General features: G+C 41.1%; 45 protein-coding genes, 4 pseudogenes and 1 other annotated feature (2 of these 50 cut by a window edge). Of the genes and pseudogenes, 24 read left to right on the top strand and 25 right to left on the bottom strand.

The window, feature by feature from the left end; genetic code table 11:
• From ACTJIX_RS01825 to ACTJIX_RS01795, 7 genes are all read right to left on the bottom strand, one after another.
• A protein-coding gene (locus ACTJIX_RS01825; RefSeq protein WP_052242923.1) for an MgtC/SapB family protein crosses the window boundary here: on the bottom strand, nucleotides 1-740 show its 5' portion. Its footprint begins 481 nt before the window's first position; only the first 740 of its 1221 coding nucleotides appear in the window; the start codon lies at nucleotides 738-740; the stop codon falls past the left edge of the window.
• Between the two features lie 97 nt (nucleotides 741-837).
• Complete coding sequence (locus ACTJIX_RS01820; protein WP_308957352.1) at nucleotides 838-2430, bottom strand: Na/Pi cotransporter family protein; 1593 nt, start codon at nucleotides 2428-2430, stop codon at nucleotides 838-840.
• Between the two features lie 142 nt (nucleotides 2431-2572).
• Nucleotides 2573-3697, bottom strand: a complete 1125-nt coding sequence (locus ACTJIX_RS01815; protein WP_005137627.1) for an ABC transporter permease — start codon at nucleotides 3695-3697, stop codon at nucleotides 2573-2575.
• Nucleotide 3698: 1 nt separating this feature from the next.
• A complete protein-coding gene (gene rbbA, locus ACTJIX_RS01810) occupies nucleotides 3699-6455 on the bottom strand; it encodes a ribosome-associated ATPase/putative transporter RbbA (protein WP_262550834.1) in 2757 nt (918 codons plus the stop codon).
• Nucleotides 6452-7510, bottom strand: a complete 1059-nt coding sequence (locus ACTJIX_RS01805) for an HlyD family secretion protein (RefSeq protein WP_005137629.1) — start codon at nucleotides 7508-7510, stop codon at nucleotides 6452-6454. The genes rbbA and ACTJIX_RS01805 overlap by 4 nt, the downstream gene beginning before the upstream one ends.
• A gap of 18 nt (nucleotides 7511-7528) precedes the next feature.
• Entirely contained in the window at nucleotides 7529-8926 is a 1398-nt protein-coding gene (locus tag ACTJIX_RS01800) for an efflux transporter outer membrane subunit (protein WP_005137632.1), read from the bottom strand.
• Between the two features lie 4 nt (nucleotides 8927-8930).
• A complete protein-coding gene (locus ACTJIX_RS01795) occupies nucleotides 8931-9626 on the bottom strand; it encodes a TetR/AcrR family transcriptional regulator (RefSeq protein ID WP_005137634.1) in 696 nt (231 codons plus the stop codon).
• Nucleotides 9627-9945: 319 nt separating this feature from the next.
• Between ACTJIX_RS01795 and ACTJIX_RS01790 the strand changes: the two genes are divergently transcribed.
• The 12 genes and pseudogenes from ACTJIX_RS01790 (at nucleotide 9946) to ACTJIX_RS01735 (ending at nucleotide 24757) form a co-directional block, all read left to right on the top strand.
• Nucleotides 9946-11364 (top strand): phosphate--AMP phosphotransferase, encoded by a 1419-nt coding sequence (locus tag ACTJIX_RS01790; RefSeq protein WP_121594233.1) that lies wholly within the window; start codon nucleotides 9946-9948, stop codon nucleotides 11362-11364.
• Between the two features lie 564 nt (nucleotides 11365-11928).
• Nucleotides 11929-12600: a hypothetical protein gene (locus ACTJIX_RS01785; protein WP_005137638.1), complete on the top strand. Its 672-nt coding sequence runs from the start codon at nucleotides 11929-11931 to the stop codon at nucleotides 12598-12600.
• A complete protein-coding gene (locus ACTJIX_RS01780; RefSeq protein ID WP_121532971.1) occupies nucleotides 12600-14927 on the top strand; it encodes a hypothetical protein in 2328 nt (775 codons plus the stop codon). Before ACTJIX_RS01785 ends, ACTJIX_RS01780 begins: the two co-directional genes overlap by 1 nt.
• On the top strand, nucleotides 14911-18126 hold the full coding sequence (locus ACTJIX_RS01775) for a tyrosine-type recombinase/integrase (protein ID WP_440611115.1): 3216 nt from the start codon (nucleotides 14911-14913) through the stop codon (nucleotides 18124-18126). Before ACTJIX_RS01780 ends, ACTJIX_RS01775 begins: the two co-directional genes overlap by 17 nt.
• A gap of 152 nt (nucleotides 18127-18278) precedes the next feature.
• Nucleotides 18279-18707: an IS66-like element accessory protein TnpA gene (tnpA, locus tag ACTJIX_RS01770; RefSeq protein WP_440611114.1), complete on the top strand. Its 429-nt coding sequence runs from the start codon at nucleotides 18279-18281 to the stop codon at nucleotides 18705-18707.
• Complete coding sequence (tnpB, locus tag ACTJIX_RS01765) at nucleotides 18704-19039, top strand: IS66 family insertion sequence element accessory protein TnpB (RefSeq protein ID WP_440611113.1); 336 nt, start codon at nucleotides 18704-18706, stop codon at nucleotides 19037-19039. Before tnpA ends, tnpB begins: the two co-directional genes overlap by 4 nt.
• Before the next feature lie 74 nt (nucleotides 19040-19113).
• Nucleotides 19114-20717 (top strand): annotated as a pseudogene (gene tnpC / locus ACTJIX_RS01760) (IS66 family transposase).
• Between the two features lie 31 nt (nucleotides 20718-20748).
• Nucleotides 20749-21069: pseudogene (locus tag ACTJIX_RS01755) on the top strand (IS30 family transposase); the annotation flags it as partial.
• A 321-nt stretch (nucleotides 21070-21390) separates the two neighbouring features.
• On the top strand, nucleotides 21391-22749 hold the full coding sequence (locus tag ACTJIX_RS01750; protein ID WP_440611112.1) for an NAD(P)-binding domain-containing protein: 1359 nt from the start codon (nucleotides 21391-21393) through the stop codon (nucleotides 22747-22749).
• 195 nt (nucleotides 22750-22944) lie between these two features.
• Nucleotides 22945-23777, top strand: a pseudogene (locus tag ACTJIX_RS01745) (IS3 family transposase); the annotation flags it as partial.
• Nucleotides 23220-23336 (top strand) — a sequence feature (AL1L pseudoknot). It overlaps the preceding pseudogene by 117 nt.
• A 66-nt stretch (nucleotides 23778-23843) precedes the next feature.
• On the top strand, nucleotides 23844-24212 hold the full coding sequence (locus tag ACTJIX_RS01740; protein WP_440611111.1) for an MbcA/ParS/Xre antitoxin family protein: 369 nt from the start codon (nucleotides 23844-23846) through the stop codon (nucleotides 24210-24212).
• A gap of 284 nt (nucleotides 24213-24496) precedes the next feature.
• Complete coding sequence (locus ACTJIX_RS01735) at nucleotides 24497-24757, top strand: helix-turn-helix domain-containing protein (RefSeq protein ID WP_004647603.1); 261 nt, start codon at nucleotides 24497-24499, stop codon at nucleotides 24755-24757.
• 4 nt (nucleotides 24758-24761) lie between these two features.
• Here ACTJIX_RS01735 and ACTJIX_RS01730 read toward each other — a convergent pair.
• A pseudogene (locus tag ACTJIX_RS01730) lies at nucleotides 24762-25217 on the bottom strand (aconitase family protein); the annotation flags it as partial.
• A 135-nt stretch (nucleotides 25218-25352) separates the two neighbouring features.
• Here ACTJIX_RS01730 and ACTJIX_RS01725 point away from each other — a divergent pair.
• Nucleotides 25353-25589, top strand: coding sequence for a VF530 family DNA-binding protein (locus tag ACTJIX_RS01725; RefSeq protein WP_002058193.1), 237 nt, complete (start codon nucleotides 25353-25355; stop codon nucleotides 25587-25589).
• 640 nt (nucleotides 25590-26229) lie between these two features.
• Here the strand turns inward: ACTJIX_RS01725 and ACTJIX_RS01720 are convergent.
• The 5 genes from ACTJIX_RS01720 to ACTJIX_RS01700 all read right to left on the bottom strand — a co-directional run bounded on the left by ACTJIX_RS01720 (nucleotide 26230) and on the right by ACTJIX_RS01700 (nucleotide 31346).
• Nucleotides 26230-27588 (bottom strand): MFS transporter, encoded by a 1359-nt coding sequence (locus ACTJIX_RS01720; protein WP_004895803.1) that lies wholly within the window; start codon nucleotides 27586-27588, stop codon nucleotides 26230-26232.
• 102 nt (nucleotides 27589-27690) lie between these two features.
• Nucleotides 27691-28395: a fumarylacetoacetate hydrolase family protein gene (locus ACTJIX_RS01715; protein WP_004895807.1), complete on the bottom strand. Its 705-nt coding sequence runs from the start codon at nucleotides 28393-28395 to the stop codon at nucleotides 27691-27693.
• A 36-nt stretch (nucleotides 28396-28431) separates the two neighbouring features.
• Nucleotides 28432-29070, bottom strand: coding sequence for a maleylacetoacetate isomerase (gene maiA / locus ACTJIX_RS01710; protein WP_004895809.1), 639 nt, complete (start codon nucleotides 29068-29070; stop codon nucleotides 28432-28434).
• Nucleotides 29067-30287 carry a 3-hydroxybenzoate 6-monooxygenase gene (locus ACTJIX_RS01705; RefSeq protein ID WP_308912259.1) on the bottom strand — a complete coding sequence of 407 codons (1221 nt, stop codon included), beginning with the start codon at nucleotides 30285-30287 and terminating at the stop codon, nucleotides 29067-29069. Before ACTJIX_RS01705 ends, maiA begins: the two co-directional genes overlap by 4 nt.
• Before the next feature lie 21 nt (nucleotides 30288-30308).
• A complete protein-coding gene (locus tag ACTJIX_RS01700; RefSeq protein WP_004895813.1) occupies nucleotides 30309-31346 on the bottom strand; it encodes a cupin domain-containing protein in 1038 nt (345 codons plus the stop codon).
• Between the two features lie 150 nt (nucleotides 31347-31496).
• On the opposite strand from ACTJIX_RS01700, the gene ACTJIX_RS01695 reads away from it, so the two are divergent.
• The 11 genes from ACTJIX_RS01695 to ACTJIX_RS01645 all read left to right on the top strand — a co-directional run bounded on the left by ACTJIX_RS01695 (nucleotide 31497) and on the right by ACTJIX_RS01645 (nucleotide 44166).
• A complete protein-coding gene (locus ACTJIX_RS01695; protein ID WP_004895815.1) occupies nucleotides 31497-32396 on the top strand; it encodes a LysR family transcriptional regulator in 900 nt (299 codons plus the stop codon).
• A 399-nt stretch (nucleotides 32397-32795) separates the two neighbouring features.
• A complete protein-coding gene (locus tag ACTJIX_RS01690; protein WP_440611110.1) occupies nucleotides 32796-33761 on the top strand; it encodes an alpha/beta hydrolase in 966 nt (321 codons plus the stop codon).
• 369 nt (nucleotides 33762-34130) lie between these two features.
• Nucleotides 34131-35642: an acetaldehyde dehydrogenase ExaC gene (gene exaC, locus ACTJIX_RS01685; RefSeq protein WP_440611109.1), complete on the top strand. Its 1512-nt coding sequence runs from the start codon at nucleotides 34131-34133 to the stop codon at nucleotides 35640-35642.
• 360 nt (nucleotides 35643-36002) lie between these two features.
• The gene (gene ribBA, locus ACTJIX_RS01680) at nucleotides 36003-37118 is read left to right on the top strand and encodes a bifunctional 3,4-dihydroxy-2-butanone-4-phosphate synthase/GTP cyclohydrolase II (RefSeq protein ID WP_440611108.1); all 1116 of its coding nucleotides are present in this window, start codon (nucleotides 36003-36005) and stop codon (nucleotides 37116-37118) included.
• A gap of 19 nt (nucleotides 37119-37137) precedes the next feature.
• The gene (ribH, locus tag ACTJIX_RS01675; RefSeq protein WP_004895821.1) at nucleotides 37138-37608 is read left to right on the top strand and encodes a 6,7-dimethyl-8-ribityllumazine synthase; all 471 of its coding nucleotides are present in this window, start codon (nucleotides 37138-37140) and stop codon (nucleotides 37606-37608) included.
• Nucleotides 37609-37612: 4 nt separating this feature from the next.
• Complete coding sequence (gene nusB / locus ACTJIX_RS01670) at nucleotides 37613-38062, top strand: transcription antitermination factor NusB (protein WP_004814175.1); 450 nt, start codon at nucleotides 37613-37615, stop codon at nucleotides 38060-38062.
• 20 nt (nucleotides 38063-38082) lie between these two features.
• Complete coding sequence (gene thiL / locus ACTJIX_RS01665) at nucleotides 38083-39000, top strand: thiamine-phosphate kinase (protein WP_273798309.1); 918 nt, start codon at nucleotides 38083-38085, stop codon at nucleotides 38998-39000.
• Nucleotides 38978-39499: a phosphatidylglycerophosphatase A family protein gene (locus ACTJIX_RS01660; protein ID WP_004895825.1), complete on the top strand. Its 522-nt coding sequence runs from the start codon at nucleotides 38978-38980 to the stop codon at nucleotides 39497-39499. The genes thiL and ACTJIX_RS01660 overlap by 23 nt, the downstream gene beginning before the upstream one ends.
• Before the next feature lie 20 nt (nucleotides 39500-39519).
• Nucleotides 39520-40884: a bifunctional UDP-N-acetylglucosamine diphosphorylase/glucosamine-1-phosphate N-acetyltransferase GlmU gene (glmU, locus tag ACTJIX_RS01655; RefSeq protein ID WP_273798308.1), complete on the top strand. Its 1365-nt coding sequence runs from the start codon at nucleotides 39520-39522 to the stop codon at nucleotides 40882-40884.
• A gap of 11 nt (nucleotides 40885-40895) precedes the next feature.
• A complete protein-coding gene (gene glmS / locus ACTJIX_RS01650; protein ID WP_440611107.1) occupies nucleotides 40896-42734 on the top strand; it encodes a glutamine--fructose-6-phosphate transaminase (isomerizing) in 1839 nt (612 codons plus the stop codon).
• Nucleotides 42735-42792: 58 nt separating this feature from the next.
• Nucleotides 42793-44166 carry a phosphomannomutase CpsG gene (locus ACTJIX_RS01645; protein ID WP_273798306.1) on the top strand — a complete coding sequence of 458 codons (1374 nt, stop codon included), beginning with the start codon at nucleotides 42793-42795 and terminating at the stop codon, nucleotides 44164-44166.
• 61 nt (nucleotides 44167-44227) lie between these two features.
• Here the strand turns inward: ACTJIX_RS01645 and galE are convergent, their stop codons facing one another.
• The 12 genes from galE to ACTJIX_RS01585 form a co-directional block, all read right to left on the bottom strand.
• A complete protein-coding gene (galE, locus tag ACTJIX_RS01640) occupies nucleotides 44228-45247 on the bottom strand; it encodes a UDP-glucose 4-epimerase GalE (RefSeq protein WP_440611106.1) in 1020 nt (339 codons plus the stop codon).
• Complete coding sequence (gene pgi, locus ACTJIX_RS01635) at nucleotides 45240-46913, bottom strand: glucose-6-phosphate isomerase (RefSeq protein WP_440611105.1); 1674 nt, start codon at nucleotides 46911-46913, stop codon at nucleotides 45240-45242. Before pgi ends, galE begins: the two co-directional genes overlap by 8 nt.
• Nucleotides 46913-48169 (bottom strand): nucleotide sugar dehydrogenase, encoded by a 1257-nt coding sequence (locus ACTJIX_RS01630; protein WP_108619560.1) that lies wholly within the window; start codon nucleotides 48167-48169, stop codon nucleotides 46913-46915. Before ACTJIX_RS01630 ends, pgi begins: the two co-directional genes overlap by 1 nt.
• Before the next feature lie 30 nt (nucleotides 48170-48199).
• Nucleotides 48200-49075 (bottom strand): UTP--glucose-1-phosphate uridylyltransferase GalU, encoded by an 876-nt coding sequence (gene galU / locus ACTJIX_RS01625; RefSeq protein ID WP_184104240.1) that lies wholly within the window; start codon nucleotides 49073-49075, stop codon nucleotides 48200-48202.
• Between the two features lie 13 nt (nucleotides 49076-49088).
• Nucleotides 49089-50963 (bottom strand): polysaccharide biosynthesis protein, encoded by a 1875-nt coding sequence (locus ACTJIX_RS01620; RefSeq protein ID WP_440611104.1) that lies wholly within the window; start codon nucleotides 50961-50963, stop codon nucleotides 49089-49091.
• A 115-nt stretch (nucleotides 50964-51078) separates the two neighbouring features.
• Nucleotides 51079-52254: a DegT/DnrJ/EryC1/StrS family aminotransferase gene (locus ACTJIX_RS01615; RefSeq protein ID WP_440611103.1), complete on the bottom strand. Its 1176-nt coding sequence runs from the start codon at nucleotides 52252-52254 to the stop codon at nucleotides 51079-51081.
• A 31-nt stretch (nucleotides 52255-52285) separates the two neighbouring features.
• Nucleotides 52286-52942 carry a NeuD/PglB/VioB family sugar acetyltransferase gene (locus ACTJIX_RS01610; RefSeq protein WP_440611102.1) on the bottom strand — a complete coding sequence of 219 codons (657 nt, stop codon included), beginning with the start codon at nucleotides 52940-52942 and terminating at the stop codon, nucleotides 52286-52288.
• Nucleotides 52935-53546: a sugar transferase gene (locus tag ACTJIX_RS01605; RefSeq protein WP_440611101.1), complete on the bottom strand. Its 612-nt coding sequence runs from the start codon at nucleotides 53544-53546 to the stop codon at nucleotides 52935-52937. Before ACTJIX_RS01605 ends, ACTJIX_RS01610 begins: the two co-directional genes overlap by 8 nt.
• Nucleotides 53547-54689, bottom strand: a complete 1143-nt coding sequence (locus ACTJIX_RS01600; RefSeq protein WP_440611100.1) for a glycosyltransferase family 4 protein — start codon at nucleotides 54687-54689, stop codon at nucleotides 53547-53549.
• Nucleotides 54689-55843, bottom strand: a complete 1155-nt coding sequence (locus ACTJIX_RS01595; RefSeq protein WP_440611099.1) for a hypothetical protein — start codon at nucleotides 55841-55843, stop codon at nucleotides 54689-54691. Before ACTJIX_RS01595 ends, ACTJIX_RS01600 begins: the two co-directional genes overlap by 1 nt.
• On the bottom strand, nucleotides 55843-56961 hold the full coding sequence (locus ACTJIX_RS01590) for a glycosyltransferase family 4 protein (RefSeq protein WP_440611098.1): 1119 nt from the start codon (nucleotides 56959-56961) through the stop codon (nucleotides 55843-55845). The genes ACTJIX_RS01595 and ACTJIX_RS01590 overlap by 1 nt, the downstream gene beginning before the upstream one ends.
• Nucleotides 56958-57671, bottom strand: the 3' portion of a protein-coding gene (locus ACTJIX_RS01585; protein WP_440611097.1) for an ATP-grasp domain-containing protein. The gene runs 414 nt beyond the window's last position; the window shows 714 of its 1128 coding nt (coding positions 415-1128); the start codon falls outside the window, past its right edge; its stop codon occupies nucleotides 56958-56960. Before ACTJIX_RS01585 ends, ACTJIX_RS01590 begins: the two co-directional genes overlap by 4 nt.

Below are 57671 nucleotides of genomic sequence, written 5' to 3'. Positions count from 1 at the left end.
AACCAAGCAAAATTAATCCCTGCGACAATAATCAGCAGCTGTAACAGGGTCGCAATACAGGAAATTAAGCCTGCACCAGCATTAGATTTGGCTTCTGCTTTGCCTGAACGGACTTCCATGCCCAAACTGGCAATAGTTGCGGTGCTAGAAACAAAACCGGATGCCAAAGATGACAACATCAAGGCTTTATTGTTTGGCAAGAGACGTTTAGCAATATGTGCCAAGGACTGTACGCCTAAAATCATGATCAGCAGTTTTAGAATCACATATGGATTGAGTACTGTGCCCCACATTGCCTGATCCGGCATCAGTGGCAACGCAATTAAAATCAGTGCCAGTAAAAACAAACCGTCACGCAGTTCAAAATGCTGAATCCAATTGCCAGCAAAATAATGCAATGACTGCTTGCCCATTAAAATCAGACACAACACTACCGCTAACCCTGCAGCAAGCGGCACATTAAACACACATAATGCACCAATCAAATAGGTCATCAAAAATGCCAGTTCAGTGGTCGCACCAATATCCTGTTTTTGTTTAATCAGACTATAAACACAAAAAGTCGTAACCGAAAATGCACCTAAGATACCTACTGCAAGATGCAGTAAAAAACATACTGCCCCAAGCAAGGCGCAAATGGTAAATGAACGCAGTCCGGCAAAACTGGGTTCACTTTCTTTACGATTATGCTTTTCTCGTTCTAAACCGATTAATAAACCGCAGCCTAAAGCAGATGCCATGATTCTCAATAATTCTTGAAAGGATAAATCTAGTAATACAGTATTCAATGTCTTAGCCTCAGCACAGCGGAATAAAAAACCCGAGGAACCACATTCATCAAGACTCCTCTAAAAGACGCTCATACATCACATTAGAGAAACGATAGCTATGTGCAATTAAGCGATCCATCCAACGCTGTGCAGCTAATAATTCCACCCCTTTGGACGCGCTTAATTGATTTACTTCGGTATATTCCATGACTTTTTCGCGCATTTCGGCACGATGGCTACTGGTCCATTTTTTTAAGTGATTTAAATCGGCTCTAAGACTTTCAATGACTGATTGATCTGCTAACTGTTCTATATTTGAAAAGTAACTTTCTAAAATATTGCAATAATCTAGTGCTAACTGAAAAATTGCCGGTTGTGTTCGTAGCAATATCGCATTATCTAAACGCTCTAAATCATTATGTAAGACACGTACATAGACCATTACTCGCAGTAATGATAAGAATTTTTGTTTGAGTGCAGGATGCTCAGGAATCGCTATTTTTTCTAAATACTGCTCAATATGCTGAATAATCTCATTTAGCGTATTCAACTGTTGCTGTCTAGGTAATGTACCGGTCTGAAAAACCATTTGTAGAATTTTAAAAATCTCAAATATGCTGAAATATACCGCCTTTTCCGCGGCCTGTACTGCAATGGCAGATACTTGCAAACTTGCATCATCCAGACTGTCTAAAATGGCAGGATTATTACTTGGCAACCATTGGATAATTTTCTGTTCTAAAAATTTCAGACTTGGCATAAACATACATGCCCCCAACACACTGAATGCTGTATGAAACATCGCGAGCATAATCACCTGATCAATGCTGCTGAAAAATGCACTGTGTTTAATCAACCAAAGAAAAAACGGTGCTAACAGGAAAAATGCAGCAATCGCACTCACGAGATTAAAAATCACGTTCACAGCAACTGTACGTTTGGCATTGATCGAAGCGCCAATCACCGAAATCACGGTAATGCTGACTGCACCAATATTTTGCCCAATCACCATATATAGCGCCTGCGGCAAGTCAATCGCACCACTGACTAAGGCAGCCATAGTCGCTGTAATAGATGCACTAGAGGACTGCAGCAGCATTGCCATAATGATGCCGATCAGCACCAAAACCAATTGTGACCACAAGCTGTCATAACTAAAAAAGGATAAATCTGAGTTTGCAGCAAACCCCGCCATGGCTTTTTGCAAAACATCGATGCCAAAGAAAATCAGACCAAAGCCTGCAATCACAAGGCCCAATAAAGCCATTTGGCCTTTAGCGATGAGTTTAAGCAGAGCGCCTAAAGCAATCATCGGTAATGCCAACATGGAAATGGAAAATTTCATGCCCAAAAATGCCACAATCCAACCAGTACTGGTTGTGCCGATATTGGCACCAATCACTACACTCATGGCTTGCGTGAAACTGAGTACCCCTGCTCCGACAAAACCAATGGCGGCGACAATTGTTGCTGTAGATGAATTCACCAGCAATGTCATACCCAAACCTGACAGCATGGCTTTAAACGGCGTTGCCGTAAACCTTGTCAGTAACTCCTTCAAGGTCTGACCTGCAATTTCTTTAAGGCTATCAGTCAGTAACGTCATACCAATTAAAAATAGACCGACACCGCCGCATAGTTCAGAGAGAATTTGAAGCACTACATTCCCCTATAAATTTCAAAAAAATTATGCTATTCAATGACATTTATTTAAATCTTGCGCCATTGAATTATTATCAAAGAATAAAAAAAAAAGCAGGCAGACTATTCAGGGAGTCATCTGCCTGCAAAAGGGAAACCCTTTACGCCATGGTATGAATCGTGTCTTTAAAGCGCTTCCAAGACACATAAAAAAACACTGACGCAATACCTAACAACCATACAAATGATGGCCACACCACATCGAATCCTGCATTACGGTATAAAATGGCCTGAGCCAAAGAGACGAAGTGTGTAGTTGGAGCAATCATCATGACCTGCTGCACTATTTCCGGCATGCTTTCACGTGGGGTTAACCCACCTGACAACATTTGCATTGGAATTAGTACCAACATCATTAGCAAGCCAAACTGCGGCATGGATTTCGAAACGGTTGCCATATAAATACCCATCGAAGTAGTTGCAAACAGTGTGAGTAAGGCGCCAAAGAAAAATAGCGGCAAACTGCCGTCAATCGGTACATGCAATACACCTTGAACCACGACTTTTAAGCCAACAAATGCAGCGATTAATACCACAAGACTCATTGACCAGACTTTGGACATCATGATTTCAAATACCGTTACTGGCATTACCATCAAATGTTCAATGGTGCCATGCTCACGTTCACGAATCAGCGCTGCACCAGTCAGAATAATTGAAAGCATTGCAACGTTATTAATAATCTGCATGACACTCATAAACCATTGCTTTTCAAGTGTTGGATTAAAACGCGAGCGTATCGCCAAATCTATAGGCAGATTAGTGACTTCACGGTTACGCAGCACATATTCATTCACTTCAGACTGAATTATCTGCTGAATATAGCCTGCACCCGACATAGCTTGAGTCATACGGGTTGCATCAACATTGACTTGAATCTCCGCACTTTCGCCAGACAACACATCTTGCTGAAAATTGGCTGGGATATTTACTGCAAAAGTAAACTCACCTGCATCCATACCCTCATCCATCGTGTTCAGCGTTGTCGTTTTACTGGTAAAATTTGGAGGATAAAATGCTGAAGAAATCCGTTCAGACAAAGTTGAATGATCCTCATCAACAATCGCAATCGGCGCCATATTCAATGTTTCTTTTACAGCAGTTGATGATGTGTAAACTGATACAGTAAAAGTGTAAATAATTAACACTAGCATGATTGGATCACGCCAAAGACTCCAAAGCTCTTTACAGCCGAGCTGATAGATATTCTGTAATTTTGTGAACATCTTATTGCTCCTGTTTCTTCAGCAAGGCAATAGCAGCAAACATTACTACCGGAACAGCCATGGCAATGATCCAAATGGCCTGTTTCAAATCATCAAAGCCCAAACCTTTATTAAAAATTCCACGACTGATATTGACCATATGCGTTGCCGGATAAATTTCCCCAAACCAGCGTCCAAACCCTTCCAAAGACGATACAGGATTGATAATTCCAGCAAACTGCATAACTGGTATCAAAGTCCCAATCATGACTAAAAACATTGAAGCAATCTGGCTTTTGGTAATAGTAGATGCCAATAGGCCCATACCTGTGGCAAAAATTACAAACAAAAAAGAAGTTAAGGTCAGAGCAAAGAAGCTACCTTTTACAGGTACATCAAATAAAGTAACCATGACCAAACACATAAGGAAATAGTTCAGCATTGCCAACAAAATATACGGAATCTGTTTACCAATTAAAAATTCTGTTCGCGTCACTGGTGTGACATACAAATTCACAATCGAACCTAATTCTTTTTCTCGCACCACAGATAAAGCAGTCAGCATGGCAGGAATCAACAGCAGTAATAAAGGCAGTACTGCGGGCGACATTGCTGGCAAACTTTTAATATCTGGGTTATAGCGGTAGCGGGTTTCAACACTCACAGCGCTAGATGTTTTATAACCACTTTGTTCTAATGCTTTTTGCATCAGCCAATACGTGTGAATCCCCTGCACATAACCTTGCACAGTTTCTGCACGCTGTGGCATCGCACCATCAATCCACGCAGCGACTTGCACCTGTTCACCACGAGCAACATCACGAGCAAAATTTGGCGGAATTTCTATCGCCAAGGAAATATCCCCACTACGCATACGCTGATCAATATCATCATAGCTTTGCAGCGATGGCTGTTCGATAAAATAGCGCGACCCTGCAATACTCATGCTGTAGTTTTGACTTAAGCTCGTTTGGTCACGATCCAGCACAGCGAATTTGAGGTCTTCAACATCCATGGTGATGCCGTAGCCCATGACCAGCAGTAAAATTAATGACCCCATTAAAGCCATGGTTGCGCGAATCGGATCACGCGCCAACTCCAAAGACTCACGCCAGGCAAAACTCAATAACCGGCGCAAACTGAATTTTTTTGGCTTGGCATTCAGTTCTTTACTGCCATTTGTTTCAGCAATACTTTCCGCCAAATCATTGGGCTGATCTTTAGTGCCTGCACCAGCATCAATCAAATAACCGATAAAAGCTTCTTCAAGTGTTTCAGCATGGCGGTTTTTAATCAGCTGTGCTGGTGACGCACTGTCAAGCACCCGTCCAGCGTGCATCATTGACATTCGGTCACAGCGCAAGGCTTCATTCATAAAATGCGTTGAAATAAAGATCGTGACCCCATCATTACGCGACAAATTGATTAAATAGCGCCAGAAATTATCACGCGCAATCGGGTCAACCCCAGATGTTGGTTCATCCAGAATTAAAATTTCAGGATTATGCACCAGTGCCACTGCGAGTGATAAACGCTGACGAACCCCCAAGGGCAAATCATCAGGCAGTTTTTCTTTCACATTCTCAAGATCAAAACGCTCGAGCATCAGTTGTACACGCGGCTCAATTTGCTCTTGTGGCACATGAAATAATTTGGCATGCAATACCAAATTCTGCACAATAGTCAGTTCGCTATACAGGGAAAAAGCCTGCGACATATAGCCCACACGACGCCGGGTTTCAATATTGCTGCCTTCAACGGGCTGACCAAACAGCCATGCCTGCCCTTCCGATGCTTCTAAGAGGCCCGTCAGCACTTTCATGGTGGTAGATTTACCGCAGCCATTTGAACCTAGAAAGCCAAAAATCTCACCACGTTTAATTTGAAAATTAACATGATCTACAGCAGTAAAATCTCCGAATTTTACTGTTAAATCTTTCGCTTCAAGTGCAAAGGTATCTGAACCATAATCTGGCAAGGGCGGGATCACGACAGGTTCATAACCGGCTTTTTTTTCTTCTGGCAGCAATTTAATAAATGCATCTTCTAAGCTGATGCTTTGGGTTTGACTGAGCAGCTCCTGCGGTGTGCCAGTTTTTAAAATTTCCCCCTCATCCATCATTGCAAGCCAGTCGAAACCTTGTGCCTCATCCATATAAGCAGTAGCAACAATTACACTCATATGTGGACGAACTTTGCGAATACGGTTAATTAATTCCCAAAATTGCGCTCGCGCCAAAGGGTCAACCCCTGTTGTAGGCTCATCTAAAATCAGAAAATCCGGATCATGAATTAAAGAGCAGCATAGACTCAATTTCTGCTTCATCCCGCCAGAAAGTTTTCCTGCTGGGCGATCTAAAAAATTGTATAAACCTGTACTCTTGGTCAGTTCATCAATTCGTTTGCGGCGCTCGATGGCATCATGTCCAAATAACCGGGCCACAAATTGTAAATTTTCTTCAACAGTTAATGTTTTATAGAGGTTTTTTCCTAGACCCTGCGGCATATAGGCAATATATGGGCAGACCTGAATTCGATGATATTTATCTGCAATATCACCACCCAAGACTGTTACTTTCCCCTGCTGCACAATTTTAGCACCTGACAGCAAAGCCAATAAGCTAGATTTACCTACCCCATCTGGACCGATCAAACCAATCATGCAACCTGCAGGTAACGTTAACGACACTTTATTAAGCGCGACTGTTTTTCCATATTTCAGGCTGACATTTTCAATTTCTGCAACAAACGATCCTTTTTCAGATTGTTGTGTCATCATTTAGCTTTTTTCTCTAAAAATGTCGGCCACACTGCCTGATCATCAATTTTGATATATGCCACACCCGGCAAACCTGTTTTGACTTGTTCAATATTATTGTTTAATAAAGTCGGATCAATTTTCGCTTTAACACGGAACATCAATTTTTGGCGTTCGCTTTCAGTTTCTACCGATTTTGGTGTGAACTGTGCAGTATCTGCAACAAATGACACTTTGGCAGGAATCACCACATTTTTCGCGGCATCCAACACAATGCGAACTTCTGTACCAATGGCGATATGCCCTGCGACAGTTTCCGGCAAAAAGAAGGTCATATACACATCAGACAGATCAATCAGATTTAAAACACGTCCACCTGCTGCCACCAATTCACCCGGCTGTGCAACACGGAACTGCACTCTTGCTTTTAATGGAGCACGTAATTGCGCATCATCCATATCAAATTTAATACGTTCAATCGATGCTTTGATTGCGTCAACTTGAGAATGAGCCGCTGAAACTTGACTTTTAGAGGCCACGATCGCACCTTGCGCACTTTGCACTTGTGCTTTAGCTGCGCTTAATACCGCTGCTACTTGCTGCGCAGAGGCACGTTCATCATCGAGTTGCTGCTTTGATGAGGCTCCCTCTTTGGCTAAAACCTCAGTACGCGCCAAACGGTTTTTAGCGGCCATCAATTCGGTTTCACGCTGCTGTACCATTGCCTCAGCAGCAGATTTTTCACTAATGCGCATTGACACTTGTGCTTCAGCAGTGGCAATTGCATCCTGTGCTTGACGCTGCTGGGCTTCCAATTCACGCAATTGGGCCTCTAAAGCAGAAATTTTAACCCGCGCCAAGATTTGACCAGGCTCGACAAAGTCACCTTCTTTAACCAAAATTTCTTCTAACTGACCAGATAGCTTACTAGATACGTTAATTTCAGTGGCTTCAATACGTCCATTGCCACTGACTAAGGCATCAGTGTCTGGCTTATTCATATTTTTCCAGATCAGATAAGCGACCAACCCTAAAACAACGATGAACCCAGCAATGGTTATTTTCTTAAAATTCATGTTTAATTACCCAATATTTTAAATTTTTTTTGCAAATGCGGTGTCACCACCCAAGGCAAAATAAAGACTGACATAGGACTGCATTAAGCTACTTTGCGTTTCAATCCATTGCTGTTCTGCACTAAGTAAATTGCGCTGTGCATCCAAAACGTCTAAATATCCCACAGCACCGTTGTCATAACGCAGTTGTGCTAGCCGTGCAGTTTCCTGGAAAGCACTGAGTCCTTGTTTCTGAATCCGTAATTGTTGATCTAAATATTTCTGTTGAACCAGTGCATCAGAGACTTCACGGAATGCGTTCTGTACCGTCTTTTCATACTCTGCCACTGCAATCTCTTTACGCACTTCTGCTAAGGTCAAATTATTTTTTAGACGACCCGCAGTAAAAATCGGCACACTGATACTTGGAGCAAACGACCAAACACTGCTGCCAGATTTAAATAAATCGTCTAAATCTGCACTGGCTGTTCCAAAACTGCCCGTCAGTGCGATACGTGGAAAAAATGCTGCGCGTGCCGCATAGATATTGGCATGCTTAGATTTAAGCATTGCTTCCGCAGCATGAATATCAAAACGGTTCAACAATAAGTCTGAAGGCAAACCCGTTTGTAGCATACTTGTTTTAAAAGTCACTTGATCTAAATCTGTTTTAGGCAAAGAAATCGGCTGTCCCACCAATTGCACTAAATAGTTTGCAGTCAGTGCACGGGATTTCTGTAATTCAGCCACTAAAGCTTGACCATTACTGAGCATTGTTTTTGCTTGCATGTATTCCACTTTAGAGCCTGCACCCACCTCAAAACGGCGCTTAAAAATTCGTACTGATTTTTCATAATTCTGTACAGAACGCTGAGCAAAATGGATACGTTTATCCAGTTCAGACAGCGTTAAATAACTTTGAACAGTCTGCTGCATAATACTATTGCGTGCTGCATGCACATTGCTTTCAACTGCAAGAAATTGCTGCAAAGCCGCTTCATTCAAGCTGCGGATACGACCCCACAAATCCAGCTCCCATTGGTTCATGCCAAGACCCACAGAATACTGACTGGATGTCACTTCTCTACCGACATAAGATAAGTCGGCAGGCACATGACTGCGTTCCATGCTCGCAGTACCACCTATATTCGGAAAAAGTTCAGCACGTTGAATGTTATAAGCCGCTTGTGCTTCATGCATACGTAATGAAGCAATCTTTAAATCCTGATTCGCCACTAGTGCCAGATCGACAATATTAATAAGTTGTTGATCTTTGACATAATCAATCCAAGAAAGTGCTTGGTAAGAGTGCTGAGTTTGAATCGGATAATTATGAGATAAAGAAATTTTAGGCTGTTGATAAGGATCTATTTGTTGACAACCAGTAATACTGAATATAATTAAAAAACTACTATATTTTAATTGGGTAAATTGCATAATATTATTCACCCCAAAAATTAACAGAATGATACAAATGAGAATTTGAAAACATATTTTTCAAATGAATATAAACTAACTGCTTCAATCTAATTTCAATATTAAAATTAGGATCTACCATCCAGTTATGAACTAAACCCATCAATGATGTTTTAAGAAAATCATGTACCATTTCAATATCTACATTTCGTGATAATTCCTCTAGAGCTAATGCTTCTTTAAGCCATTTAATAGTGTTTTCCTCACGAATATTACGAGATTTTACCAGACATTCATTTAAAATTTTATTTTGTTCTAAACCATAAAATCTCAACCAAAAATATGCTCTATATTTTTCACGATACAAATAAAAATCATCTGAAATACTTAAAATTAATGAATTAATAGCATCTAAACCATATTTATTATTAGTTGCAATTTTAGATTTCTCATTTAACCAGTTTTCCAAATAATTTAAAACTCGAACAAGTAATTGATCCTTAGAACCATAGCGCCTAGAAACCAAACCGCGACTGTATCCTGCATTCACACCTACTGCCTCTAATGTAACTGCATTAACGCCACCTTCTGATAGAAGCTTAATAGTCTGATTCACCATCTTAAAATCAGATTCAATTGCTCTAACCTGTGTCTTTTTCTTAAAAAAAGCATTATTCAAGTTTTCTTTATGTTCTAAAACAGTTGAAATCTCAAGACTCACAACAGCCCCCATCCAAAGACATATAAAAATATTTCTATTAACAACTTTTTCTTATAAAGAATATAAACTTAAAATAAAAAAAGGTCAAAAATTAATTTTTTAATATTTTAAATACTAATAAATATTAATAAATAACAATAACTTATATTAATAACACTAATAAAAATAATAATTAAAAAAATACCGATCTTTTTAGTCGGTTTTGTTTTACTGGCACAAAAAAAAGTTGTTGCAAAACAACTTTAATCATAAAACAATAACATTGACTACAACTGAATTTATAATTATTTTATTAAAAATTTTTTAAACGAGACTTAAAATGAATTATCAAGACCTCTCCATTAAATTAATTCAAGAACAATATAAACTCAAGAATTCTAAATCAAAAAGTATATTAGTAATAATTGGCGGAATTGAACTAACGCGAAAAAATGAATCAATCAAAAAGCTAAGTGAATTAATGGATCCTAGATATTTAAAAATTAAGGCTGAAACCCCAAATAGAGTCAAAGAAAATAAATTAATTTGGCAACCATACATAAATGACATTCCAAAAAAAGGACAAATCATGTTTTTTTATGGAAATTGGTATACTGATTTACTAGCGTCAACTATATTAAATGATGAAGAAATACAAAATAATACATTCAACGAACACTTAAAGCGTATATATGAATTTGAAAGTTACTTAAAAAATAATAATGTAGATATTATTAAAGTTTGGTTTGAAGTTTCATGGAGCAAAGTAAAAATTCGCACAAAAAATATTGATATTATTGATAAAATCCAAAGAGTTCCACGTTTTACATGGGATGATTTTCCACAAAAAAAATGGAAAACTAAAACCTTATACAATCAAATTAAAACTTTAAGAAATAGATTCACCCACGATTGGGTAATCATTAATAGTGAAAACAATATAGAAAGAAATACACAGTTTTCTCAATTAATACTTAAACATCTAAAACTACCACCTGTACAAATTAAGAATAAATTAAAATATCAGGCGGCACCTATTCCTTCAAGTTTAACTCAAATAAAAAAAAGTGAAATTAGCCACATAGAGTATAAAAAAACCATTAAACAACTAGAAAGGAAAGTCGCAGATGTTCTACGTTATTCATCACATAACGTTGTATTAGTTTTTGAAGGTATGGATGCCGCAGGTAAAGGCAGTTCAATTAAGCGCATCATTAAATTTCTAGGGCTACACGAATATAATATTCATAGTATTTCAGCACCAGAAAATTTTGAACGATTACGTCCTTATTTGTGGCGTTTTTGGAATAAGCATTCAACGAATGGGGCACTTAATATTTTTGATCGCAGCTGGTATGGACGTGTACTTGTAGAACGTGTAGAAGATTTAATTAACCCAATAGAATGGCAAAATGCTTATGAAGAAATAAATCAGTATGAAAAACAACTGTCTGATACGAATACAATTGTTATAAAATTTTGGCTAGCAATTTCAAAAGATGAACAATTACGTCGTTTTTACATGCGAAAAAATACACCTCAAAAAAACTTCAAATTAACAGAAGATGATTGGCGTAATAGAGAAAAGTGGGATGCCTACTTACAAGCAGCTTCAGATATGTTCAAATACACGAGCACAGATATTTCTCCTTGGTACATCATTGCCAATGATAGTAAATATGCTGCACGAATTGAAATTTTGCAAACTATCCTTCATAGCGTACAAAATAAAAATTTAGGTCACTTAGAAAACTTATAAGATTATATAAAGATATTTTATAATCAAATCAGGTGCCATTAGCATCTCTAAAGAATGAGTCCAAAAGCATTTGAAACAGCTTCAAAATGAGGCTGTCTCATACTGGGATAACTAGAGCTGTCCCCTATGAACTCAAAATAATAGCCCTCTAGGTAAAGAGGTCCATTTTAATTTTGAGGCTGTATTAATTTAATATTCAACTTCTTTCAGTTCTTTAGCTATTAAAAATTTTCAAGCTCCGTTTTTATCAGGCTTGAAACTATACCTCTAATGTGTAAATAAGGCTGAAAACTCGAGTGGGAGATTGATTGCTTAGAATATTTGTAACAATTTCTACCTGTTTCAATTTTTTAATTTCCTAAGTAAGAACCTCTATATCTTTAAATATACAGCATGTTATAGATTGTTATTTAGTTCTTAAAATTATATAAAAATAACAACATATTGTATATTAATTGTAAATATACACAAAATATAGGGTGAATCAACCTTGTTTAATATTTCAAAAAATTATAAGAATATTCACTTGATTATTTTTTAAACTTTTTGGGGACTCTCATTTTTATGGGAACAACTTTTGATTTTGATGAAGAATTTGGCATACCAAAAAAATTGTTGTGCAAAAATTTTAATAAAGTCCAAATCAGTGTACATCCTTATTTTTCTGGAATTTATCTTTGCTATCAAGAGGCTTTTAAATCCTTAAAAACTGATTTGTCTACATTAAATCCAAGTCTCGAACTTCATGTATGGAAAGATCCTAATATCTCTAGTTTTACCATTACAAATAATTTTCAGTGGTTTATATATTGGTCTCAGCACATACCAAAAAGTATTAACTTACTTGTTCATTCTTTCCCTCAAAATGAGGAGAAAGTTGAACTATTAAAAAAAGAGGCAAGTTTGGAATTCATGAAATTTCTGTCCTCTTATCATCATGATCTGGATCGAATGAACCCTGCAAAAATGCAATCGCTGATCAATGCCCATATTTCATCTGAAGTTATCCTGGCTTTAAACAAAGAAAATTCTTTCAAACCTCACCGTACTATGAGCTTAGACCTGCTAGCAAAACTACTCTCATACACACGAAATCAACTGAATTACCGCAATAAAGTTATAAACCGGAAAAGACAAAATGTGCTTGATCAACTACAACAAACCAGTGGGATTGTGCAACAGCTTTTAAACAATGTGGACTTCGTTCTCACGCCAGACCAGCTATGGAAAACATAATGTCAGAACCTAACCCAAGCCGTCAAAATGCTGCTGATATTCCGCGGGTATCATTAAAACAGACACTGGAAAAACTCTTTGATGATGAGCAACTCCAACGTACCGAACATATTCAATATGTTGCTGATTTACTGATTTCACACCCAACTGATCAATGTTTGGAAGGGCTGAATCTCGATCTATTAGATTTTGATCTAGAAACCAATTCTGTTGTTGCTAGACCCGCTGCCTTGGTCTCTTCTCGGAAACATACTGTTAGCGCAACACCAGTCATTTGGTATGTGAACTCAATTGCACAATTAGCAGAGTCAGAAGAAAATGCTTTAATCTGGAATATCCTAGTCTTAAAAGCAGCAATCTATTTAATTGCACTGCCAGACATTAAACCTGAACTTTTTGAAGAGGATCACACTGAACATTTCAATACTGTAAAACGTTTATTCCAGCGCTTCCGTACCGCCAATCGGGTTCTGAGTTCCGAAAAAGAATATCAAAATACTCCTGAATATAGACTCCTTTGGGAAAAGTATCTTAAAGATCCCTCCCTTTCCTTAGTTGAGTTTATTCGGTATTTGAATGAGGTTATTGATGAAGAACGTGATAAAGAGCCGTCTCATGATTTTATGCAAAACCTGCTAAAAGTGATCCGCATCACCTTTAATTATGTTTTGGAAAAGAGGGCAAAAATTGCCAAAGCGAGTATTGAAACTACACTGCAACATGAGTTTTTAGACGAAGATCAGCTGATTGTAGAAAGTTCAGAAATTAAAAAAGGGCAAAAGTCCAAAGCTCTCAATATAGAAAAACAACTAGATGACCAAGATACACGTCAAATACTTGTAGACCCAACTATCGTTACCCCTCTTGCTGCATATTCAGAATCCAGCCAGAGCTATGTGCTGCCTCTGGTTGCCAAGCATATTCAACGAAAAGAACATTTGCTGCCATACAGCAGCCTCTTTCCTAATATCACAAGTATAAGTGCTCTACTTACTGAACTATATAAAAATTACATTGTTGAAATTGAAGAGGACTGTAACGACAAAGATAAAGAAACCAAAAAAAAGAAGGCCTCCTTGATCCTGATGCTGTCATTTCTGACCGGAAATAAAATCCAGGAGTGGCTACGTCTACAAAGTAAACGTGCTAAAAATTTAAATGCTCGCCAACAGATCCGTCAAAGCAATGGACAATATTTTCTGAGGAGTAAATTTTCAATTTTTGAAAATAAGGATTTTGCTTATCCAGATGGTTTGCTCAACCAAACAGTCTATCTAGATATCCCGATTCCAAATTCATTTATTGCTTCGCTACGAGATGGTAACAGCGTTACGGAAGAGGATCTTCAGCAATATTTGAAACAGCTGAGAACCAAACTTTATATTCCAAAATTATCATTAATAAGAATTAGCTCTCTTTTACATCAGACTATTTTGCAACGCACTGGAAATAAACAGCTTGCTGACCTTCTCACCGGTATTGATGCAAACAAGTCTTCTTCTACTTCTTATTGCCATCAGAATATTCAGGCTTTACAGACCGAGTATGTCTCAATTTTAAAAGAGCTGTGTGAGTCGTTATCCGATGACTACAAGAATATCGAATATGCTGCAGAAAAAAACTTTGGCAGCCGCAAAGCACCTACTTCAAATGTGATTCAAAATATTTTTGCCACACTCAAATTCAGAATAATTTCACAAAAAGAAGACGACTGGATAGCAATTTTTAATCATTACAATCTGTGGATGTGGCATTTCTTGTTGCTCTTTACTGCCGCACGACCCGTCGCTGAATTTCCAGGTTTTTTAAAAAGTTTTAACCTGAAAAGAAAAATATGCATGGTTTCCGATAAAGAAGTGGGGGGGCGTCAAGGCTATGGACGTTTAATTCCACTGGGTCATTTTGTCGCACAAGAACTCCAGAAATTTATAGATTTTTTACATTATTTTAAAATTCAAATTGCTCCTAGTCAGCCAGAAATTCCACAACATATTCAACAAATTTTAGAGAGCAAGCTCCCACTGTTGAATATCTTTCAGGATGGTCAATGGAAACCCTTAAAGCCATCGATTATAAAAAAATTTAATCCTGAGTTAGATTTGCACCATGAAAACTGGCACCGGCATACTGCCCGTGCGTTTCTCTGCCATAAAATTAGCGAAATTGAAATTTTAGCTTTATTCGGTCATGAACCGATGCAGCAAGAAGCTGCTCATCCTTATTCCAGCTTATCTATTTCACAATATTCAAGCATTGCTCATATTCTTGAACAAATGAAAGATCATTTTAATATTACCGGTATTGAACTCGATGTCCTCACTCAATAAACGTACTAAGCAAATTCAACCACTATATGCAGAAGAACGTAGAAAACGAGACCGACTCGATCAGGAAAAACAGCTTCGAGCAGATGTAGAACAGGAACTAATTCAATATTTCCAAGAACAAGATTTGGAACAAAAAGAGCACCTTGAATCCTTCTATCCAGCAATTTATGAGTTTATTAAACGCAAAGCTCCAAGCTTGGCATGGAAAAAATATGCGCATGAATTTTTTCGATCGTATATTAAAAAAATCAATCTAAATCGTCGTGAGACTTTGCCCCTACCGAATCTGACATTTGAGATGCAGCGTGATCAGCCGGTTTTTACCATGGACTGGATCGAGAAGGGACATCAGGTTGATGAAGTTCTTGATAAGCTTTGGGACTACTGGATTCTAGCGAAAGATAGCAAGACATTTTCTGATGATGAAATCATTGGGAATATTGTTATTTCTGCCCTGCTTTACTCAGGCTTAAATCAAAAATCCTCTTTAGAAGCTTTGCTTGAACATTTAAAAGATCCGGCAAAAATCAGAAAGATCGAAGATCTGAACATTATATTTTTAGAACCGCTCTCCCCCTCTTATGGAGATCTCTTTATTGACGAAAAAACTATTCGTAAATCGCGTAATTTTATTCCTGATCAAATTACCCGCTTATGGTTAATTCATTTTAATAGCAGAAATATTCGTACAGTAAACCAGAATGTAGAAGATTATCTACAGCTTATTTTTAATAAGATTAAGTTACCATTTAATCTCAAAACTTATAAATTATTACGCGACTACGCCAGCTTTAACTGGATGCAACTCCCAAAAGTTGATATTGATCCTGCTCTCTCACAATGTCTCATTGAAAATACTGCAACCTGTGGCTTATCAGAAATAGAATTTGAAAGATTTCTTCATCCAAAATTTAAATATCAGCAGGACACTCTTACTGATTCAAATGTAGAAAAATCACCATCTATTGCGGGTCAATCCTACTCCAATGATGATATTCAGCAAGCCTTGAATGATGTTATAAAGATTCACAAAGACCTTTTACAACTGATTCGTACATCACAAACCGATCAAAGCATTGATGCACTAATTATTGAATATTGTCTTGAAAATGCTGATAAATTTAATGAGTATAGTAAACGTGTCGCCTTATGGCTCATCAGCCTTTATAAACCAGAATTAGCACAGATTCAGCCACTGGCTGAACGTTTTAATTTTTGCGTAAACCAATTTCAAAAAGCGTTTCAGCAGAATAGACCGTTAGCAGATAGTTCCATTTACACTTATTACTCCCGTATTGCTGAGCCCTGGCTCACCCATTCCTTACAATATCTAGATAGCGAAGATGATCTGAATACGAACCTAGCGAAGATCTACCAACAAATTATTACGAACACCCGTCTCGCAGATGAAGCAGGCCAACCTGAATTTAAAAAATCCAGAGGTCAAACCAGCAGGATGTTGAAGCGCTTCCATAGCTTTCAACGAACAGTTTTCGAAGCTGAATCTCTCGAATTAGAATCACTCGCCATACAAAATAGGCCTAGAGCCCGTATTATTGGCCCTTTGACTTATCAAGCTTTCATGAACAAATTAGATACCTTATTTTCAGGTGCTAATAGTCAAGAAAACACTTATAAGACATTAAAAATCATCTATATCTTAGCTTACCGTACCGGTATGCGTATTAATGAAATTCTAGGCTTACGTGTGCGGGATATCGAGGGCTTGAGCTGTCTATCAGTATGGATTCAGCCCTATGGCTCAAAAAAGAAAGGAAACTTACATCAACTTAAAACAGATAGTGCTGAACGCAAAGTTCCTGTGTATTGCTTATTAAAAACCGATGAATATCAACTATTTCATAATCATGTAGTCGAGCAACGTTTACTCAATCAGCAAAACTTATACTTATTCCGTAATTGGAATGAAAATAGCAAGCTGAACAAACATACGGTGACAACACCTTTTAGAATGATTATGAACGAGCTTTTTAAAACTCATGATTATTCTTTTCACTCATTTCGACACACGGCTGCCAATCACTTATCCGTTCTGCTCAACTGCGATTACGCTCCCCTAGTCAAGAATCTGACGGATTATACTGAAGAACAATATCAGTCCATTCGGACAGAGTTACTCCGTCATACACATGGTCAAAATCATTGGTTTATGATTGCCCATTTACTGGGTCACATTGACCCTACAGAAACTTTTAAAAGTTATATTCATCTAAGCTACCTGATTGCTGGGCATAAAATACTGAAATATCACCCAGACATCGATACTCAACTGGCAAAAAAGATGATGGGCTACCTACCTTCTTTCAAATTTTTAAACACAGTAAAAGATTCTGCTCCATTCAATTTCGAAAAGCATGCTGTTCATTTAAGTCAGCAGTTACTCAACGATCAAACTGACTGGTTAAAAAGTAACGTAGAAGACATTCTAGATGAGGTTTCATTTAACTCAAAGCATCATGATTTTTTTAAATATTTCGCGGGAACAAAAGAATCCAAAGTTTCATTTGCATGGTTTTTTAAGTGCCTAAATTTACTGGAAATTCATCATGATCCAGATCGGGTATCACAAGAAATGAGTTTACCTGTCGAACTGGTTAACTACTGGTATGAAAATGCTAAACAACTGGGCCAACTCAAGTCTCAAAAAAACAACCCAAGGTTATTTGATCTCAACAACACAAATCATCTGGATAAACCTTTGAAACCCTCGATGATAGATACCGTTGAAGAGCGCAAAGCAAGGAACTATTTCTTTGAAAATATTCAAAATATCTTTGAAAAAAAGCCAGATCAAATAAAAGCGGTGCTTGAGACATTTTTAAGTCGTGTTACAGTTTCGCATACCGGCATTCATTATCGCTGGAATAAAATTGATCAATTGGAATCATTTTATTGCAAGGTAAAAGACCTGTTTCCCCATCAATTTTGGCATTTGCTTGGACAAGACTTGGTACAATTGCTAGATAAAAAGAAACAACCTTTATTACTGAAGCTGGCTAAATCGAGCACAACAGAGCATCCTACGACTCAAGAAGATTATGTTCGTCTCCAGCTTTACTCGACAAAAGATGCCAAAGCACTGGCCGCATTTAAATTTTGCTTACATCTAGCATGTATCGGCAGACCTCGATCTCTTGAACTTAAAGCTGAAGGTCTAAAAATAACCACATGCTGTTAAATAATTTAACCGTTGCTTCCTTATCTAAAGCCAAATTTAATATATCTTCAGTAAAAATTGGATGTCTGAGAGTAAGCGTCCGCTGAGCCCCACTTTTTCTAACTCATTAATACCGCGATAGTGTCCACTAAAATTTAAGTGGACACCTATTTATGGATTTAAAGACAGTTATAGACACTGCACCAACGCTAAAAAAGCCCCGTCGAACCTTCACGGCTGAATTTAAACATCAACTTATTCAGCAATGCCAGCAGCCAGATACATCGGTGGCTAAGGTCGCAATGCAACATCAGATCAATGCCAATCTGTTGCATAAATGGATTCGTCAGTCCAGATCAATGGTTCCATCATTAACAATCTCATCCATTCCACAGACCGACTTCCTTCCCGTCATTCTTCACCCGACGCCAGTCAAACAAGAAGCACCTCCGCCACCTGTGCCAGAGAAGAAAGCTACCGCTCATATCAGGATTCCATTACATGATGAACAAGGTTCCGTAAGGGATCAGATGATCGAAATCGAATGGCCTGTGGAGTCAGTAACTGAATTACTGCTTTTACTTCAGGGCTTGATCAAATGATCCGTATCGATGAAATCTGGTTGTCTACCCAGCCCATGGACATGCGTGCGGGTATGGATACGGCCATGGCGCAGATTATGAAAGCCTTTGGCTCAATCAAACCGCATTGCGCCTACCTGTTCTGTAATAAACGTGGCCATCGTATGAAAGTGCTGGTACATGATGGACTGGGCATCTGGCTGTGTGCCAGGCGGCTGGAACAGGGAAAATTCCACTGGGCTAAAGTTCACCAGGGTGAAAACGTAGTTCTCAGTCCAGAACAGTTACAGGCACTCATTCAGGGTTTGCCCTGGCAGCGCATCGGACGACAGCAAGTGGTAACAATGCTCTAAACCAGGCTGCTACATTGTGCTATTCTCCAAACGTTCTATTTCCTCTGCGTCATGACCTCAGGCATACTGCGGTCATGAAAATGCTGCCTGATTTAAGCCAACTGACCCATGAACAACTGCTGGAATTTACCCGGCAGTTGGCGATGCAGCATCAGTCTCTGGCACAATCAAATCAAGAATTAGAAAAATCAAACCAGCAATTGGATGCCAAAGTTCAGCATCTTTCTATTCTCAATCAAAAATACGAGCATGAACTGGCGCTGTTTAAAAAGCATAAATTCGGCAGTAAAAACGAACATCTCACCGCAAAACAAATCCATCTATGGGATGAGGCGGTCGAAGAAGATATCGCAGCAGTCGATCTGGAACTGGAGCGGCTGAATGCAGATAAAACCGATGCAGCGACACACAAAGCCAAAGCAAATAAACCTAAACGTCGACTGCTGCCCGATCATCTACACACCATTCGTATTGAGCATGAACCAACATCAACCCAATGTGCTTGTGGCTGCCAACTCCGTCGTATCGGCGAAGATATCAGTGAAAAACTGAATTTCAGACCGGCACAGTTCTATAAGGAACAGCATGTTCGTGGCAAATGGGTCTGTGATCAGTGTGACACCCTGACTCAGCAAGCGATGCCCGCCTATGTGATTGATAAAGGTATTGCCAGTCCTGAACTACTGAGCCATGTGCTGGTCTCGAAATACGCTGATCATTTGCCGCTGTACCGTCAACGTCAAATCTTTCTACGCGCAGGAATTGATCTATCCAGATCAACCCTGTCCGACTGGATAGGTCGCTGCGGTGTAGAACTGGAACCTCTGGCCAATGCTTTAAAAGAGGTGGTGCTGCAACAGCGGGTGCTGCATGCAGATGAAACACCAGTCACCATCATGCGGATGGGTGAGAATGATAAAAAACCGAAGAAAGGTTATGTCTGGGCCTATGCCACTACACAGTACAATCCAGTTCAAGCCGTGATCTATGACTTTCAGGATAGTCGTTCAGGTCAGCATGCAGAAGAGTTCCTGAATGGCTGGCAGGGCCATCTGGTCTGTGATGATTACAGCGGTTATAAAGCACGCTTTAAATCAGGTCAGGTCATTGAGGTGGGCTGCATGGCGCATGCGCGTCGTAAATTCCATGAGCTACATGTGACCGGGAAAGTCAGGTCGCTGAACAGGCATTAGTGCTGATTCAGAAACTGTATGCCATAGAAGCAGAACTCAGGAAAAAGACCGATGGTACAGCAGAACAGTGCCGCGAATACCGACAACAGCATAGTCAACCGGTGATGCAACAACTGTATGAATGGCTCAACCAACATCAACTGACTGTGCCATCGAGTTCTCCAACCGCCAAGGCGATCAATTACAGTCTGAAGCGTTGGCCAGCCTTAAGCCGCTATCTGGATGATGGCAATCTACCCATTGACAATAACTGGGCAGAGAACTCAATGCGCCCCTGGGCGTTGGGACGTAAGAACTGGTTATTTGCAGGTTCGCTGCGCAGCGGTCAGCGAGCAGCCAATATTATGACATTAATCCAGTCAGCAAAGCTGAATGGGCTGGATCCGTATGCCTATTTAAGTGATGTTCTGAAAAGGTTGCCGACACATAAAGTGACCCAAATAGAAGAATTACTTCCACACCGCTGGAAACCCAACTCAAATTAAAAAATAGCTATGGGGCTCAGCGGACGCTTACTTAGATCGTTTACGGATGAGCCATGCTTATAGTGTTACTTTTGATAATGGTAAGGAATTTGCCGAACACAAAAGAATCACTGATGCCGGCATAGATACGTATTTTGCTGATCCTTACAAGTCTATTCAACGAGCAAGGAATGAAAATACGAATGGTTTAATCCGGCAATATCTGCCAAAATCATCATCGTTTGATGACGTGTCAAACGAACAAATAGAGCAGATAGAATTTGCACTCAACCATCGTCCTAGAAAAACACTAGGTTGGTATACGCCTAGTGAAGTTATGGCTGGTTTTTATACTGTTGCACTTGCCGCTTGAATCCGCCAATATTAATGGAATGACTTTAAATTCACTTTTATAACTAAGCAAAGCCACAATTAATCAGAAATTATGATAAGATCAGCTTTCTTAAAAAATGTGTTTTTTATAAAGATGAATTGCTTAGGTAATTTTTACTGTCTTTAGCACATTTTATTATTTTTTCTTTTTTTTTAATTCACATCCTATTTTGAACAGATTTTTAATCGCTCAATTTAGGATTGTATTTGCTTATCTTTATAATGCTTATATTTCAAATCCTAAATTGTGACACTCAAAATTGGAGAGGTAATTAAGAACTCAAAACTAATGGAGATAGCAATGGATCGAATTGCAATTATTGGTGCTGGCCCAAGTGGCATGGCCCAATTAAGAGCGTTTCAGTCAGCAAAGGCCAAAGGTCTACAAGTTCCTGAAATTGTATGTTTCGAAAAACAAAATGATTGGGGCGGGCTATGGAACTATACTTGGCGCACTGGTATAGATGAACATGGGGAACCTGTCCACGGCAGTATGTACCGCTATTTATGGTCAAATGGCCCCAAAGAAGCGCTAGAATTTGCCGATTATACTTTTGATGAACATTTCAAAAAACCAATCGCTTCATATCCGCCACGTGCAGTACTGTGGGATTACATCAAAGGCCGTGCAGAAAAAGCACAGGTCAAAGATTTAGTCCGTTTCAATAGTGCCGTTCAGCATATTGCCTATGATGAAACAACGCAAAAATTCACGGTAGATGTCGAAGATTATGCACAACAACAGCACTATTCAGAACAATTTGATTATGTTGTCGTTGCATCTGGACACTTCTCTACCCCACGTGTTCCTGTTTATGAAGGCTTTGATCAATTCCATGGTCGCATTTTGCACGCACACGACTTCCGTGATGCGCTGGAATTTAAAGGTAAGTCTGTGTTATTGGTTGGCAGCAGCTACTCTGCCGAAGACATTGGTTCACAATGTTATAAATACGGTGCTAAGCAAATTTACAGTTGCTATCGCAGTAAAGCCATGGGTTTTAAATGGCCTAAAAACTGGTCTGAAAAGCCACAATTACTGCGTGTAGATGAAAATACTGCTTATTTTGGTGATGGAACATCTGCCAAAATTGATGCCATTATTTTATGCACAGGCTATTTGCACCACTTCCCATTTATTGAAGATAACCTACGCCTCAGAACACATAACTGCCTTTATCCGCAGGGTTTATATCAGGGTGTGGTGTGGGAAAAGAATCCTCGCTTGTTCTACTTGGGCATGCAAGATCAATGGTACACCTTCAATATGTTCGATGCGCAAGCATGGTTTGTCCGTGATGTGATTTTGGGCAAAATTACTTTACCAAGCACGGCAGAAATGCAGAGCCATACGCAGACCTTACATGAAAAAGAGCAGCGCCTATTGAACGATGAACAATCTGCCCGCTTCCAAGGCGATTACATCAAACGCCTGATTGCGCAGACGGACTATCCATCATTCAATATTGATGCAGTGCATGATATTTTCATGCAATGGAAAAAGCATAAAAAAGAAAACATTATGGGCTTTAGAGATAAAGTCTATCGCTCAGTAATGACTGGAAAAATGGCTAAGCCACATCACACGCCATGGTTATATGCGCTAGATGATTCTTTAGAAAGCTATTTGGAAGATGAAGCGCAGCGTGAAGTGATGTAAGGCTTAATCACAAAAAGCCACACAATACGCAGCAAAATAGCCAACAAGCCCCATAAGTTATGGTCATGGGGTTTGTTGTTTGGACGGCTTTGTTGCACAAAGATTTCATAACTATATGATTTTAAAAATTTTGATTTTTTTGATCCAAAATTAAATTTATGTAAATCAGATGCTTACATATTTATGCAACAAAGCCTGACAAAATTAAAATATACCCCTGAAATCAGAGAAAGAGCGGTTCAATTATTGATTGAATCCGAGAAAGATTATCCATCGAATTGGGCTGCAGTTTCCGCAATTGCTCCTAAAATTGGCTGTACTCCTGAAACACTACGTGTTTGGTATCAAAAATACTTGGATCAACAAAATCCAATCAAAGTACAACAATTTTCAGATCAAGAACGTATCAAACAACTGGAACGTGAAAATAAAGAACTGCAACGTGCGAATGAAATTCTACGTAAAGCAGCCGCTTTTTTCGCCCAGGCGGAGCTCGACCGCCCACACAAATAATGGTGGATTTCATCCATAACAATAAAGACTTATATGGTGTTGATGCGATTTGTAGGATTTTACCGATCGCAGCTTCAACCTATTACCGAACTTTAGATCTCGCTGACAATCCAGAACCTCGAGCGAAACGAGATCGACATGATGAGCATCATGCTGAACAAATTCAACGAATTTGGAAAGAAAGTTCAGGTCGATATGGTGTGCGTAAGGTCTGGCAACAATTGAAACGTGAAGGTTATGTTATCGCACGTTGTACAGTTGCTCGATTGATGCAGAAGCTAGGTATACAAGGTGTTTGGCGTGGTAAGAATAAACAAATCACCCGTAGCCGAGATGATCAAAAAAGAGCACATGATTTAGTGAAACGTAATTTTAATGCTGATCATCCTGACCAACTGTGGGTGAGTGACTTTACGTATATTCAAACTCATTCAGGCTGGGTCTATACCGCCTTTATTATTGATGTGTTCTCACGAGCAATTGTTGGATGGAAAGTATCTACACGGATGAATACGTCTGAGAAACGATAATCAAATAGTATAAACTCTAGGTATCAGCAACGTCTGAAACTGAGATCAGTCATGCATAAAACGTCAGAAAAAATTGCAAAACAAAAAAAGGTATTAACTAAAGCTGTTTTATCATCTGGAAAACAACTTGGTTTAACACTGGACCAGCTTGCTATCGTTATCAATTTAGATTCAGTGGAAACTTTAAATTCGCTTCAGTTAGATCCCGATTCAAGTCAAGGAGAACTCGCAATTATTTTAATTCGTATTGCGATATCACTAGATGCTCTAACAGGTGGAGAGGCTAAATGGATGCAGCATTTTATGAAGTCACCAAATAAGCTAACCAAAGGCATTCCGATAAAACAGATTCAGACTACTCAGGGATTAGCTACTGTATTAAACGTAGTCGAAGGACTTCGGCTTCAGGGTAAATATTAAGAATATATAAAGCTTCATTACACAGAAAATTAAAAGTCATAATTTTGTCTAATAATTCAAATTCAAGGTATAAGAAGTTTCTCTTCTCAAGAGGTATACAACTGCCTCATTATTGAGAACTACCATACATATATGGATTCTATTAACCTAATTTGAGGCTAAATTGAATCTTATAAGTTCAATTTAGCTATTCAAGAATCATTATAAAAGTTTGCTATATAGCGAATATTAACCATAATTAGTTAAAAGTTTGCTATATGGCTAACAAATTTCGGGAGAAAAAAATGGCTACACGAGGTGAAATAGGTAAAGAAATACGTTTGGCAAGAAAAGGGTTAGGCTATACACAGAAAAGCCTTGCAGAAAAAACTCAAGTCAATAAAACAACAATTTCAGAGATGGAAAATGGCCATTTTACAGGTTCATTTGATATATTTGAACGTGTGCTTGATGGTGTTGGTTTACAATTCGAAGTGAATAAAAAAAAGCATAAATTGCCGCAGTGGGATGAAATTGAAGAAATATTTTCAGAATATGATGAATAAATTGTGAATCGGTACCGAATAAGGTATCAGAAAAGGCAAAGCCCTGCCCATCGACCTCATTGCTCCAGACCACTTGTGCCAGATATTCCAGATTGACCTGATGGCAAATTCCGGTTCTTGGCGGCACCACGCGAAACTGATTGAGCGCCGCCTGCCTCCAACGTAGAAGCTGGTAGCGCTCGCCATTGCGTTGCATCTCAATGGCGACATTCTACTCAAAAGCTTGCGAGCTAGCAAAGTAATCGACCATCACCGAGTGATCGATGACTAAATCCACTGGTGACAACGGATTAATTTTTTCCGGATCACCACCGGCTTTGGCCATTGCTGCACGCATTGCAGCAAGATCAACCACTGCAGGAACACCGGTAAAATTCTGCATCAGGATCCGTGCCGGATGATACTGGATTTCCTGTTCTGAAGTTCGACCGTTAAGCCACCCTGCCAAGGCATGAATATGATGCATCACCCGATGGCTGGGTGTGCTCCAGAATTTTGGTGGCTATTCAGTCCATCATTACTTACATTCCAACTCTCTAGTTTTCCAACTAGCCCAGGTTATAATAATGGCCACCCAAAATACGATTGATCTATTATGAACACCTCCAATGACCCTTTACACGGCAAAAAACTTGCTGACATTTTGGATGAATTATTGGATTACTACGGTGGCTTTGAAGGTTTAAGTCGTAAAATTGAAATTAGATGTTTTTGCATAGACCCAAGTGTTAAATCATCATTGCGATTCTTGCGTACCACACCATGGGCACGTGAAAAAGTAGAAAGCTTATATTTGTACGTCTTACGCCAAAAGGCAAAACAGAAACCGTAGCCCCAGGCAACACCCCTCTCATTATAAAATTATACCAGTCAGTAAAACACCTTTAGATTAAGCATGTGTATGTTGGTTATTATTGTTGATTATCACAATAAATTAGTGACCAAAAATCAAAGTACCCCACCCTACCTTAAATTACACCACACAAAATAAAAACTCTATATAACTGTTATATATAGAGTTTATTAAAATACTAATTATGTTATTTAGTGTATTTTATGTCGGTGACTCTTGCCAAGGTTGGGGTCGCGAGTTCGAGTCTCGTTTCCCGCTCCAAATTCTAAAAGCCCTGATCGAAAGATTGGGGCTTTTTTATATCCAAAATATTTGGCTAACTAGAAATTAGATACTGAGTTGAATGTACTTCTCTCTGACTATCTCCCCATCTCTCACTTAAATTAAGTCATTCATCTAAAAGATAAAAATTATCACCTTCGGCCTACTATCCACGATTCTGGCTTAATCTTACGTAAAATCAAATGGGTATAGGATAATGCCAGTCTGTATCAAGACCATACTAATAAATCGATTCCGAAACTGCTGTTTAGTATCGAGAAGAGATTTCATTTCTTGAGTATTAAAAATAAAAAAGTTGGGCAGATGCCCAACTTTTTTTTGCGTTGAAACTTAATTTTTAGCTTTGAGCAACTGCTGTATATTCTGCTTTTACTGCTTTTTTCTTCATCTGTTTCAACATAAACAGTGCAAAGGCAGCAAACAGTGCAGGAACAGCTAGAAGGGAAAGAATTTCAAATGTGGTGAGGTTTAATGACATCAACCAGCCACCAATCACCGAACCGGCAACCGAACCTGAACGACCTACTGCATTCGCCCAGCTCACCCCTGTTGCGCGACAATGGGTTGGGTAGAAGCTTGATGAAAAGGCATTTACACCCACTTGTGAACCACTGATCCCGATCCCCACACCAAACATACCTAAAAGTAACAGTGGCATCATGGCATTTTCAATGCCAAACCCTAAGCACACCAAAAATACTGCACCCAAGATATATGCCATGCTCAGCACTTTAGTCGAGTCAGTTTTATCCATCATGTAACCAATCACAATCGCACCAATCGTACCGCCAATCTGGAAGACTGAAGTTACCCAAGATGCATTTTCAAGATTGAAACCATGATTGGTCAGCATGGTTGGCATCCAGCTTGAAATCAAGTAGATGATGAGCAAACTCATAAAGAATGTACACCAGATCAGGAAAGTACCTAATGCATATTGGCGGCTAAATAAGTCACGAATACCTGTTTGATTGATTTCATTTGGTATTGGTACCAGATGTGGAATATCTGCTACATGAGGTGCAATTTTACGGACAATTTTGTCAATTTTTTCTTGGGCTTTATTTTTCAACACCAAGAATTTCAGTGACTCAGGAAGGAATACAAGCAAGAAAGGAATGGTTGCCAGTGGCGCAATCCCACCAATCATCAGAATCCCGTGCCAGCCGATACTTGGAAGCAGTTGTGCAGATAAAATACCACCCAATGCTGAACCAATCGTGAAGCCACAGAACATTAAGGTCACAAGATTAGAACGACGGCGTGTTGGACTATATTCAGAGGTCAAGGTAATGGCATTTGGCATTGCTCCACCTAAACCAAGTCCGGTCACAAAGCGCCAAAAAATCAATGATTCTAAATCCGTAGCAAATGCAGAGATGAGACTGGCCAGACCAAATACAAAAATTGAACCAATCAAAATCGTTTTACGGCCCAATTTGTCGGAAAGCGGTCCAAAAACCAATGCACCGGCCATCAAACCAAACAAACCTGCCCCAAATAATGGCGCCAGACTAGTCGCTTCTAATGCCCATTCAGCTTTTAACGCTGGAGCGATAAAGCCGACAGCAGCTGTATCAAAACCATCGATCGCCACGATGATAAAGCAGAGCCATATAATGAGTTTTTGTGAACGGGAAAGTGGATTGCGATCAATGAAGCTTTGTACATCAATCGATTGCTGATTCTGAGACATAGGAAACCCTCTTTCAAAAACGTATCCCTACGCTTTTGCATTCCTGAGCAAATAAAAGATGGCCCATGCTGTTATTGTTGTGAGCCATCTTTAAGGCAAATGTTAGATTACATTTACAGTGATACCAGTTAAGCCTGCTACTTCAGCACGCATGACATCACCTTTCACAACTGCACCAACGCCTTCTGGTGTACCTGTGAAAATCAAGTCGCCTGCTTTCAATTCAAATAAAGTTGAAAGGTTGGCAATGGTTTCTGATACATCCCAAATCAGGTGGCTCACATCGCTGCGCTGTTCCGTCTTACCATTCACTGTTAAGTGAATGTCTGCTTGATTGATTTCGCCTGTTGCAGAAATTGGGTGAATTGGACCAATTGGTGCAGAGAAGTCGAATGCTTTACCGATTTCCCATGGACGGCCTTTTTCACGCATACCCATTTGCAAGTCACGGCGAGTCATATCCAGACCTACCGCATAACCAAAAATGTAGTCTTTGGCATCTTCAACAGAGATGTCTTTACCGTCTTTACCAATGGCAACGACCAACTCGATTTCATAGTGGTAGTTTGAAGTTTGTGTTGGGTATGGAAGATCAACGGCTTGACCTGCAGGTACTGGCACAATTGATTCTTTATCATTTGGCTTGCAAAAGAAGAATGGTGGTTCACGATCTGGATCAAAACCCATTTCACGTGCATGTGCTGCATAGTTACGCCCCACACAGTACACACGACGGACTGGATATTGCTGTTCAGAATCTACAATTGGCAGTGCAGCAGTTTCGATCGGTTCAAATACAAATGACATATAAAATTTCCTAATTTAAATCTTCAATAACTGTGTTTAGATCGTGTCTGGTTGCTGTGCAGGGTCAGCTTTTTGGAAAGCGTCTAACTGCATACAATGCTCATAAATCGAAACAATTGTTGGGTAAGGCGTTAAATCTACCTTGAAGCGTTTTGCTGAATAGACTTGTGGAATTAAATACACATCTGCCAACGTTGCAGTATTGCCATAACAGAAGTTTTCACGTGTCGTATCTTGCTGTAACAGTTTTTCCAAAGCATCAAAGCCTTTAGAAATCCATTCACCACACCATGCCAATACTTGGGTTTCATCTTGCTCAAGATTGTTGCGCAGATACTCAAGCACACGCTTGTTATTGATTGGGTGAATATCACAACCTACGATCGCTGCCAGAGCACGAACCTTGGCTTTTTCAAATGGACTTTTCGGAAGTAAAGCTACGTCTGGATATACTTCTTCTAACCATTCAATAATCGCTGGGCTTTGTGTCAGTAAACCTTGTTCAGTTTCCAGTACTGGCACCAAACCCTGAGGGTTCAGTGCTTTAAAATCTGCCTGATGATGCTGGTTTTTAGCCAATGATACAGAAACCTGTTCGTAGCTTAAGCCTTTCAGGTTTAATGCAATTCTTAAACGGTGTGAGGTACCGCTGCGGAAGAAGCCATACAGTTTCATGCTACTTTTCCTTGAAAGTGTTGTGCTGCAACCAGACAGTTTTCAACTTTCCAGCCATATAACCATTCCATCGCGTCATAGAAGCGTTCTGCTGAACGATCACGCCATAAGTCATTACGAATCAAACGCTGTACACCATGCGCATGGTAAAGCTTGCCCATCTCACGTGAAGACAACACAATACGCGCCGTACGTGAAATACGTGATTTTTGATACAAATCAAATGCCTGATGAATATCGTTATTGCATACACGCAGTGCTTCACCCAAAGTCACCGCATCTTCAAGCGCCATACATGCACCTTGTGCCATATATTGGGTAGTAGGATGCGCAGCATCACCCAATAATGTAATTCGACCAAAGGTCCATTGTGAAATTGGTTCGCGGTCTGCTGTTGCCCAACGTTTCCAGCATTTTGGTAGTTCAATAAGTTGGCGTGCTTTCGGACAGATGCCTTCGAAGTAAGACAACACTTCCTCTTTGGAACCATCAGTTACGCCCCACTCTTCCTGCTGACGACTATGGAAGGTTACAACCACGTTGTACTCTTCACCGCCACGTAATGGGTAGTGCACAAGATGGCAGTTTGGACCAACCCAGATACTTGCCGCATTCCATTTCAGGTTGTCTGGGAACTCATTTTTAGGCACAACTGCACGATAAACCACATGACCTGTGACTAATGCTGGATCGCCAACCAAAGTTTCACGTACCACAGATTTCACACCATCTGCACCAATGAGTGCTTGACCAACATAGGTATTGCCGTGTTGATCAGTAATCGATACTTCATCTTCAGTTTGTGATACAGACTGGATACGGCAATCGGTAATCACTTCCAGATCACCGACTTTCGCTGCACCTTCTACCAAAGAACCATGGATATCGGCACGGTGAATCACGGCATATGGATTTCCAAAGCGCTCACGGAAGTGTTCATCTGTTGGAATTTTACCAACCTGATACTCATCTAATGCATCGTGCATGACCATGTAATCGGTATATACAGCTTTACCACGTGCAATTTCACCAATGCCGAGTGCATCAAAAGCATGGAATGCATTTGGACCTAACTGAATGCCTGCACCAATCTCACCAATCTCAGGCGCTTGTTCAAATACTTTGACTTTGAAGCCTTGTTTCGTCAGTGCCAATGCTGCTGCGAAACCACCGATACCGCCACCTGCGATTAAAATAGGACGTTGATCAATACTCATGTCGATTCCTTCCAAATACGTTTAGATGCGTGCGCGTGTCGAATAAAGACCTAACTTTTTCTGTAAAGGTGCTTCATCGGCAACAAAGATGTAACAAGGCTCATCACCGTTATTGATTAAATCAATTTGTGCAAAACAAGGTGCACATGCGGTATCTGAACGGGACAGTTCGTGGCTATATTCATTGATATCGATCTGCATTTGACCTTCAATCACATGGAATACTTGAGCTGCTGAACGGCGTTCCAGCTGTACCACTTCATTCGGTGCTAAACGGATTGCCGAGTAGCCAATAATTTTTTGACAGTCTTCCCCAGTTTCCGGGTTTACATAACTGATTTGCGCTGGTCCTTGATGGCTTGAGTCATTAGCAAGATCATCAAGTACCTGTTTGACGTCTTTCCATGAATAACGCAGCAATGGATAGCCAGAGTTTTCACGAACAAAATGCACGCTTGGCACAATGCCTTTACCATAGTGATGGCTACGGTCGGTACCTTTGACCTCCTGAACATCACCGCCTTCTACAAAAGAGGCTTCCATGTAATACACCAGTGGAAGATCAAGCACATCTAGCCAGATCACTGGTTCGTCACCGTCATGACCATGCTCATGCCATAAACCTGATGGAGTTAGGATCAGGTCACCATGCTCCATCATGCATTTTTGACCTTCGACTGTCGTATAGGCACCCGTACCTTCCACAATCAGGCGGACTGCATTTGGTGTATGACGATGTGACGGCGCCCATTCATTTGGTAAGAGCAATTGCATGCCCAGATAAATAGAAGAGGTCGCTTTCATGTTTTCCAGGCCATGACCTGGATTTGCCAAAACCAGTACACGACGCTCAGCTTTTTCAATCGGGGTTAACTCACCCGCTTGTAGCAATAAAGGCTTAATGTCCTTAAAGTGCCAAGCGGTGACTTGAGTCTGAGGAATCGGTTGAAGCGGTGGTAATACATTACGGAGACTTGGCCAAAGTGGGACAAGATTCGAGTCAGTCAAATTTGAGACATACTCTTTCGGTAAATCTTCTAATGTTGCGAGTTGTTCCATCAGCGAGCCTCTTTATATTCAAAAGCAATTTCGATGCAAAATTGCTTAACCACCCTATGTTTTCGGCCAATTTATCAACCAAAAAAACTTGTATACATATGCAGAAATGAATAGGCTGTATTGATAAAATCAATACAGCTGATTAAAACGATGGATATTGATTCGCGACTTATACAAATTTTTTATGAGATTTATCGCCATAAAAGTGTGTCGAAGGCAGCTGCTGCTTTAGGTACGGGACAGTCGACTTTAAGTATCGGTTTAAATAAATTGCGCGAGCATTTTAATAATCCATTATTCGTCCGTGTGGGCAATAGCATGGAGCCTACTGATCTCGCCAAGGATATTTTTCCGATTACGGTAGAATTTCTTGAAAAGCTGAAGTCAATCAATCAGTACAATATTGATTTTGATCCTAAAAAATCGAATTATGAGTTTAAAATCAGCATGACCGATATCAGTCATCTGGTATTACTCCCAACCTTGATCAATTACTTGAGAGAACATGCACCTAATATCTCTCTGAGTATTGTCCCCATTGATAAAGATACTCCGGCAAAAATGGCAAACGGCCAAATCGATCTGGCGATTGGATTTTTGCCCCATCTAGAAGCAGGCTTCTATCAACAAACGCTCTTTAAACAAGAATATACCGTGATCTGTAGCCCCTACCATCCACGCCTGATTAAGGATAGCTTGACCGCTGAAGAATATAGCCAGGAACTGCATATCGTGATTCGAGCCACGGGTGGACATTACATTATTGAAAATGAACTACGTAAACGCGGGGTAAATCGTAATATTCTGATGCGCTTACCGGGTTATTTGGGTGTTGGTCCAATTATTAAAAATACAGATGCCATTGCGACAGTCCCTCATTATTTAAGCCGTTTTTTACAATCCCGTGGTGATATTAAAATCTTAAGACCGCCTTATTCTTTCCCTCAATACAATGTCAAACAGCATTGGCATGAACGTTCACACAGCAACCCGAACGTAGAATGGTTACGTAAGGTCTGTTTTGAGCTGTTTTCTGAATATGGTCAGTAAACGCTTGAGTCAAATAGAGGGTTTAAACTAAAACTTATATAAAGGAAACTTGATTATATAGACGAGAAAAAACCTTCTCTATTTATACATTTTTTCGATAAGTGATAAAGTAATTTTAGATCAATAGAAATCTTTATTAAAAATTAACAATAGACTAAAGTTTAAAAGTTTTAGGCCTATTTTTGCATCCATTTCAGCCTGTTTTGCTTAAAAGCAAATCGGGATCTCAGTATCTACTTGTAGAAAATTACAAGTTTTACTCCCATTCATTCAATTTTGCTGAGCACTTTATCTGTTAAATTTAGGTGATCAGTTCTTCGATCAAAAGTGTTGTTTTTATTTGACGCCAGTCTAGAAATATCTAAATATAAAACCCAAACAAGAATTTAAGAGAAAATAATGACAACAAAAATAGAGGTAGATTATCAACCCGATATTTTAGGAGCTGGTTATGAACAGGCCACCTTAGATCTTCCAAATGATTACGAAGGTCAGGTGGTGGCAACCCTCGTTCGCAAGAAAGCCGTTGGACTGACTAAAAAGGCGGTGCTATATATCCACGGTTTTATTGACTATTTTTTCCAGACTGAAATGGCAGAGCGTTTCAATGAGCAGGGTTTTGACTTTTATGCGCTGGACCTACGTAAATATGGCCGCTCCTATTTGCCCCATCAGAAGTACTATAACGTTCATAGCCTGTCAGAATATGATGCAGAAATTACTCAGGCACTGGATATTATCGGTCAGGAAAGTCATGACGCGGTGCTGCTTTGCGGACATTCAACGGGGGGCTTAACTACAACCTTGTATGCAGCACATCATCCTGATCATCCCCTGATTAAAGCGCTCTGGGCAAACAGTCCCTTTTATGACTTCAATATGAGCCGTCTGGAAAAGAAATTTGCCATTCCTCGAATGGCAGCAATGGGCAAACGTTTTCCAAACCTTCTATTCCCAAGTCGTCTTAATAAGTGGTATGTCCCAAGTTTGCACGCCAGCCATCATGGTGAATGGAACTTTAACCTGGAATGGAAAAAAGTCCGTTACCCCATGGTGCGTTTGAGCTTTGTACATGCCATTCATGAGGCGCAAAAAGAATTGCATCAAGGTATTCAGTTAAGCATTCCTGTTCTGATCATGCATTCGCATCAGACGACTTATCCACGAAAATTTAATCGTCATGCACAAAGCAGCGATGTGATCCTGGAAGTGCAGGATATGATTCAGCATGCCCGAAAAATATCAGGCGATGTCACCTTATGTGAAATTCATAATGGGCTGCATGATCTGGTACTGTCAGAAAAAGCAGTGCGGGAACAGGTCTATCAACAACTGTTTGAGTGGTTACATACCAAAGGACTTTAACCAGTTCAGAACGATCATGATTTGAAAGATTTTGGGAAGGAAAATAAAAACTGCCTTCCCAAAAAATTTATCTGAGAGATTGTATTCTAAAACGGGTCAATTGTTATCTCGCAGCAGTCTGATCTGTGAGAAATATCATGTTTTAACAGTGCCAAAATTTAATTACTTTAAAATAAATAATTGATTATTAATAACAATATTGAAATCCTATTAGGTTCGCTTTGTTGCCTTTTGTAGCACGCTTGTAAACCCTCGACATAGCGTCAGATTTGCTCTTTATATTAGCTATAACTATTCATTCCAAGATGAGTCTTCGTCTCTCAGCTTTATTTCTCTCACAGCTATAACAATCAATGAAAGGACAAAAATATGCGCTATGCAGATCCAAATACTGACGGTTCAAAAATTCAATTTAAAGCACAATACGAAAACTTTATTGGCGGTAAATGGGTGCCGCCAGTCAAAGGTGAATACTTTGATAATATTTCCCCAGTCGATGGTAAAGTTTTTACCAGAGCACCACGCTCCAGTGTCGAAGATATTGAACTTGCACTCGATGCCGCCCATGCTGCCAAAGCACAGTGGAATAGCTCATCACCGACCACACGTTCAAATATCCTGCTCAAGATTGCCGATCGTCTAGAGGAAAATCTGGAATTGCTCGCGGTGGCAGAAACCTGGGACAACGGTAAACCGATTCGTGAAACCCTAAATGCAGATATTCCATTATGTATCGACCACTTCCGTTATTTTGCTGGTTGTATTCGCGCGCAAGAAGGCGGCATTTCAGAAATTAACGAAGATACCATCGCCTATCATTTCCATGAACCCCTCGGCGTTGTCGGTCAAATCATTCCCTGGAACTTCCCAATTCTCATGGCCGCATGGAAACTGGCTCCGGCTTTAGCTGCCGGTAACTGTATTGTGCTGAAACCAGCAGAACAAACCCCTGTCAGTATTTTAGTGTTGGTTGAACTGATTCAGGATCTTTTACCACCTGGTGTACTGAATATTGTTAATGGCTATGGCGTTGAGGTCGGTCGTCCACTGGCGACCAACCCTCGTATCGCAAAAATTGCCTTTACCGGTTCAACCGCAGTCGGCCAGCTGATTATGCAATATGCGACTGAAAATATTATTCCTGTGACCTTGGAACTGGGCGGTAAATCACCAAACCTGTTCTTTGCAGATGTGATGGATCAAGAGGATGAATACCTAGATAAAGCCCTGGAAGGTTTTACCATGTTTGCCCTCAACCAAGGAGAAATCTGTACCTGCCCTTCACGTGCACTGGTACAGGAAAGTATTGCAGACAAATTCCTGGAACGTGCAGTTGAGCGTGTCAAGCGCATTAAGACCGGTCATCCACTGGATACCGACACCATGATTGGCGCACAGGCATCGCAAGAACAGCAGGATAAGATCTTGGGTTGTATCGCCACAGGTCGTGAAGAAGGTGCTCAGGTCTTAACAGGTGGTGAAGCACGCCATGAAGTAGGTCAAGGCTTCTATATTGAACCGACCATTTTTAAAGGCACCAATGACATGAAAACCTTCCAGGAAGAAATTTTTGGACCTGTACTTGCCGTGACCACTTTTAAGGACTTTGATGATGCCATTAAAATTGCCAATGACACCATTTATGGCTTAGGTGCGGGTGTCTGGTCACGTTCAGCACATACCTCTTATCGTGCCGGCCGTGCGATTCAGGCAGGTCGCGTCTGGACTAACTGTTATCACATTTACCCTGCCCATGCGGCATTTGGTGGTTATAAAAAATCAGGGATTGGACGTGAGAACCACAAAATGATGCTCGATCATTATCAACAAACCAAAAACTTGCTTGTCAGCTACTCGACCAAACCAGCAGGTTTCTTCTAATTCCTGTCTAAGCAAAAGCGAACTTCGGTTCGCTTTTTTATTGACTTGGTAATTTTATCTTAAACAGAAAAATAACCGTCCCTCTATCCCAATAAAATCATAAAGCTATCCAAAACAAGTATATATATCCCTCTATGATAAGCATTGATTTTTTTAATATTTTCAATTGGATAAAAAAAATACAAAAATTAAAAACTTCCATATAAAGTCGGCTTTCTTTGCCGAAAAAGACTGTGTATAACAATGTTCAGTTTAGGGAAATCAATAAGCATAGGCAAAATTGCTCAAAAAGCGTTAGACTATGCAACCAATAATGTCATGATTCGGTCTGAACAAGATCAAAAAAGAAGGTGAAGGTTGATGCCGCTCAATACAGTTGAAGAGCTTGTAGCAGATATCCGTGCAGGAAAAATGGTCATCCTGATGGATGATGAAGATCGTGAAAATGAAGGCGATTTAGTCATTGCTGCCACGCACGTGCGTCCTGAAGACATCAACTTTATGATCACCCATGCTCGTGGTTTAGTGTGTCTGACTTTAAGTAAAGAACGTTGCCAACAGTTGAATCTTCCATTGATGGTAGATGCTAATGGCGCTCAACACGGGACCAACTTCACGTTATCCATTGAAGCAGCTGAAGGTATTTCTACCGGTATTTCACCTGCAGAGCGTGCGCATACAATTCAAACCGCTGTGGCGGCTCATGCTAAACCTACGGACATCGTACAGCCTGGTCATATCTTCCCATTGATGGCACAGCCAGGTGGTGTCCTGCACCGTGCAGGTCATACCGAAGCAGGCTGTGACTTATCGCGTCTTGCAGGTTTAGAACCAGCATCGGTCATTTGTGAAATCATCAATGAAGATGGCACCATGGCGCGTCGTCCAGACCTTGAAGTCTTTGCCGAAAAGCATGGCTTGAAAATTGGTACGATTGCTGACCTGATTCATTATCGCATGACCAATGAACAAACAATTGAGCGTATCGATCAGCAAAGTATTGATACTGAATACGGCAGCTTTGATCTGTACCGCTATCGTGAACTGGGTAATCCAGACATCCATTTGGCCTTAGTCAAAGGTGAGCCTAAAGAGGGTGTAACGACTGTTCGTGTACATGGTTTTAATCCGACCCGTGACTTGCTTAAATTGAAAAAACAAGACGGAGAACCGGCCTGGAACCTGGATCGTGCCCTGAAAGAAATTTCTGCAAGTGATCGTGGTGTCCTGGTCTGGATCGGTCAACGTCATTTACAAGATCTAGGTCCTGCGCTTGATACTTTAAAAGCACCCAAAAATGTGAAATCTAATGCTGCACTGTCACAACAGTATCAAACTATTGGTGTTGGTGCACAAATTTTGCGTGATCTAGGCGTAGAAAAAATGAAGCTGCTGAGTTCACCATTACGCTTTAATGCATTGTCAGGTTTTAATTTAGAAGTGGTGGAATACATCACCGCACAACACACATCTTAAGATAAGAATCGAGGTTATTATGGCTGTTCGCCGTATTGAAGGTATGTTACATCTCGCGAACGAAGACCGTTATGCGATTTTAGTTGGTCGTTTTAATAGCTTTGTTGTTGAACATCTGTTAGAAGGTGCCGTTGATACATTGAAACGCCATGGTGTATCAGAGGATAATATCACGGTCGTTCATGCACCTGGTGCCTGGGAACTTCCAATCGTTGCAAAAAAATTAGCAGCGACTGGTAATTTCGATGCCATCATTGCCTTGGGCGCTGTGATTCGTGGTAGCACACCGCACTTCGATTTTGTGGCAGGTGAATGTGCCAAAGGTTTAGGCGTAGTTGGTCTGGACGCTGGTCTTCCTGTCATTAATGGCGTACTCACTACGGATAGTATTGAACAAGCGATTGAACGCTCTGGAACAAAAGCAGGCAATAAAGGTAGTGAAGCTGCCTTGACTGCGATTGAAATGGTTAACTTGTTAAAGGCTATTTAAGGCTATGTCGCAAACACTTCAAGCAACTTATGCTGCAAAACGTAAAGCACGTCGTTTTGCTGTACAAGGAATTTATGAATGGCAAATGAGCCACAACCCTGTGCATGAGATTGAAGCACGTACACGTGTGGACAATGCCATGCACAAAGTGGATCTTGGCTATTATCATGAATTGTTGACTCAAGTGGTTGCCAATCATGAAGCATTGGATGCTTTGCTTATCCCTGTGCTGGATCGCGAACTTTCTGCACTTGATGGTGTAGAACTCGCAACACTTCGTTTAGGTGCGTATGAGCTCAAAGAACATCTTGAGATTCCATATCGTGTCGTTTTAGACGAAGCAATTGAGTTAGCTAAACATTTTGGCGGTGCAGACAGCCACAAATACATCAACGGTGTATTAGATCGTTTAGCGACAACTTTACGTGCAGCAGAAAAACAACAAGCAAACTAAGTTTTAAGTAGATTTGTTGTATGGCTGAGTTTTCGATTATCGACACCTATTTCAATCGTAAGAATCAAGATTCTGTCGATTTAGGGGTCGGTGACGACTCAGCCTTGCTCACTCCCCCACCTCACCAGCAATTGGTGATTTGTGCCGACACCTTAGTTGCGGGTCGACATTTTCCTTTAGATACAAACCCACATGCCATTGGTTGGAAATCTGTTGCAGTCAATTTATCTGATATTGCCGCGATGGGCGCCACACCGCATAGTATTTTATTGGCATTGAGCTTACCCCAAATTGATCATGCTTGGCTCAAAGGCTTTAGCCAGGGTTTATATGATTGTTGCGATCAATTTGGCGTGCGTTTAATTGGTGGTGATACCACGCAAAGTCCACATCTGACTCTATCTGTCACAGCACTGGGCTGGGTCGATACAGGCTTTGCTGTACCACGTTCAGGTGCCCAAGTCGGTGATCTGATTTGTGTTTCAGGTACGGTTGGCGATGCGGCATTTGGCTTAAAGCATTTAGGTCATGATCTACAAAAACGTCTGGATTATCCAACGCCACGTTGTGCTTTAGGTGCTGCGCTTAAAGGCCTGGCCAATAGCATGATTGATGTTTCGGATGGTTTGGCACAAGACTTGGGACATATTTTAAAAGCCTCGGATGTCGGCGCAAAGCTGCAACTTGAAAACTTACCACTAAGTACTGCCCTGCACGCCTTAAATGATGAACAAAAATGGCAGTATGCATTGGCGGGTGGCGACGATTATGAATTATGTTTTACAATAAGCCCGCAAAATTATGAAAAATTATTGCAAAAACAACTTGATGATTCGATTAGTATAATCGGCACAATTCAGCAACAGCGCGGCTTAACTTTTGAAAAAGATGGCGTAGATCATTTGCTTCAATTTAATGGGTATCAACATTTTGCATAAACCTTCAATCAATTTTAAAGCCATGTCATGGACCGACCGTTTTATTGTGTTCTGTGGTGTTGGTTTTGGTTCTGGCCTATTACCGAAAGCGCCGGGTACGTTTGGTTCAGCTTTTGCCTTATTGTTTATTCCGCTATGGCTTGCAATTGACCTATCGAGCACCATACTAGCCATCATTCTGATGTCGCTCATTGGCATCTATATTTGCGGGCATACGGCTAAAGTCATGGGTGTACATGATGATGGTCGCATTGTCTGGGATGAATTTGCAGGTCAATCCATTACCTTTTTGCCTTTGCTCTATCTAAATGAAATGAGCTGGATGTGGGCATTGGTCGGTTTTGCTCTGTTCCGTTTATTCGATGTCTGGAAGCCCTGGCCGATTCGTGTCATTGACCGTCAAATTGATGGCGGTTTCGGCATCATGCTGGATGACATTATTGCTGGCCTGTGGGCGGCCCTTTGTATTTTGCTTTATTTTTACTTCACTGTGGCATAAGCCATATTTAGGATTAGAACATGTCAACGACTGTGATTATTCTTGCTGCAGGTAAAGGAACCCGTATGCGTTCCAGCTTACCGAAAGTATTACAACCCCTTGCAGGACGTCCTTTACTGGGTCATGTCATTGAAACGGCAAAAAAATTAAACGCAGATAATATTATTACGATCTATGGTCACGGTGGCGATCTGGTTCAGGCTGCTTTTGCAGAGCAAGAGATTAAATGGGTAGAACAGGCTGAACAGCTGGGTACTGGTCATGCGGTACAGATGACCTTGCCTGTCCTGCCTCAAGACGGCGTCTCTCTGATTCTTTCTGGTGATGTACCCTGCATTAACCCTGTAACCTTGCAAAAATTACTCGATGCCACTGCAGAAACCGGTATTGGTCTGGTGACGCTTACCCTGCCGGATGCCAATGGCTATGGCCGTATCGTACGTGAACAAGGTCAGATTCAGGCCATTGTTGAGCACAAGGATGCCTCTGACGAACAACGTCAAATCAAAGAAATTAATACCGGTATTTATGCCGTCAGCAATGCCAAACTGCATCAATGGCTACCACGTTTAAGCAATGACAATGCGCAAGGTGAATATTACCTGACTGATATTGTGGCGATGGCTTTGGCAGATGGTATGCAAGTTGCATCTGTAGAACCTGAGCAGGCTTTTGAAGTTGAAGGGGTAAATGACCGGGTGCAGCTGGCTGCTTTAGAACGTCAGTTCCAGGCATTTCAGGCCAAACAGCTCATGCAACAGGGCGTACATCTGATTGATCCAAGCCGTTTTGACCTGCGTGGCAATTTAACTGTCGGTCAGGATGTTCGCATTGATATCAATGTGATTATCGAAGGTGATTGCGAACTGGGGAACAATGTAGAAATTGGCGCTGGCTGTATCATCAAGAATACCAAGATTGCAGCGGGTACCAGGGTTCAGCCATATAGTATTTTTGACAGCGCCATCGTGGGTGAAGACACCCAAATTGGACCTTTTGCACGACTGCGTCCGGGTGCACAACTGGCCAATGAAGTTCACATTGGTAACTTTGTTGAAGTTAAAAATACCACGATTGGTCTAGGCTCTAAAGCCAACCACTTTACCTACCTGGGTGATGCTGAAGTTGGTGCAGGCTCAAACATCGGTGCAGGGACCATTACCTGTAATTATGATGGTGCCAACAAATTTAAAACAATTATTGGTGATCAAGCCTTTATTGGCTCGAACAGTTCATTAGTGGCACCTGTGAGAATTGGTAACGGTGCTACAGTCGGTGCAGGCTCGACGATTACCCGTGATGTGGAAGACAACAGTTTGGCAGTAGAGCGCTCTAAGCAATTTGCCAAAGAAAACTATCCACGTCCGCAAAAAATCAAGAAATAAGGGGAACAAATATGTGTGGTATCGTCGGTGGCATTGCGGAACGCAGCATTACCAATATTTTGATTGAAGGCTTAAAACGCCTGGAATACCGTGGCTATGATTCAGCAGGTTTAGCCCTGATCAACAATCATCAGGTCCTGCGTGAACGCCGTGTCGGCAAGGTTTCCAACCTTGAACAGGCGGTGAATGAATCACAGATTAGTGGTTCCCTCGGTATTGCACATACACGCTGGGCAACCCATGGCAAACCGACTGAAGAAAATGCCCATCCGCATATTTCTGAAAATGTGGCAGTGGTTCATAATGGTATTATTGAGAACTATCAAGAACTTAAAGATGATCTTGAAGCTTTGGGCTATGTGTTTACCTCACAGACGGATACTGAAGTGGTTGCCCATCTGATCAATGATGCGCTGAAATCTACCCCAAGCCTGTTAGAAGCTGTACGTCAGGTGGTTCCGCAACTAAAAGGTGCTTATGCACTGGGCATTGTACATACGGATCATCCAGATGAACTGATTACCGTACGTGAAGGCTCTCCACTGGTGATTGGTGTCGGCATTGGCGAGAATTTTATCAGTTCTGACCAACTGGCTCTGTTGCCGATTACCAACCGTTTTATCTACCTGGAAGAAGGTGATATTGCCCGTTTGACCCGCACCACTATTGAAGTCTTTGTCGATGGTCAACTGGTCGATCGTCCGGTCAAAGAACTGGATGCTGCGGTCAGCAATGCTTCTAAAGGTGAGTACAAGCATTACATGCTCAAAGAAATTTATGAGCAGCCTGAAGCGATCAAACAGACGATTTCCCAAGCCTTGAATGGTAATGACCTGCGCGAAGACTTCCTTGCCAGTGCGGAACAGGACTTCTCCAAAATTCAGCAAGTCCAGATTATTGCCTGCGGTACCAGCTATCATGCTGGCATGATCGCCAAATACTGGTTTGAACAGCTGATCGATCTGCCTTGCCAGATCGAGATTGCCAGCGAATTCCGTTATCGTACGCCAGTGATTGTAAATCACACGCTGTATGTTTGTATTTCCCAATCTGGTGAAACTGCCGATACCTTGGCTGCATTACGTGATACACAGAAACGTGCGGCTACCAAAGGACTAGACATTACCACCATGACGATCTGTAACGTGGCAACCTCCTCGATGGTACGTGAAACCAATCACAACCTGCTGACTTTGGCAGGCCCTGAGATTGGTGTTGCATCGACTAAAGCCTTTACCACACAGCTAGCTGCACTGATGCTGTTGGTACTGAAACTGGGTACAGTCAAAAATACAATTTCAGCAGAACAGGTCACAGCTATTAGCACCGACTTATGGCATATGCCAAAAGTGATTCTGGATACCTTGCATCATAACGATGAAATTTTACGCCTTTCTGAACTGTTTGTAGAAAAGCAGCACTGTCTGTTCCTGGGCCGCGGTACACATTTTCCGATTGCGCTAGAAGGTGCCTTGAAGCTGAAGGAAATTTCCTATATTCATGCTGAAGGTTATGCGGCAGGTGAACTGAAGCATGGTCCATTAGCCTTGGTCGACAACGACATGCCCGTGGTTATTCTGGCGCCACAGGATGACATGCTGGATAAACTCAAATCCAATATGGAAGAAGTGCAGGCACGTGGTGGTGAGCTGTTCGTCTTTGCTGATGAAAACAGTGGTATTAAAGCTAAAGACCGTCAGCATGTGGTCTTTGTACCAAGCGTCGATCCAATCTTGGCACCAATTGTGTATAGCATTCCGGTGCAGTTATTGTCTTATCATGTGGCTGTACTTCGTGGTACCGATGTGGATCAACCTCGTAATCTTGCAAAATCAGTTACCGTTGAATAAAAACTAAAAAGGCTGGCTCGACCAGCCTTTTCATTGCTTGATATGAATGGATATACCTATGACAAAACTGACTTGTTTTAAAGCCTATGACATTCGCGGCAGATTGGGCAGCGAACTTAATGAAGAGATTGCCTATAAAATTGGTCGCGCCTATGGACAAATTTACCAGCCAAAAACCGTTGTAGTCGGTTGTGATGTCCGCCTTAGCAGTGAAGATTTAAAACAGGCCACCATCCGTGGTTTAAATGATGCGGGCGTGAATGTTCTAGATTTAGGCATGACCGGGACTGAAGAAGTTTATTTTGGTGCCTTCCATTTAGATGTGCAAGGTGGTATTGAAGTCACTGCCAGCCATAACCCGATGGACTATAACGGCATGAAACTGGTGCGTGAAAATGCCCGCCCGATCAGTGCCGATACAGGTTTAAAAGAAATTCAAGCACTGGCCGAAACGGGCACTTTTAATGAGGTTGCAGAAAAAGGCACAACCGAAAAATATAATATCCTGCCTGAATTTGTCGATCATCTAATGACCTATATTGACCCTGCAAAAATTCACCCGTTAAAACTGGTGGTCAATCCCGGTAATGGTGCTGCAGGTCATGTGATTGATGCGATTGAGGCAAAGTTTAAGGAACTGAATATTCCTGTCGAATTTATTAAAATTCATCATGAAGCCGATGGCAACTTCCCAAATGGTATTCCTAACCCGCTATTGGTAGAAAACCGTGACAGTACCCGTAATGCCGTGATTGAGCATCAAGCAGATATGGGTATTGCCTGGGATGGCGACTTTGACCGCTGTTTCCTGTTCGATGAAAAAGGCCAGTTTATTGAAGGTTATTATATTGTCGGTCTGCTGGCGCAGGCTTTCCTGCTGAAGCAGTCTGGTGAAAAAATTGTTCATGACCCGCGTCTGGTCTGGAACACTTTTGATATTGTTGAGCAGTTTAAAGGTGAAGCCATTCAGTCTAAATCTGGTCACTCTTTTATTAAAGAAAAAATGCGTGAGCACAATGCTGTATATGGCGGTGAAATGAGTGCGCATCATTACTTCCGTGACTTCGCTTACTGTGATAGCGGCATGATTCCATGGCTACTTGCTATCGCTGTATTGTCTGAAACAGGCAAATCCTTATCTTCTCTCGTGGAAGAAATGATTGCCAAGTTCCCATGTTCGGGTGAAATCAATTTTAAGGTGGCCGATACCCAGGCAACCATCCAAAAACTTTTCGATCATTATGCCGATCAGAAACCTGAAATTGATCAGACTGATGGCGTCAGCCTGAATTTTGGTAGCTGGCGTTTTAATGTGCGCGCATCTAATACCGAACCATTATTGCGTTTGAATATTGAAAGCCGTCGTGACCAGAATCCACGACCAATGCAAGACTATGTGGATGAGCTGACCCAGCTGATTCAAGGCAGCTAAAGTCAGAAAAAGAGCCAGATCAAAATGGCTCTTTTTTATGCTTGATACTTATCTGAAAAAATTAATCGCGATAGCCTTGTGGATTCTGCTTCTGCCAGTTCCAGCTGTCTGCCAGCATATCTTCCAGACCATATTGTGGTTGCCAGCCCAGTTCTTTTATTGCACGGGTATTATCGGCAAAAGACGTCGCCACATCGCCTTCACGACGCGGAGCGATTTCAAATGGAATCTGTACCTCGTTGACCTGCTCAAAGGTATTTTTGATTTGCAAGACTGAACAGCCTTGTCCCGTACCAATGTTCCAGGCACGGCAACCTTGTGCTTGCAGACGGTTAGTCAATGCACATAAATGCGCATTGGCCAGATCCACTACATGAATATAATCCCGTACGCCTGTCCCATCTACCGTATCGTAATCATCACCAAAAATAGATAGTTTTTCACGACGGCCCACAGCCACCTGAGTCACATACGGCATCAGGTTATTGGGTATCCCTTGCGGGTCTTCACCAATCTGGCCACTTTTATGTGCTCCAACCGGATTAAAATAACGCAACAAGGCGATTGACCAGCGATCATCGGATGCCGATAGTTTTTGTAATAGCTGCTCTACAATCAGCTTGGTATAACCATAGTTATTGCTCGGCATACCGGTCGGCATATCTTCATTTAAAGGCGAGATATTGGCTTCATCATAGACTGTAGCCGAGGAACTGAAGACCAGACGGAATACACCAGCGCGCTGCATGGCCTGTACCAGGCTGATGGAACCTGAAATATTATTTTCAAAATACGTCAGCGGAATTTGCTGGCTTTCCCCTACGGCTTTTAAACCGGCAAAATGAATCACGGCATCAATTTGATAGGTACTAAAAATCTGATTCAAAATATTTTGATCTAGAATATCACCCTGAATAAAATCCAAAGATTTCGAAGCCAAAGCCTGCACACGATTCAGAGATTCTTTAGAACTATTAGAAAGATTATCTAGTACCACGACTTCATGTCCGGCATTTAATAATTCCAGACAGGTATGTGAGCCGATATAACCTGCACCACCGGTTACCAGTACTTTAGTCACGCTGTTTCCCCATTAATATTGCAATTAAACCTTGTGTCGAGGCATCCAGCGCGGATACATCCGCCTGTTCACCATTTAAAATCGGCAAGAGCTGGTTAGCAATTTCCTTGCCTTTTTCGACGCCCCACTGGTCAAAAGGATTGATATTCCACAGCACTGACTGTACAAACACTTTATGTTCATACATGGCGATCAGCATCCCCAGACTATAAGGATTGAGCTCTTGCATTAAAATAGTTGAACTCGGCTGGTTGCCTGCATACTGCTTATAGGTCGGTAGGTCAGCCAGTTCACTGGCATCAAGCGCCTGATTACCAAAGGCCAGTAGCCGCGACTGTGCCAGACAGTTGGACAGAGCCAAATGATGCTGTTCAATCAGCGCATCGGCATTGTCGGCATAGGTAAACTGGTTCGCATTATAACGCTGGACCGGTGCAATAAAATCACTGCTCACCGATTGGGTGCCCTGATGTAATAACTGATAGAAAGCATGCTGGGCATTCGGTCCGACTTCTCCCCAGATAATCGGGCAGGTATCCCATTCTACTTTCTCGCTATTACGCTGAATGGATTTACCATTGGATTCCATTTCCAGCTGTTGCAAATAAGAAGCAAAATATTTTAACCGGCCATCATAAGGCAATACTGCATGGGTTTGTATATCCAGGAAGTTGTTGTTCCAGACCCCTAACAGTCCCATCAACACCGGAATATTCTGTTCAAATGGAGCCGTCTGGAAATGCTCATCTACTGCATGGGCACCCGCTAAAAAGTGCTGAAAACCCTGTACCCCAATCGTCAATGCAATAGGCAAGCCAATACAGGACCAGAGCGAATAACGGCCGCCAACCCAATCCCAGAGCAGGAATTGGTTTTCCGGAGCAATTCCCCAAGCAGTCATTTTCTCCGGCTTGGTCGAGACCCCAATAAAATGATGCTGGATCGTGCGCAGGTCTTGTCCCAGGGTTTTTTCCAGCCACAGGCGTACCGTTTGCGCATTAGAGAGGGTGTCAATAGTACCGAAAGATTTGGAGGAGATAATAAACAGTGTCGTTTCAGGGCGCAGCTTATGCAGCAGATCAGACAGCTGGCTACCATCCATGGTCGATACGAAATGTACATTTAGGGGACGCTGAGTCGGCTGTTTAAAGTCAGACAGGGCTTGACTGACCATCAGCGGTCCCAAATCCGAACCGCCTACCCCGATATTGACTACATCCTGAATCACTTCACCGGTAGCACCGCGGTACTGTCCAGCATGGATTTTTTCTACTAAGGTGAACATGCGCTGTAACTGGGTATGCACCTCGGCAGCCAGTTCAGGATGCTGTTCATTCTGCTCAGGCAAACGTAAGGCCCAATGCATTGCAGCACGCTGCTCGGTATAGTTAACCTGCTCTTGGGAAAACAGCCGTTTGATCCATTGTTTCAGATCTTGTACCTGTGCCAGTTGCACCAAAGCCTGTAGCACATCCTGATCTATTCGATGTTTACTAAAATCAAAGGTTACCGGCTCCAGATTCACCGAGAAGTGCTGAAAACGCTGAGGATCTTGCTGAAACAGCTCTTGCAGATGCTTGTGTTCAAACTGCTGTTTTAAAATATTTAATCGGCTTAAAACCGCCTCTTTCTCTTCGAAGGGATAAGGTTGCTGAATTACACTCATTAACGTCCTACTCCCTTATAGGCAAAGCCTTGTGCTTTCATATAATCCGGATTATAGATATTACGTCCATCTAGGATCAGTGGATGCTGCATGTGATTCAACAGGCTGCGGTAATTGGGATTCCAGTATTGTTTCCAAGCTGTGAGCACGCATAGGGCATGTGCTCCATTTACAGCCTCGTACTGATCTGTGCAATACACCAGATCATCGCGTTGGCCGTAGACTTTTTCAATTTCCGCCAGGGCTTGAGGATCATGCAGCTTGACAGTCACCCCTTGTGCCCAGAGTGCGGTCAACATGGCATGAATCGGGGATTGCTGGATACGCGAGGTGTTTTCCTTAAAGGATGCTCCCCAGATCGCTACAGTTTTCCCGGCCAGATCACCATGGTAATAATTCCACAGCTTGCGAAATAGCAGTTCTTTTTGCTGCTCATTAATTTCCCAGACCTGAGCCATTAGCTGGCTTTTCGCGCCGGTGCCTGACACAGTACTGGCCAGGATCTGAATATCATGCGAGAAGTTTTCACCGCCGAACCCTGCCCCCGGATACAGATAAGATGAACCAATCCGGCTATCTGCTGCCAGCCCCTGGCGTACATGCTCAATATCAATACCAAGTTTTTCAGCCACCAGAGCCAGATCATTGATATAGCTGATGCGCGTGGCCAGCATGCCGGACACGCTCAGTTTGGTAAATTCGGCATCCAGAACCGGCATAAACAGGTATTGCTGTTCACGCGGGAATAACGGCCTGAGCAGTTCCTTCAAAAGTGTTTTCGCTGTTTCATTGCTATAGCCAACAATGAGCTGACTGGCTTCGGTCAGGCTGCGTAAGGCATTACCTTCCTGAATCACATCTGGTAAATAGATCCAGTAATCTTCTGAAAGAATCTGCTGGAATTTTTCGGTACCGTGCAGGCCCAAGGTAGAAGCATTGATCATCAGTTTTGGATGGATAATTGGACGCTGCTTGAGCTCACGCAGGATTTCCAGTCCCTGACTTTCTTCAGTCGGACTTAAGCTAAACAGATAGACATCAATATCTAAAGGAATCGCCTCGAACTTGCAGTATTGTAAAAAGCCCTTGGCATGCTGCTTGTTCAGTAACTGCTGTACGGCCTCATCCTGTGCATAGACTTGCTCGGAAGATGGTTTTTTCAGCAAATCACACCAGTAGACCTGATGACCACATTCTGCCAGTAAGGCTGCCATGACACCGGCATATAGGGTCTGACCAAATACTGCAATGTTCATAAGGATCCTTGTTATTGTTAAAGTCTGTATTTAGAGCTTCAGTTCTTGAATCAGGGCTTTAAAGGACTCACCCAGTACTGGATGATCCACACCATAATGCAATACAGCTTTCAGATAACCCAGTTTGCTGCCACAGTCAAAGGTCTGGCCTTTCATGCGATAGGCCTCTACCGTATCAGTCTGCTGTAACATGGCAATCGCATCAGTCAGCTGGATTTCATTGCCTGCACCACGTGGGGTCTGTTCCAGTAACTGCATGATTTTTGCCGGCAGGATATAACGACCCACTACCGATAAGTTTGAAGGCGCCGTTCCCACCGCCGGCTTTTCTACAATACCTTGCATCACGATGCTTTGTCCTTCAGCAGGTGATTCTGCGACATCCACAATGCCATACTGATCCACCAGATGATCCGGTACGGCTTCAACCATAATCTGCGAAGCTTGTGATTCATTAAAGCGTTGAATCATCAGGCTTAAATCATTTTCTGTGTCTGAGTCTTTAACCAACACATCTGGAAGTAGTACAGCAAAGTCTTCTTGCCCCACTACTGCTTTAGCACAGAGCACGGCATGACCTAAACCAAGTGGTTGTGGTTGACGTACGCTGATCACGCTGACATGTGGCGGCAGAATTTCAGTGATTTCCTTAAGCAGGTCAAATTTCTTTTTTTGCTCCAAGGTGGTTTCCAGCTCAAAACTACGGTCAAAATAGTTTTCAATCGAGGCCTTGGAGCTATGGGTGACCAAGATAATCTGTTCAATTCCCGCAGCGACCGCTTCTTTCACCACATATTCAATCGCTGGACGATCTACCACCGTCACCATTTCCTTAGGAATAGATTTGCTGGCTGGGAGAAACCGGGTACCCAAACCTGCGACTGGCAAAATGGCTTTCTTAATCATAAATAAACTTCACTTAATTAACTTTAATTTCTTTACCACGTTGATAGCCATCAACATAATACTCAAGCTGTGACAAGGCCCAGTCAATATCTGCCTGCATGGCAGAAAGTTCCTGCATTTTATCAAACACTTGTGTAATTTCCTGTAACGGAACGTGTTTTTCAAATGATCTTAGGATACGACTATGTGACGTAATCTCGGTATTTTCCTGATCAATAAGCAATTCTTCATACAGCTTTTCACCTGGACGCAAGCCGGCATACTGAATTTCTATATCACCCTCCGGATGCTGCTCATCACGGACTTTTAGCCCACTCAAGGCAATCATTTGACGGGCCAGGTCCTGAATACGCACCGGCTCCCCCATATCTAGCAGGAATACATCGCCGCCCACGCCCAGGGCACCGGCCTGAATCACCAACTGTGAGGCTTCAGGAATAGTCATAAAGTAGCGGGTCACATCCGGATGAGTCACGGTAATCGGCCCGCCTTTGGCAATTTGCTGCTTGAATAGCGGCACTACAGAACCCGAAGAACCAAGAACATTCCCGAAACGTACAATACTAATCTGGGTCTGTTGTTGCGCTTCTGCCATCGCCTGACAGTAAAGTTCTGCCATACGTTTACTAGCGCCCATGACATTGGTCGGACGTACCGCTTTATCGGTCGAGATCAGTACAAAGGTTTCTACACCTTTTTTCACCGCAGCATTGACACTGAAGGCTGTGCCTACGGCATTGTTTTTCAGGCCTGCTAGCGGATTACACTCCACCAGCGGGACATGTTTATACGCTGCAGCATGATAAACGGTTTGCACCGCATACTGTTCAATCACACGTTCCAGTTTTTGCTGATCCAGCACCGAGCCCAGAATCGGAATAATCTCACACTGAGACATTAAACGTAGTTCTTTATCAATGTTATACAGGGCAAACTCGGTTAATTCAAAAATAACGATTTTTGCCGGCTGGTTTTTCACAATCTGCCGGCACAGCTCCGAACCAATCGAGCCGCCTGCACCAGTGACCATCACCACTTTATCTTGAATATTTCTGGCCAGAAGCTCCGGCACTGGGGGTACCGGATCACGTCCCAGCAAGTCAATAATATCGACTTCCTGAATATCAGAAATCCGGATTTCACCATCAACCAGTTTGGTCAGCCCGGGAATCTCGGTAATTTTTAAATGTGCTGGTTCCAAAAATTTAATGATTTCACTTTTGCGGACCCGCCCGACCGAGGGCAAGGCAATCAGGATTTCATCAATTTTTTGCTTACGCATGAGCTTGAGGGCGGTCTGGGCGTCATAGACTTTGAGTCGACCCAGCTGCTGTCCCGTCAATGAGCGTTTGTCATCAATAAACATGACCGGCAAATGCGCATTGGAACGATAAAGTGCAGCTGCAACCTGTTGGCCTGCATGCCCCGCACCATAAATCGCAATGCGTTTTTTCTGTACGTCAGCCTGCAAATAGGAACGGATAATAAAGCGGATGATCCCCCGGCTAAACCAGATCCAGGCAAACATCATAAAGCCAAACATCAGCGGAATAGAGGTCGGAATAAAGGCTGGAGTAAAATAAGCCAGCGCATACAGGCCGGCGACAGCCAATGCAGTCGCTAGTCCCATCTTGATCATAAACACTTCATTATAAGTACGGACAATGAAGCGGTAGACCCCACAGATAAACAGCGATGCCACTGCAATTACGCTGACCCAAATTGCACCAAAAGCCAGATTAGGCACGACCTCTGCGCCTAAATCAAAACGGCGAATGGCATAACATAGCCAGATCAAGACTGGAAAAGCACAGAAATCCAGAATAATTAAAAATGCAAGTTTGGCAGCTCGTGGTGATTCTACGAAAGGCGTAATGATCGATTTCACTGGGTACCTTGTCTCAATTCTAATAAATTTTTAATGCATCACGATTTTATTGGTAATTTAAAGTGATATCTCATAGAGAAATGCACCGAATTCGGTGCACTTATCTTGCAAAAGTTTAAGCAACTATTCTATGAATGACCTGTTCAATTGCCGTCACAGTTTTGTTAATACTTTCATCACTTAAAGTTGGATGAACTAAAAACATCAGACTGGTTTCCCCCAATTGCTGCGCATTTTTCAAACGCTGTGCCGGACGCCATGGCGTGCCATCAAATGCATGTTCCAGATAGACCTCTGAACAGGAACCGCTAAAACAAGGCACATTCTGCGCATTGATGTCCTGCATGATCCGGTCACGTGACCAGCCTTCAGGCAAAACCTCGATATTGACCTGCACATAACATTTATAGGCAGCATGCACATAGTCACCGGATGGACGATGGACGCTAAAATATGGACTGTCTCCAAATGCAGCATAAATCTTTTCCATATGGGCTAGGCGTTTTGTGGTCCATTCCGGCATTTTTTTCAGCTGGATACGGCCGATCACAGCCTGCATTTCCATCATGCGCCAGTTGGTGCCAAAGGAGTCATGCAGCCAGCGGAAACCCGGTGGATGCTGCTTGTTATAGATGCTGTCAAAGTTCTTACCATGGTCTTTATAGGACCACATTTTTTTCCACAGGGTTTCGTCATTGGTTGTGACCATACCGCCTTCACCACCTGTCGTCATAATCTTGTCCTGACAGAAGGACCATGCCGCGACATGACCGATTGAACCGGCAGATTTACCTTTATATTTTGCGCCATGCGCCTGTGCACAGTCTTCGATTACATATAGGCCTTTATCAGCAGCCAGCTGCATGATCGGGTCCATGTCGCACATCCAGCCTGCCAGATGCACACAGATAATGGCCTTGGTATTTGGGGTAAGTACTGCTTCAATGGTTTCAGCAGAAATATTCTGTGAATCCAGCTCAACATCGGCGAAAATCGGATTTGCCCCAGCCGTGACAATGGAGCTAGCTGAGGCCAAGAAGGTACGTGAAGTGACAATCACATCATCCCCTGCGCCAATGCCTAAGGCTTTTAAAGCAACATCCAGCGCGACCGTTCCATTGGCTAAAGCTACTGCATACCGAGTTTCTGCAAACTGGGCAAATTCTTTTTCAAACTCACGGCATTCCTGTCCGGTCCAGTAGTTGACTTTATTCGACAATAAAACCTGGGAAACCGCATCCGCTTCTTCTTGGGTAAAACTTGGCCATGGTTCAAATGCAGTGTTTAACATGATGTGTCCTGAATTTTTAAAATTTAAAAACTTATTTTTTCTCTAGAATCCGCGCCGGATTGCCGACCACGGTCACACCCGGTGGAACGCTTTTGGTGACGACTGCACCCATACCCACTACCGCACCCTTGCCAATGACCAAAGGTTTGTTGGGTGTACCCTGTTTGATCACCGCACCTGTACCAATATAGGCATGATCTTCGATATGGATATTGCCATTACATTTCACCCCGGGAGCAAAGGTGACGTAATCGCCAATGATACAGTCATGCTCTACATAACTGTATAAATTGGCATGAAAACATTTGCCAATCTTGATATTGGAGGTGAGAGTTACAAACGGGCTTAGGGCAGCACCTGGGGCAATTTCTATTGTATCCATACGCACAACATTATCTGCCTGAACCGTCCAGAGCTCAATTGCATCTTGTTCAAGTTTTATCGCAATTTTTTCACGAATTTGACTATTGGCAATCGCAATTAGAACGGACTTTCTATCGGCCTTTAGATTTTTAAATGTTGCATAATTCAACGCTCTATGTCCATTAACCGTCATTTCTTCGATCAGACTGTCATCTATAAAATAGATTTCGGCATTTATATTCTGACGCTGTAATTGCTGGCGAGCCACAGGCATCAAGCTTCGGCCACAACCTGAAGCGCCATAGACGGCATAGATTTCAGTCATGGAGATTGTCCGTTTTTGTACCGGTAAATTTGGTCATGGTCGCTTCACCCTCGGCACTGATATCGTCTTTTGCTAAAACTTTATGTACCGTTTTAAACATGATTTTAAAATCCAGCCAGATGGACTGATTTTCGACATACCAGGTATCCAGCTTGAATTTTTCTTCCCAGCCAATGGCATTGCGGCCATTGACCTGCGCGTGACCCGTCATACCCGGCCGTACATCATGGCGTTTGGCCTGTTCAGTGCTGTAAAGCGGCAAGTATTCCATCAGCAGGGGGCGTGGGCCGACAATACTCATATCGCCTTTAATCACGTTCCACAGTTCCGGCATTTCATCCAGACTGGTAGAGCGCAGCATTTGACCAAAAGGCGTTAAACGCTCACTGTCCGGCAATGGATTACCCTGCTCGTCCACAGCATCTTTCATGGTGCGGAATTTGATCATTTCAAAGGGCTTGCCATGTAAACCGGGACGCACCTGGCGAAACAGGACCGGAGAGCCCAGATTTTTTTTCACTTTGTAAGCAACAAGGGCATAAAGTGGTGAAAGCAGAATTAAGGCAATGGAGGCGATGATAATATCGAGAAGGCGTTTTAGCATTTAGATCAAACCCATTTCTTGCATCATATGTGCGTTTACCTGATGTACATCGTATTTATGAAGTGCAATTTCTCGGGAGCGACTTCCCATTTTAGCAATAAGCTCTGGCTGAAGAATGAGTTTCTCCATTGCTTTTACTAAACTTTCCACGGATTTTACTTCAACCAGAAAGCCATTATCACCATCAGTAACAGTTTCACGACAACCTGGTGCATCCGTGGTAATAATTGCCCGGCCCATTGCCATGGCCTCTAAAACTGTACGGGGTGTGCCTTCACGATAAGAGGGCAACACATACACCGAGCTTTGTGCAATTGCAGGGCGAACATCGGATAGTTTCCCCCAGTAGTTTAATGTGTTACTGGCCACCCATTGATCCAATTCTTGCTGGCGAATGGCCGAAGGATTTTCATCAATCCAGCCCACCAGATTAAATTCTACATGCGGATATTTATGTTTGATAATTTTTGCTGCTTCGGCATATTCACGGACACCTTTATCTCCCAGTAAACGTGCAATCAGCAAGAAGGATATTTTAATTTTTTGATCAGCAGTTAGAGGCAAAGGCAATACATTGAAGTCGGCAACATTAACCCCAGAGCCGTTCACTACCACTGTAGGCGTTTGAACGGTTAAAAGCTTTAAGTCCTGAAAAAGTTTTAAGTCATCCGGATTTTGGAAAAATGCCTTATGACTGTGCGACAATGCCTGCTGGTATAAACCATGAACCAGTTTCTGGAAAACACTACGCTTAGTCTGAGTTTCTACATTTTGAAATGCATAGCCTAAACCTGTAATTAAGGCATACCGATTCGGTACTTTTGCGAGCCACGCGGCGAGTGTTCCATAGATCACTGGTTTGATCGTATAAGATAAAACATAACCAGGTTTGATTTTTTTTATAAGCGTATACATGCTTCCTAAGGTTTTTAAGTCTGCTACAGGATTAGTGCCTGTGCGTTGCATGGAAACTTCATGTATGAAATAACCTAAATCTAGGAGTTTTTCATGTTCGGTAGGGAAAGAAGGCAAATCGGGTGCAATAATATGGATTTCATAGCCTTTCTGATGAATCGCTTCGAGTAACTTTCCACGAAAGTTTAAGACTGAAGGGAGAAAACTAGAAATAATTAAGAACTTCATTATTTTAAACTCTTATCTAATTCTTTATTTTTAGTACCAATAACACTTAATAATAAAAATATTAGACAGGGTAAAAACATCCACTTTTGTCTCATAGCAATACCTAAATTCGCTGTAGTAGTAGCCAACATCATCAAACAAATAAAGAAGTATACCCATAAAAAGATACGATTTGACTCAATTGAAGGCTTAGATTTCTCTAAGTAGGCAACAATCCCTAAAATCAATAAATAAATTAAAATAATATTGTCTAATGAAGCAATTAGAGCAAATAGTGTATGAGCTTCAAATGGTAAAGGTCTAAATAGATAGCTTAACATTTGCATTGGCAAGCTCATTGAGGCTATATCTAAACTACTACCACCACTTAAATTAGAATTCTGTCTTTTATCTACGTATGCATCTACATCGGATAACCCATCTGCTTCTGACAAACCAATATAATTTATCATTATAGGAATAATAAAAGCTGTAATAATAAGTGATATAGTTCCAAAAAAAACTTTTATATACAATGAAGTTCTTTTGTCGAAAATAATAGAAAAAGCAAATGCAATAGCTAATGCAGCACCTATGTGTGGTCGTACCATAAACATAGAAAAAATTGAAAAAAATAATAATACTTTACGATTTTTAAAATCTAGTGCGGACCATAATGCTAAACCTAATGCCATAAATGAAATAGCATCTTTTCCAAGTGCAGTAGTCCAGAAACTTATGGATGGTAAAAAAACAATTACCCAACCTAGTAATTTAATATTTTTACTTTTATATAAAGTTGCTTGCTTTATTGATCCTGCAAATGCTAACAATCCAATATAACCAATAAAACCATGTATTAAAAATTGATCAACATAAGAAAAACCTAGAAAATCATGCAAAAAATAAGTAAAATATATAATAAAAGAAGTACCAAAATTGAACTCTCTATTATCAAAATTTAATGCATTGTAATAATATTTGTTTGAATCCGCCCCAAAAGTTAAAGCAAACCATATATATACTATACAAAATAAAGTATGCCAAAGATATAAAGCCAAACTTAATTTGTAATTTACCTTAAAGTAATTACAAATTTTTAGAGATAAAATTAAAAATATAGAAAATAATATAGGCGCCCAAATAATATTTGAAAAAGCATCAAACTGATACATCACATTCCCTTTAAATAGATTTCTTCATATAAAATTACAATACGAGATAAAGGAAATTCTTTCAAAATTCTTTCCTTATTTTCAGTTATAACTTCTGAAAAATCTTTTATATTACTTAATATATCTTCTAATATACTTAAAATTTTCTTTTTATCTTGTGCTATAAATTTTTCATTATTTAATAAAAATTTAGAGTCTCCAACATCTAATGCTGTAACCAAAGTACCAACAGCCATCGCTTCACCTAAAACATTAGGAAATCCTTCAGTCTTAGAATGTAAACAAAAAATATCCATAGCTTTCAAACAATACGGAATATCTTCACGCTGCCCCAGTAGTCTAAAATTATTAATTAGATTATGTTCACTAAGCCAACCCATAAGCTCATTATTATTAATAGTGTTATCACGGCCAACAAGCATAAATATTAAATTAGAATCTGTCTTAACCAACTCTCTAGCAACTTCTACAAAAAGCTTTTGATTTTTTACAACATTAAAACGACCAACCGATCCTATTACGGTAGCATCTCTTGGAATATTAAATTCTTCGCGAATTTTATTTCGGTCTTCTACTGTCGCAACTAATTTATCCAACTCAAATCCATTTGGGATAACATGCATTTTACTAGCGTCATAACCGATTTTAATGTGAACATCTTTTGATACATGTGCAGCACATACTATATCTGTCGGAACTGAATAAGATAATTTTGCGCAAATTTTGCGCAAAATTACAGTTAGTCTAGAAGCACCCTGGGTTACATCAGTCGTACGAATACCCCAAATAATTTTCTGAATATCTAAACTTTTAGCGGCCAATCCCCCTAAGAAGTCTGCATGGTACATCCAGGTTTGAACGATATCTGGTTTAATCTCTTTCAGTAATTTTTTTAAAGAAAAATATATAGAAAAAATTGATAATAAAGATGACATATTAAGCGTATAAACGCGAATACCTGCTTCCTTTAAATCCTGACCTATTACACCCAAATCCGTAAGGGAAATTACCTCATGATGAAGATTTCCTTTTTGTTGGCTGTGCAAAACTAAACGCTTCAGCATTAATTCAGCACCACCAACATTTAAACCAATAATGACATGAACAATTTTTTTCATTTAGCAAGTTTCTCAATCACATGCTTAAGGGTTAGCTCTTGAACCCAAAATTTCCCTGGTTTAAATTCAAATTCATTCTCAGATATTCTTACATATTTACCGGCTCGACCATTTATGGAAAGTTGTTCGCATGTATCTACTCCAATAAAAATAGATGACTCAATAATTAAAAACTTTTTAAGTTTTTCACTATAAACAAAATCTGTAGCTAAGAAGGATGAGCCAAACTTTTCCTTAACTCGATATGCTAACTCAAGCGCCTCATTTGGGATTTCTTTCTTTTCATAATTGCCAGCACCAGAAGCACGAAAGTCACCTTTATTAGGATAGCGGTAATAGCCAAAAAGATCATCTCCAACAGACATTACACGTAAGTCATAAGTCGCATCTTCAATAAAATCTTGAAAATAAACATAGTCTTTTTGAGAAGAATATTTAAAATATGTTTCCTTACCCTTATAGGAAAAAACTTGATCAACTACCTTCTTTGCCTGATCAAAGCTATCTAATTTATCCACACCGAAAGAAGCTGAACCAGTCGAAATTTTAGAAATTAGAGGATATTTTGCACTCTTTAAATAATCTATTACTTCAGATTTAGAGTGGCTTACAAATGTTGGAATTGCTGGTAATTTATGCAACTTATATAAATAGTGCGACCTTATCTTATTTTCATAAGACCAGATTTCTTTATAACTAGGAAGGCAATT

Origin of the sequence: Acinetobacter sp. 22323 (genome assembly GCF_052044895.1) — a bacterium.
GTDB lineage: Bacteria > Pseudomonadota > Gammaproteobacteria > Pseudomonadales > Moraxellaceae > Acinetobacter > Acinetobacter schindleri.
Note: the sequence above shows the minus strand (reverse complement) of the source record. Positions and strands in the feature narration are given on the sequence as shown.

Bases quoted from the DNA above. Each gene is read 5' to 3' on its own strand.
- glmU (WP_273798308.1), top strand. From the start codon at position 39,520: ATGTCAACGACTGTGATTATTCTTGCTGCAGGTAAAGGAACCCGTATG.
- ACTJIX_RS01725 (WP_002058193.1), top strand. From the start codon at position 25,353: ATGAACACCTCCAATGACCCTTTACACGGCAAAAAACTTGCTGACATT.
- thiL (WP_273798309.1), top strand. From the start codon at position 38,083: ATGGCTGAGTTTTCGATTATCGACACCTATTTCAATCGTAAGAATCAA.
- ACTJIX_RS01785 (WP_005137638.1), top strand. From the start codon at position 11,929: ATGGGAACAACTTTTGATTTTGATGAAGAATTTGGCATACCAAAAAAA.
- maiA (WP_004895809.1), bottom strand. From the start codon at position 29,070: ATGAAACTGTATGGCTTCTTCCGCAGCGGTACCTCACACCGTTTAAGA.
- pgi (WP_440611105.1), bottom strand. From the start codon at position 46,913: ATGAGTGTAATTCAGCAACCTTATCCCTTCGAAGAGAAAGAGGCGGTT.
- nusB (WP_004814175.1), top strand. From the start codon at position 37,613: ATGTCGCAAACACTTCAAGCAACTTATGCTGCAAAACGTAAAGCACGT.
- ACTJIX_RS01780 (WP_121532971.1), top strand. From the start codon at position 12,600: ATGTCAGAACCTAACCCAAGCCGTCAAAATGCTGCTGATATTCCGCGG.
- ACTJIX_RS01695 (WP_004895815.1), top strand. From the start codon at position 31,497: ATGGATATTGATTCGCGACTTATACAAATTTTTTATGAGATTTATCGC.
- ACTJIX_RS01595 (WP_440611099.1), bottom strand. From the start codon at position 55,843: ATGTATCAGTTTGATGCTTTTTCAAATATTATTTGGGCGCCTATATTA.
- ACTJIX_RS01705 (WP_308912259.1), bottom strand. From the start codon at position 30,287: ATGAGTATTGATCAACGTCCTATTTTAATCGCAGGTGGCGGTATCGGT.
- ACTJIX_RS01720 (WP_004895803.1), bottom strand. From the start codon at position 27,588: ATGTCTCAGAATCAGCAATCGATTGATGTACAAAGCTTCATTGATCGC.
- ACTJIX_RS01715 (WP_004895807.1), bottom strand. From the start codon at position 28,395: ATGTCATTTGTATTTGAACCGATCGAAACTGCTGCACTGCCAATTGTA.
- ACTJIX_RS01735 (WP_004647603.1), top strand. From the start codon at position 24,497: ATGGCTACACGAGGTGAAATAGGTAAAGAAATACGTTTGGCAAGAAAA.
- rbbA (WP_262550834.1), bottom strand. From the start codon at position 6,455: ATGATGACACAACAATCTGAAAAAGGATCGTTTGTTGCAGAAATTGAA.
- ACTJIX_RS01660 (WP_004895825.1), top strand. From the start codon at position 38,978: ATGGGTATCAACATTTTGCATAAACCTTCAATCAATTTTAAAGCCATG.
- ACTJIX_RS01800 (WP_005137632.1), bottom strand. From the start codon at position 8,926: ATGCAATTTACCCAATTAAAATATAGTAGTTTTTTAATTATATTCAGT.
- ACTJIX_RS01690 (WP_440611110.1), top strand. From the start codon at position 32,796: ATGACAACAAAAATAGAGGTAGATTATCAACCCGATATTTTAGGAGCT.
- ribH (WP_004895821.1), top strand. From the start codon at position 37,138: ATGGCTGTTCGCCGTATTGAAGGTATGTTACATCTCGCGAACGAAGAC.
- tnpA (WP_440611114.1), top strand. From the start codon at position 18,279: ATGGATTTAAAGACAGTTATAGACACTGCACCAACGCTAAAAAAGCCC.
- ACTJIX_RS01645 (WP_273798306.1), top strand. From the start codon at position 42,793: ATGACAAAACTGACTTGTTTTAAAGCCTATGACATTCGCGGCAGATTG.
- ACTJIX_RS01610 (WP_440611102.1), bottom strand. From the start codon at position 52,942: ATGACTGAAATCTATGCCGTCTATGGCGCTTCAGGTTGTGGCCGAAGC.
- ACTJIX_RS01790 (WP_121594233.1), top strand. From the start codon at position 9,946: ATGAATTATCAAGACCTCTCCATTAAATTAATTCAAGAACAATATAAA.
- galU (WP_184104240.1), bottom strand. From the start codon at position 49,075: ATGATTAAGAAAGCCATTTTGCCAGTCGCAGGTTTGGGTACCCGGTTT.
- ACTJIX_RS01600 (WP_440611100.1), bottom strand. From the start codon at position 54,689: ATGAAGTTCTTAATTATTTCTAGTTTTCTCCCTTCAGTCTTAAACTTT.
- ACTJIX_RS01750 (WP_440611112.1), top strand. From the start codon at position 21,391: ATGGATCGAATTGCAATTATTGGTGCTGGCCCAAGTGGCATGGCCCAA.
- ribBA (WP_440611108.1), top strand. From the start codon at position 36,003: ATGCCGCTCAATACAGTTGAAGAGCTTGTAGCAGATATCCGTGCAGGA.
- ACTJIX_RS01615 (WP_440611103.1), bottom strand. From the start codon at position 52,254: ATGTTAAACACTGCATTTGAACCATGGCCAAGTTTTACCCAAGAAGAA.
- tnpB (WP_440611113.1), top strand. From the start codon at position 18,704: ATGATCCGTATCGATGAAATCTGGTTGTCTACCCAGCCCATGGACATG.
- ACTJIX_RS01815 (WP_005137627.1), bottom strand. From the start codon at position 3,697: ATGTTCACAAAATTACAGAATATCTATCAGCTCGGCTGTAAAGAGCTT.
- ACTJIX_RS01590 (WP_440611098.1), bottom strand. From the start codon at position 56,961: ATGAAAAAAATTGTTCATGTCATTATTGGTTTAAATGTTGGTGGTGCT.
- exaC (WP_440611109.1), top strand. From the start codon at position 34,131: ATGCGCTATGCAGATCCAAATACTGACGGTTCAAAAATTCAATTTAAA.
- ACTJIX_RS01605 (WP_440611101.1), bottom strand. From the start codon at position 53,546: ATGCTAAAACGCCTTCTCGATATTATCATCGCCTCCATTGCCTTAATT.
- ACTJIX_RS01740 (WP_440611111.1), top strand. From the start codon at position 23,844: ATGCATAAAACGTCAGAAAAAATTGCAAAACAAAAAAAGGTATTAACT.
- ACTJIX_RS01805 (WP_005137629.1), bottom strand. From the start codon at position 7,510: ATGAATTTTAAGAAAATAACCATTGCTGGGTTCATCGTTGTTTTAGGG.
- ACTJIX_RS01700 (WP_004895813.1), bottom strand. From the start codon at position 31,346: ATGGAACAACTCGCAACATTAGAAGATTTACCGAAAGAGTATGTCTCA.
- ACTJIX_RS01775 (WP_440611115.1), top strand. From the start codon at position 14,911: ATGTCCTCACTCAATAAACGTACTAAGCAAATTCAACCACTATATGCA.
- ACTJIX_RS01630 (WP_108619560.1), bottom strand. From the start codon at position 48,169: ATGAACATTGCAGTATTTGGTCAGACCCTATATGCCGGTGTCATGGCA.
- glmS (WP_440611107.1), top strand. From the start codon at position 40,896: ATGTGTGGTATCGTCGGTGGCATTGCGGAACGCAGCATTACCAATATT.